The organism is Pseudomonas sp. FSL R10-2964 (assembly GCF_009600035.1).
In the GTDB taxonomy this organism is placed as follows: Bacteria; Pseudomonadota; Gammaproteobacteria; order Pseudomonadales; family Pseudomonadaceae; genus Aquipseudomonas; species Aquipseudomonas bubulae.
This window is the reverse complement of record NZ_WIWH01000020.1, coordinates 1-55,427: the sequence shown is the minus strand read 5'-3', so window position 1 is coordinate 55,427 and position 55,427 is coordinate 1. Positions and strand designations below refer to the sequence as shown.

General features: G+C 59.5%; 54 protein-coding genes, 4 tRNA genes and 1 riboswitch. Of the genes, 37 read left to right on the top strand and 21 right to left on the bottom strand.

Going from position 1 to position 55,427, the window contains the following annotated elements:
* Positions 1-32: 32 nt before the first annotated feature.
* Entirely contained in the window at positions 33-527 is a 495-nt protein-coding gene (locus tag GHN92_RS13190) for a SprT family zinc-dependent metalloprotease (RefSeq protein WP_095019416.1), read from the bottom strand.
* A gap of 145 nt (positions 528-672) precedes the next feature.
* Entirely contained in the window at positions 673-1,275 is a 603-nt protein-coding gene (locus GHN92_RS13185; protein ID WP_095003059.1) for a Yip1 family protein, read from the bottom strand.
* Between the two features lie 268 nt (positions 1,276-1,543).
* On the opposite strand from GHN92_RS13185, the gene ttcA reads away from it, so the two are divergent.
* Entirely contained in the window at positions 1,544-2,368 is an 825-nt protein-coding gene (ttcA, locus tag GHN92_RS13180; RefSeq protein WP_095003060.1) for a tRNA 2-thiocytidine(32) synthetase TtcA, read from the top strand.
* A gap of 19 nt (positions 2,369-2,387) precedes the next feature.
* On the top strand, positions 2,388-3,059 hold the full coding sequence (locus GHN92_RS13175; RefSeq protein ID WP_095020929.1) for a DNA-3-methyladenine glycosylase I: 672 nt from the start codon (positions 2,388-2,390) through the stop codon (positions 3,057-3,059).
* Positions 3,060-3,140: 81 nt separating this feature from the next.
* On the opposite strand, the gene GHN92_RS13170 is transcribed toward GHN92_RS13175, so the two are convergent.
* Genes GHN92_RS13170 through arsC form a run of 3 tightly spaced genes read right to left on the bottom strand, consistent with a single transcriptional unit; the run spans position 3,141 to position 4,496 of the window.
* Positions 3,141-3,548: a DUF2069 domain-containing protein gene (locus GHN92_RS13170; RefSeq protein ID WP_095003062.1), complete on the bottom strand. Its 408-nt coding sequence runs from the start codon at positions 3,546-3,548 to the stop codon at positions 3,141-3,143.
* Complete coding sequence (gene wrbA / locus GHN92_RS13165; protein ID WP_095003063.1) at positions 3,541-4,146, bottom strand: NAD(P)H:quinone oxidoreductase; 606 nt, start codon at positions 4,144-4,146, stop codon at positions 3,541-3,543. The genes GHN92_RS13170 and wrbA overlap by 8 nt, the downstream gene beginning before the upstream one ends.
* Positions 4,143-4,496: an arsenate reductase (glutaredoxin) gene (gene arsC / locus GHN92_RS13160; RefSeq protein ID WP_095019417.1), complete on the bottom strand. Its 354-nt coding sequence runs from the start codon at positions 4,494-4,496 to the stop codon at positions 4,143-4,145. The genes wrbA and arsC overlap by 4 nt, the downstream gene beginning before the upstream one ends.
* Before the next feature lie 126 nt (positions 4,497-4,622).
* Between arsC and GHN92_RS13155 the strand changes: the two genes are divergently transcribed.
* A complete protein-coding gene (locus tag GHN92_RS13155; RefSeq protein WP_095003065.1) occupies positions 4,623-5,087 on the top strand; it encodes a TlpA disulfide reductase family protein in 465 nt (154 codons plus the stop codon).
* A gap of 86 nt (positions 5,088-5,173) precedes the next feature.
* Here the strand turns inward: GHN92_RS13155 and GHN92_RS13150 are convergent, their stop codons facing one another.
* The 4 genes from GHN92_RS13150 to GHN92_RS13135 form a co-directional block, all read right to left on the bottom strand.
* A complete protein-coding gene (locus GHN92_RS13150) occupies positions 5,174-5,578 on the bottom strand; it encodes an META domain-containing protein (protein WP_095003066.1) in 405 nt (134 codons plus the stop codon).
* Entirely contained in the window at positions 5,575-6,012 is a 438-nt protein-coding gene (locus GHN92_RS13145) for a hypothetical protein (protein WP_095003067.1), read from the bottom strand. The genes GHN92_RS13150 and GHN92_RS13145 overlap by 4 nt, the downstream gene beginning before the upstream one ends.
* Before the next feature lie 51 nt (positions 6,013-6,063).
* On the bottom strand, positions 6,064-7,053 hold the full coding sequence (locus GHN92_RS13140; RefSeq protein WP_095003068.1) for a 2-hydroxyacid dehydrogenase: 990 nt from the start codon (positions 7,051-7,053) through the stop codon (positions 6,064-6,066).
* A gap of 134 nt (positions 7,054-7,187) precedes the next feature.
* Positions 7,188-9,953 carry a response regulator gene (locus GHN92_RS13135; protein WP_178102631.1) on the bottom strand — a complete coding sequence of 922 codons (2,766 nt, stop codon included), beginning with the start codon at positions 9,951-9,953 and terminating at the stop codon, positions 7,188-7,190.
* A gap of 202 nt (positions 9,954-10,155) precedes the next feature.
* Between GHN92_RS13135 and GHN92_RS13130 the strand changes: the two genes are divergently transcribed.
* From GHN92_RS13130 to GHN92_RS13100, 7 genes are all read left to right on the top strand, one after another.
* Positions 10,156-10,884 carry a response regulator transcription factor gene (locus GHN92_RS13130; RefSeq protein WP_095019419.1) on the top strand — a complete coding sequence of 243 codons (729 nt, stop codon included), beginning with the start codon at positions 10,156-10,158 and terminating at the stop codon, positions 10,882-10,884.
* The gene (locus GHN92_RS13125; protein WP_153380352.1) at positions 10,874-12,235 is read left to right on the top strand and encodes a sensor histidine kinase; all 1,362 of its coding nucleotides are present in this window, start codon (positions 10,874-10,876) and stop codon (positions 12,233-12,235) included. Before GHN92_RS13130 ends, GHN92_RS13125 begins: the two co-directional genes overlap by 11 nt.
* A gap of 244 nt (positions 12,236-12,479) precedes the next feature.
* On the top strand, positions 12,480-13,382 hold the full coding sequence (gene cysM / locus GHN92_RS13120) for a cysteine synthase CysM (protein ID WP_133144859.1): 903 nt from the start codon (positions 12,480-12,482) through the stop codon (positions 13,380-13,382).
* On the top strand, positions 13,382-14,734 hold the full coding sequence (rlmD, locus tag GHN92_RS13115) for a 23S rRNA (uracil(1939)-C(5))-methyltransferase RlmD (protein WP_133144860.1): 1,353 nt from the start codon (positions 13,382-13,384) through the stop codon (positions 14,732-14,734). Before cysM ends, rlmD begins: the two co-directional genes overlap by 1 nt.
* 118 nt (positions 14,735-14,852) lie before the next feature.
* Entirely contained in the window at positions 14,853-17,108 is a 2,256-nt protein-coding gene (gene relA, locus GHN92_RS13110; RefSeq protein WP_095003074.1) for a GTP diphosphokinase, read from the top strand.
* 124 nt (positions 17,109-17,232) lie between these two features.
* Positions 17,233-18,066 carry a nucleoside triphosphate pyrophosphohydrolase gene (gene mazG / locus GHN92_RS13105; RefSeq protein WP_095003075.1) on the top strand — a complete coding sequence of 278 codons (834 nt, stop codon included), beginning with the start codon at positions 17,233-17,235 and terminating at the stop codon, positions 18,064-18,066.
* Between the two features lie 22 nt (positions 18,067-18,088).
* Positions 18,089-18,634: a DUF2058 domain-containing protein gene (locus tag GHN92_RS13100; RefSeq protein ID WP_153380350.1), complete on the top strand. Its 546-nt coding sequence runs from the start codon at positions 18,089-18,091 to the stop codon at positions 18,632-18,634.
* Between the two features lie 153 nt (positions 18,635-18,787).
* On the opposite strand, the gene GHN92_RS13095 is transcribed toward GHN92_RS13100, so the two are convergent.
* The 4 genes from GHN92_RS13095 to purM all read right to left on the bottom strand — a co-directional run bounded on the left by GHN92_RS13095 (position 18,788) and on the right by purM (position 21,667).
* On the bottom strand, positions 18,788-18,970 hold the full coding sequence (locus GHN92_RS13095; RefSeq protein ID WP_016779856.1) for a hypothetical protein: 183 nt from the start codon (positions 18,968-18,970) through the stop codon (positions 18,788-18,790).
* A 266-nt stretch (positions 18,971-19,236) separates the two neighbouring features.
* Positions 19,237-19,950 carry a DUF3108 domain-containing protein gene (locus GHN92_RS13090; RefSeq protein ID WP_095019423.1) on the bottom strand — a complete coding sequence of 238 codons (714 nt, stop codon included), beginning with the start codon at positions 19,948-19,950 and terminating at the stop codon, positions 19,237-19,239.
* Positions 19,951-19,958: 8 nt separating this feature from the next.
* Complete coding sequence (gene purN / locus GHN92_RS13085; protein ID WP_095003077.1) at positions 19,959-20,609, bottom strand: phosphoribosylglycinamide formyltransferase; 651 nt, start codon at positions 20,607-20,609, stop codon at positions 19,959-19,961.
* Positions 20,609-21,667 (bottom strand): phosphoribosylformylglycinamidine cyclo-ligase, encoded by a 1,059-nt coding sequence (purM, locus tag GHN92_RS13080; protein ID WP_016779859.1) that lies wholly within the window; start codon positions 21,665-21,667, stop codon positions 20,609-20,611. The genes purN and purM overlap by 1 nt, the downstream gene beginning before the upstream one ends.
* 371 nt (positions 21,668-22,038) lie before the next feature.
* Between purM and GHN92_RS13075 the strand changes: the two genes are divergently transcribed.
* The 5 genes from GHN92_RS13075 (at position 22,039) to GHN92_RS13055 (ending at position 26,648) form a co-directional block, all read left to right on the top strand.
* On the top strand, positions 22,039-23,073 hold the full coding sequence (locus tag GHN92_RS13075; protein WP_095003078.1) for a DUF2066 domain-containing protein: 1,035 nt from the start codon (positions 22,039-22,041) through the stop codon (positions 23,071-23,073).
* 35 nt (positions 23,074-23,108) lie between these two features.
* Positions 23,109-24,182: an AI-2E family transporter gene (locus tag GHN92_RS13070; RefSeq protein WP_095003079.1), complete on the top strand. Its 1,074-nt coding sequence runs from the start codon at positions 23,109-23,111 to the stop codon at positions 24,180-24,182.
* Positions 24,183-24,406: 224 nt separating this feature from the next.
* Positions 24,407-25,111, top strand: coding sequence for a DnaA regulatory inactivator Hda (hda, locus tag GHN92_RS13065; RefSeq protein WP_016779862.1), 705 nt, complete (start codon positions 24,407-24,409; stop codon positions 25,109-25,111).
* 225 nt (positions 25,112-25,336) lie between these two features.
* Positions 25,337-25,963: a C40 family peptidase gene (locus GHN92_RS13060; RefSeq protein WP_095003080.1), complete on the top strand. Its 627-nt coding sequence runs from the start codon at positions 25,337-25,339 to the stop codon at positions 25,961-25,963.
* 145 nt (positions 25,964-26,108) lie between these two features.
* On the top strand, positions 26,109-26,648 hold the full coding sequence (locus GHN92_RS13055; RefSeq protein WP_095019425.1) for a C40 family peptidase: 540 nt from the start codon (positions 26,109-26,111) through the stop codon (positions 26,646-26,648).
* Between the two features lie 66 nt (positions 26,649-26,714).
* On the opposite strand, the gene GHN92_RS13050 is transcribed toward GHN92_RS13055, so the two are convergent.
* The gene (locus GHN92_RS13050; protein WP_095003082.1) at positions 26,715-28,022 is read right to left on the bottom strand and encodes a sorbosone dehydrogenase family protein; all 1,308 of its coding nucleotides are present in this window, start codon (positions 28,020-28,022) and stop codon (positions 26,715-26,717) included.
* 122 nt (positions 28,023-28,144) lie between these two features.
* Positions 28,145-28,390, top strand: a riboswitch (cobalamin riboswitch).
* Positions 28,391-28,467: 77 nt separating this feature from the next.
* On the opposite strand from GHN92_RS13050, the gene cobO reads away from it, so the two are divergent.
* The 14 genes from cobO (at position 28,468) to GHN92_RS12985 (ending at position 39,850) form a co-directional block, all read left to right on the top strand.
* Positions 28,468-29,079 carry a cob(I)yrinic acid a,c-diamide adenosyltransferase gene (gene cobO / locus GHN92_RS13045; RefSeq protein WP_095003083.1) on the top strand — a complete coding sequence of 204 codons (612 nt, stop codon included), beginning with the start codon at positions 28,468-28,470 and terminating at the stop codon, positions 29,077-29,079.
* Between the two features lie 10 nt (positions 29,080-29,089).
* Positions 29,090-30,403, top strand: coding sequence for a cobyrinate a,c-diamide synthase (locus GHN92_RS13040; RefSeq protein WP_153380348.1), 1,314 nt, complete (start codon positions 29,090-29,092; stop codon positions 30,401-30,403).
* The gene (gene bluB / locus GHN92_RS13035) at positions 30,400-31,050 is read left to right on the top strand and encodes a 5,6-dimethylbenzimidazole synthase (protein ID WP_095003085.1); all 651 of its coding nucleotides are present in this window, start codon (positions 30,400-30,402) and stop codon (positions 31,048-31,050) included. Before GHN92_RS13040 ends, bluB begins: the two co-directional genes overlap by 4 nt.
* Positions 31,047-31,955 (top strand): adenosylcobinamide-phosphate synthase CbiB, encoded by a 909-nt coding sequence (gene cbiB, locus GHN92_RS13030; RefSeq protein WP_095019427.1) that lies wholly within the window; start codon positions 31,047-31,049, stop codon positions 31,953-31,955. Before bluB ends, cbiB begins: the two co-directional genes overlap by 4 nt.
* A complete protein-coding gene (cobD, locus tag GHN92_RS13025; protein WP_095003087.1) occupies positions 31,948-32,940 on the top strand; it encodes a threonine-phosphate decarboxylase CobD in 993 nt (330 codons plus the stop codon). Before cbiB ends, cobD begins: the two co-directional genes overlap by 8 nt.
* A complete protein-coding gene (locus GHN92_RS13020) occupies positions 32,937-34,388 on the top strand; it encodes a cobyric acid synthase (protein WP_095019428.1) in 1,452 nt (483 codons plus the stop codon). The genes cobD and GHN92_RS13020 overlap by 4 nt, the downstream gene beginning before the upstream one ends.
* Before the next feature lie 94 nt (positions 34,389-34,482).
* Positions 34,483-35,004 carry a bifunctional adenosylcobinamide kinase/adenosylcobinamide-phosphate guanylyltransferase gene (gene cobU / locus GHN92_RS13015; protein WP_095003089.1) on the top strand — a complete coding sequence of 174 codons (522 nt, stop codon included), beginning with the start codon at positions 34,483-34,485 and terminating at the stop codon, positions 35,002-35,004.
* Positions 35,001-36,056 carry a nicotinate-nucleotide--dimethylbenzimidazole phosphoribosyltransferase gene (cobT, locus tag GHN92_RS13010; protein ID WP_133144863.1) on the top strand — a complete coding sequence of 352 codons (1,056 nt, stop codon included), beginning with the start codon at positions 35,001-35,003 and terminating at the stop codon, positions 36,054-36,056. Before cobU ends, cobT begins: the two co-directional genes overlap by 4 nt.
* A complete protein-coding gene (cobC, locus tag GHN92_RS13005; RefSeq protein WP_133144864.1) occupies positions 36,053-36,631 on the top strand; it encodes an alpha-ribazole phosphatase family protein in 579 nt (192 codons plus the stop codon). Before cobT ends, cobC begins: the two co-directional genes overlap by 4 nt.
* Positions 36,631-37,362: an adenosylcobinamide-GDP ribazoletransferase gene (locus GHN92_RS13000; RefSeq protein ID WP_095027046.1), complete on the top strand. Its 732-nt coding sequence runs from the start codon at positions 36,631-36,633 to the stop codon at positions 37,360-37,362. The genes cobC and GHN92_RS13000 overlap by 1 nt, the downstream gene beginning before the upstream one ends.
* A gap of 88 nt (positions 37,363-37,450) precedes the next feature.
* Complete coding sequence (locus GHN92_RS12995; RefSeq protein ID WP_095003093.1) at positions 37,451-37,864, top strand: MarR family winged helix-turn-helix transcriptional regulator; 414 nt, start codon at positions 37,451-37,453, stop codon at positions 37,862-37,864.
* A 52-nt stretch (positions 37,865-37,916) separates the two neighbouring features.
* Positions 37,917-39,125 carry an MFS transporter gene (locus GHN92_RS12990; protein WP_095003094.1) on the top strand — a complete coding sequence of 403 codons (1,209 nt, stop codon included), beginning with the start codon at positions 37,917-37,919 and terminating at the stop codon, positions 39,123-39,125.
* Positions 39,122-39,244: a hypothetical protein gene (locus GHN92_RS24170; protein WP_254925250.1), complete on the top strand. Its 123-nt coding sequence runs from the start codon at positions 39,122-39,124 to the stop codon at positions 39,242-39,244. Before GHN92_RS12990 ends, GHN92_RS24170 begins: the two co-directional genes overlap by 4 nt.
* A 54-nt stretch (positions 39,245-39,298) precedes the next feature.
* The gene (locus GHN92_RS12985; RefSeq protein ID WP_165446506.1) at positions 39,299-39,850 is read left to right on the top strand and encodes a glutathione peroxidase; all 552 of its coding nucleotides are present in this window, start codon (positions 39,299-39,301) and stop codon (positions 39,848-39,850) included.
* Positions 39,851-39,936: 86 nt separating this feature from the next.
* On the opposite strand, the gene GHN92_RS12980 is transcribed toward GHN92_RS12985, so the two are convergent.
* The 3 genes from GHN92_RS12980 to GHN92_RS12970 form a co-directional block, all read right to left on the bottom strand.
* On the bottom strand, positions 39,937-41,238 hold the full coding sequence (locus tag GHN92_RS12980; protein ID WP_095003096.1) for an OmpP1/FadL family transporter: 1,302 nt from the start codon (positions 41,236-41,238) through the stop codon (positions 39,937-39,939).
* A gap of 146 nt (positions 41,239-41,384) precedes the next feature.
* Positions 41,385-41,864, bottom strand: a complete 480-nt coding sequence (locus GHN92_RS12975) for a hypothetical protein (protein ID WP_095003097.1) — start codon at positions 41,862-41,864, stop codon at positions 41,385-41,387.
* Positions 41,865-42,130: 266 nt separating this feature from the next.
* The gene (locus GHN92_RS12970) at positions 42,131-42,355 is read right to left on the bottom strand and encodes a hypothetical protein (RefSeq protein WP_019407963.1); all 225 of its coding nucleotides are present in this window, start codon (positions 42,353-42,355) and stop codon (positions 42,131-42,133) included.
* Positions 42,356-43,327: 972 nt separating this feature from the next.
* Here GHN92_RS12970 and GHN92_RS12965 point away from each other — a divergent pair.
* Positions 43,328-43,651 (top strand): hypothetical protein, encoded by a 324-nt coding sequence (locus GHN92_RS12965; RefSeq protein ID WP_095003098.1) that lies wholly within the window; start codon positions 43,328-43,330, stop codon positions 43,649-43,651.
* A 172-nt stretch (positions 43,652-43,823) separates the two neighbouring features.
* A complete protein-coding gene (rmuC, locus tag GHN92_RS12960) occupies positions 43,824-45,188 on the top strand; it encodes a DNA recombination protein RmuC (RefSeq protein ID WP_165446514.1) in 1,365 nt (454 codons plus the stop codon).
* Between the two features lie 115 nt (positions 45,189-45,303).
* Here rmuC and GHN92_RS12955 read toward each other — a convergent pair whose 3' ends face one another.
* Positions 45,304-48,774, bottom strand: coding sequence for a PAS domain-containing hybrid sensor histidine kinase/response regulator (locus GHN92_RS12955; RefSeq protein ID WP_095003100.1), 3,471 nt, complete (start codon positions 48,772-48,774; stop codon positions 45,304-45,306).
* A gap of 241 nt (positions 48,775-49,015) precedes the next feature.
* Between GHN92_RS12955 and GHN92_RS12950 the strand changes: the two genes are divergently transcribed.
* Positions 49,016-50,167 (top strand): TDT family transporter, encoded by a 1,152-nt coding sequence (locus tag GHN92_RS12950; RefSeq protein WP_153380346.1) that lies wholly within the window; start codon positions 49,016-49,018, stop codon positions 50,165-50,167.
* A gap of 115 nt (positions 50,168-50,282) precedes the next feature.
* Positions 50,283-52,157, top strand: a complete 1,875-nt coding sequence (locus GHN92_RS12945) for an MFS transporter (protein ID WP_095039251.1) — start codon at positions 50,283-50,285, stop codon at positions 52,155-52,157.
* 96 nt (positions 52,158-52,253) lie between these two features.
* On the opposite strand, the gene sugE is transcribed toward GHN92_RS12945, so the two are convergent.
* From sugE to rdgC, 3 genes are all read right to left on the bottom strand, one after another.
* A complete protein-coding gene (gene sugE / locus GHN92_RS12940; protein ID WP_095003103.1) occupies positions 52,254-52,568 on the bottom strand; it encodes a quaternary ammonium compound efflux SMR transporter SugE in 315 nt (104 codons plus the stop codon).
* 118 nt (positions 52,569-52,686) lie between these two features.
* On the bottom strand, positions 52,687-53,652 hold the full coding sequence (locus GHN92_RS12935) for a bile acid:sodium symporter family protein (protein ID WP_095003104.1): 966 nt from the start codon (positions 53,650-53,652) through the stop codon (positions 52,687-52,689).
* 133 nt (positions 53,653-53,785) lie between these two features.
* Complete coding sequence (gene rdgC / locus GHN92_RS12930) at positions 53,786-54,706, bottom strand: recombination-associated protein RdgC (RefSeq protein WP_133144866.1); 921 nt, start codon at positions 54,704-54,706, stop codon at positions 53,786-53,788.
* Between the two features lie 160 nt (positions 54,707-54,866).
* On the opposite strand from rdgC, the gene GHN92_RS12925 reads away from it, so the two are divergent.
* The 4 genes from GHN92_RS12925 (at position 54,867) to GHN92_RS12910 (ending at position 55,425) form a co-directional block, all read left to right on the top strand.
* Positions 54,867-54,942, top strand: a tRNA-Val gene (locus GHN92_RS12925).
* Positions 54,943-54,961: 19 nt separating this feature from the next.
* Positions 54,962-55,038: transfer RNA gene (locus tag GHN92_RS12920), tRNA-Asp, on the top strand.
* 218 nt (positions 55,039-55,256) lie between these two features.
* A tRNA-Val gene (locus GHN92_RS12915) sits at positions 55,257-55,332 on the top strand.
* 19 nt (positions 55,333-55,351) lie between these two features.
* Positions 55,352-55,425 (top strand) — tRNA-Asp (locus tag GHN92_RS12910).
* Positions 55,426-55,427: the final 2 nt, after the last annotated feature.

Sequence of the window (55,427 nt, the reverse complement as noted above, 5' to 3'; positions counted from 1 at the left end):
ACCCGTCTTCGGACGGGTTTTTTTATGCCTGCTCATTCGACCCGGGTCAGGCCGCTGAACACCAGGGGGTTACGGCAGCGTCGACACAGGTAGCCGCGGCCTTGTTTGACCAAAGCGTGACGCTGGGCCGAGAACGGGAAGTCGCTGTCAGGGCAGGGGCAACGGTAGATATAGCGGGTGGCGCTGCGACGCTTGATGGCGTAGGTATGACAGCGATTGGGCGGCAGTTCGTACACCCCGCGCATGATTAATTGCCATTCTTCGCCGTGGGGCGAGATGCGCTCGCCAAACAGTTGATGGGCAACCAGGTGCGCCACTTCATGGGGGACGGTCTGCTTGAGGAAGTCTTCGCTGTTTTCACGGTACAGCTGCGGGTTGAAGCGCAGCAGGTTTTCATGCAAATGGGCGACCCCGGCTTTTTGCCCGCGCAGTTTGAAACTGACGACGGGGCGTTTGAAGGGGCGTTTGAAAAACACTTCGGCCTGTTGGAAACAGTCTTCGACGCGGGTATTGAGCAGCTCGGGCATGCGGTTCGGTTCTCCAGAGCCGGCGATTATGCCGCAAGCGCTGGGGTTGCGAACCTGTTGGCGCCCAATGGTCTTCATGAGCCCGTGGAAGCGAGCCTGATCGCGAACAGCAATCACGAGCAGGTTCGCTTCCACGGGTTGTGGCCTAGTTGGTGTAGATCGGCCCGACGCCCAGGCCCCAGACGATCACGGTGAAGGCCATGATCGCCACCAGCACCACCAGGCCCACCGCCAGCACCGAGCTGGAAAACAGGAAGCCTTCGTCCGGGTCGATGCTCATAAAGGTAGGCAGGCCCACGTACAGCAGGTACACCGTGTAGCAAATGGCAGCGGTGCCCACCATCATGCCCAGCCACATATGCGGATACAGCGCCGCCAGCCCGCCGATAAACAACGGTGTGGCCGTGTAGGTGGCAAAGGCCACGCATCGCGGCAGGCTGGGTTGTGCATCGTAGGTACGGGCCATCCAGTGAATGAATGCGCCCATCACGGCCACGCCTACCAGCATGGCGGCGTAGGACAGCAGGGTCATCCACAGGGCGCTGTCCAGAGTCAGCATCACCGGGGCGCGGTTACCGATTACCCAGCCCACCTGGGTAGTGCCAATAAATGCAGAAATGGCCGGAATCGCTGCCAGAATTAACGTGTGCGTGAAATACATATGGCCGATGCTTTCTTCGGCATCACCACGGATTTCGCGCCACTCTTTATCGGGGTGGGTGAAAAGGCCCACAACGTGATGGATCATGGCTGTCGCTCCTGTATAAGACGCATCGCCCCCAGTGGGACGCGTGCCGGTCGCGCAGCCAGAACGTATTGAGAAGCAGACAGGCGTGCGGCCTTGATGACAAGTATAGGAAACCTGCCGCCCCATAACCTCGGCTCCTTAGAGCTTATTGTGCTGTCAAAGGCGGTCTTATCGCATTGGCGTCTTTAGGCAGGCAAGGGGTTCGTTGACCGGGTATTTTTCGGTAAAATCCCCGGCTTTTGGTCTTAACTCGCGGAATTGAAGCGCTATGGGCACTCACTCGGTCTCTCAAATCAAACTCCAGAAACGCCTGCGTCGATTGACCGGTGAGGCAATTGCCGATTTCAACATGATCGAGCATGGCGACAAGGTGATGGTCTGCCTGTCGGGCGGCAAGGACAGCTACACCCTGCTTGATGTGTTGCTGCACCTGCAGAAAGTCGCGCCGATCCAGTTCGAGATCGTGGCCGTGAACATGGACCAGAAGCAGCCGGGTTTCCCCGAGGACGTGCTGCCGGCTTATCTCAAGTCGCTGGGTGTGGAATACCACATCGTTGAAAAAGACACTTACTCGGTGGTCAAGGAGCTGATCCCCGAAGGCAAGACCACCTGCTCGCTGTGTTCGCGCCTGCGTCGCGGCACCCTGTACACCTTTGCCGATGAAATCGGTGCGACCAAGATGGCACTTGGGCATCATCGCGATGATATCGTCGAAACCTTCTTCCTCAACATGTTCTTCAATGGCAGCCTCAAGGCGATGCCGCCCAAGCTGCGCTCCGATGACGGGCGCAATGTGGTGATTCGTCCGCTGGCGTACTGCAACGAGAAGGATATCCAGGCCTATTCCGACTGGCAGCAGTTCCCGATCATCCCGTGCAACCTCTGTGGCTCCCAGGAGAACCTGCAGCGCCAGGTGGTCAAGGACATGCTCCAGGAGTGGGACCGCAAGACGCCGGGCCGCACCGAGAGTATCTTTCGCAGCCTGCAGAACGTGATCCCGTCTCAGTTGGCGGACCGTAACCTGTTTGATTTCGCGAGCCTGAAGATCGACGAAAGCGCAACGCCGCGTTTCGTCAACCTGCTCAATCTGTAAATTGCCGAGAGGAGAGGGCATGCGCGACTACAAATGGCTGCACGAATACTGTCTGAACCGCTTTGGTTCGTCAGCCGCACTTGAAGCCCAATTGCCTGTCCCGAGAACTGCGGAACAGTTGCGCCATATCAGCGATGATCGCTACCTGTCGACCCTGGCCCTGCGGGTGTTCCGTGCCGGGCTCAAACACAGTGTGGTTGATGCCAAGTGGCCGGTATTTGAAGAGGTTTTTTTCGGTTTCGACCCGGAGAAAGTCGTGCTGATGGGCGCCGAGCATCTGGAGCGGTTGATGCAGGATGCGCGGATCATTCGCCATCTGGGCAAGCTTAAAAGCGTGCCACGCAATGCCCAGATGGTGCTCGACATTGCCCACGAGTACGGCAGTTTTGGCGCGTTTATCGCCCAGTGGCCAGTGACTGATATCGTCGGTTTGTGGAAGTACCTGGCCAAGCATGGGCATCAGTTGGGTGGTTTGTCGGCTCCACGCTTTTTACGCATGGTTGGCAAGGACACCTTTGTGCCAAGTTATGACGTGGTGGCCGCGCTGAACGCGCAGAAGCTGGTGGACAAGGCACCCACCAGCCTGCGTGACCTGGCGATTGTGCAGAACGCCTTCAACCAGTGGCACGCCGAAAGTGGCCGGCCGATGTGCCAGCTGTCACAGATGCTGGCGTTTACGGTGAATCACTAAGCCGCCGAGCAACTTCAATTGTGGGAGCGAGCCTGCTCGCGAAGGCCGTTCGCGAGCAAGCCCGCTCCCACAACAGCTGCATCACTCGCCGCTCAGGCGTCGATCCAGTTGGTAGCGCCAGCGCACAAACAGCAATGCACTGACAAATACCGCCACGCTGGCGGCGATCTCCAGCAGGCCGAACACCTGGCGGTTCGGGTCGAATGCCGCCAGCGCGCCCTTGATCAGGTACAGGTTGACCACATAGCAGGTGAACGAGTGCCCACGGGGGCTGCCCATCAGCATGCCGGGTACCACAAACATCAAGGGCACCAGTTCGATCAGCAGGATCACCCACGGGCGCGCGCCGTGCAGGTTGGCAAACATCAGGTAATAAACACACAGCAGGGCGATCAGGCCAAAGAAGCACGCCAGGCTCACTACCCGCATCAGCCTTACCCGCGGCTGCAGCCACTCGATGGGCGGCAGCACTTTTGGCTTTTTAGCCACGGTTGCTCTCCAGTTTGCGGGCAATGGTGGCCAAACGCTGACCCAAGGCCCGGCACAGGGCGATTTCGTGCTCGTCCAGCCCGCGCTTGCCGTCGGCACCTGCGTGATGGCTCGGGCCATAGGGCGTTCCGCCTGCCGTGGTGTGCAGTAGGGCCGATTCGCTGTAGGGCAGCCCGGTGACCAGCATGCCGTGGTGCATCAGTGGCAGCAGCATCGACAGCAAGGTACTTTCCTGGCCGCCGTGCAGGCTGGCAGTGGAGGTGAACACACCGGCCGGCTTGCCCACCAGCGCGCCGGTCAGCCACAGGTTGCTGGTGCCATCCAGGAAGTACTTGAGCGGTGCGGCCATGTTGCCGAAACGCGTCGGGCTGCCCAGGGCCAGCCCCGAGCAGTTTTTCAGGTCGTCGAGGCTGGCGTACATCGCGCCTTCGTCCGGAATGGCCGGGGCCACGGCTTCACATTCGGCAGAAATGGCCGGCACTGTGCGCAGGCGCGCCTCGAGGCCGCCCTGTTCGATGCCTCGGGCAATTTGCCGGGCCATTTCGCTGGTCGAACCGTTGCGGCTGTAGAACAGAACCAGAATATAAGGCGCACTCACGACAGGATCTCCAGGACTTTTTCCGGTGGGCGACCAATCACGGCTTTGTCGCCTGCGACCAGGATCGGCCGCTCGATCAACTTGGGATGTGCAGCCATGGCGTCGATCAGCTGCGCGTCAGTGAGACCGCTGTCTGCCAGGTTGAGGGCCTTGTACTCGTCTTCGCCGCTGCGCAGCAATTGCCGTGCGCTGATGTTCAGCTTGGCCAGCAGGTCGCGCAGTTGGGCGGCGCTCAGCGGCGTTTCGAGGTAGCGCACCACGGTAGGGGTCAGGCCGCGGGCTTCGAGGAGTTCGAGCGCACCGCGGGATTTCGAGCAGCGCGGGTTGTGATAAAGCGTCAGATCGGTCATGTGCGGGTCGCATCTTGCGTAAGGTGGCGGCTATTCTACCTGCCTGACGGGCGCGCCTGAACCGTATGCGGTAAATGGCCGCTCGCTGATGTATTTTTGTATGTATTTACCGGGAAGGATCAACGCATGTTTAAGCGACTCATGGCAGCAGTTACCGTCTGCGCCACATTATTGCTGGCCGGCTGCGGAAATGATTATGGGGTCGATCAGCACGGACAGAAGATCGCCTCGGAGCGTCTGGACAAGCAATGGAAGGTCATCAACTACTGGGCCGAGTGGTGTGGCCCGTGTCGTATCGAGATTCCTGAACTCAACTCGCTGGAAAAACAGCTGCAGGGGCAGTCGGTGGGAGTGTTCGGGGTCAACTACGATGGTTTGCAGGGCAAGGAGCTGAGCGACGCGAGTACCGCGCTGGGCATCACCTTTACCGTGCTGGCGCAGGATCCGGCGGAGGTGTTCGATTTGCCACGCAGCGAAGCCTTGCCGGTGACTTATATCCTGGATGAGAAAGGCAAGGTGCGGGCAACGTTGATGGGCGAGCAGACCGCGGCCGGTGTGTTGGCGAAGATCAAGGAATTGAGAGGGGCCTGAGTCGAAGCCATCGCGAACAAACCCGCTCCCACAGGCTGGCACCAGTCTGTGGGAGCGGGCTTGCTCGTGATTCAAGCGCCGCGGTATCAGCCTTCTTCAGGCCAAAGCCGCAGAGGCTTGCCCTGTTCAGGCCAGAATCGCACCTGCTCGATCGGCGATATGTCCCAGCGCTGTACGGTCTGCAAGGCCTCGAAGAATCGCTGCTCCTGCTCCATCAACGCCGGCGCACAGGCCTTGCGGGTGCTGCCTACGCCACCAAAGGTCAGCTTGTCGCCGTCGAGGGTGTAAGGTGCAAACCAATGGTTGCAACCGCCACTGCCATAGGCCCGACCAGCATCGTCCAGGGTGACGGTCAGGTGGCTGTTGTCGATCAGCGGTCGTTCGCCGATCCACTCCAACACGTAGGTGTGGTTTTGCTGCAACTTCACCGGATCACCCGCACACCCCGTCAGGCTTGCGCCCAGCACGGCCAGCAGGATCAAGCGTTTCATTGCGCGGCCTTTTGGCATTGCGGGCACAGGTGCTTGCTGCCTTCAGTGCTCCAGCCCAGCTCGGCAATCCGCGCCGTGGCTGCGGGCTTTTGCGCCTTGGTGCCGAGTTTGGCGTCGACTGCGAACTCGAACTTCAGCTCTTTGGCGCAAGCATCGCAGTTGACCTGCCATTCATGAATCGCCAATTCACCGAACACCGGCCCTTTGGTGACGGCAACCCACTGGCCACGCGGGTTGATCAGGTGGCGCACCTTGTCGACGCTCAAACGCATGGACAAGGTCTTGCTGCCCTTGAGGGACACAATCAGCACATCACCGGCTTGAATCGAGCCGCCGTTGCCGGTGACTTGATACAGGCCCGGCGCCAGAGCGCGGCATTCAATCAGGGTGTGCTGCGGGTTAAGCAGGCTGTAGCGGAAATCGTGTTCGACCATGGGTCCTCCAAGTAAGTCGCTATGCTAGCACGCAGGCATCAAAGTCCAGACTCAACCTTCGATCAGGTTTTGCGCCGTACCGTTTCTCCAGGCCGCGATATTGCTCAGGGTCGTGCTGGCAATTGCATTCAACGCCTCGCGGGTCAGAAACGCCTGATGGGCCGTGATGATCACATTGGGGAAGGTCAGCAGCCGGGCCAGCACGTCATCCTGCAAGGGCAGGTCGGAGCGGTCCTCGAAGAACAGTTGGGCCTCTTCTTCGTACACATCCAGCCCAAGATATCCCAATTGGCCACTTTTCAGCGCCTCAATCAGCGCCGGCGTGTCGACCAGCGCCCCCCGTCCGGTGTTGATCAGCATGGCGCCGTGCATGAGGGTGGCCAGGCTGGTGGCGTTGATCAGGTGCTTGTTGTCTGCGGTCAACGGGCAGTGCAGGGAAATGATGTGCGAACCGGCCAGCAGTTCGGGCAGGCTGACGTAGCGAGCGCCCAGCGCCAGCAGTTCGGCGTTTGGATAAGGGTCGAAGCACAGCAGCTTGCAGCCGAAACCGGCCATGATCTTGCCGAATGTGGCGCCGATCTGGCCGGTGCCCACCACGCCCACGGTCTTGCCCACCAGATCGAAACCGGTCAGCCCGTGCAGAGTGAAGTCGCCTTCGCGGGTGCGGTTGTAGGCGCGGTGCAAGCGGCGGTTGAGCGCCAGGATAAGGGCCACGGCATGTTCGGCGACGGCGTGGGGGGAGTACGCGGGGACGCGCACCACACTCAGGCCCAGGCGTTTGGCGGCGGGCAGATCCACATGGTTGTAGCCGGCCGAGCGCAGGGCGATCAGGCGGGTGCGGCCAGCAGCCAGTTGCTCCAGCACCGGGGCGCTGAGGTCGTCGTTGATAAACGGACAGATCACTTCGTAGTCATGGGCCAGTGCTACGGTGTCCAGGGTCAGGCGCGCGGGCTGGAAATGCAGCTCGTTACCGTCGTCTTGTGCGGCCGCGATGAAACTGTCGCGGTCGTAGGTCTGGCTGCTGAAAAGAATCGTGCGCATGGGGTCTTCCTTGGTCTGTAACTACAAATCGGCTTTTATGGGAGCGGGCTTGCTCGCGATGGCATCACGGCGGTTTACCTGACATACCGCGCCGCCCGAATCGCGAGCAAGCCCGCTCCCACACGATGATTTTGCTATGCAGTACTGCGTGCTTCTTTGGCCAGGCGTGTGATGGCCTGATCCAGCTCGTCCAGGGCGGCGACGGCGTTGGGGCTTGCCTGCTTGAGCAGGGTCTCGCTGCGCTGGCAGGCCGCACGCAATTGCGGTACGCCGCAGTAACGGGTTGCGCCGTGCAAGCGGTGGACGCGCTCGATCAATGCGTTGTTGTCTCTGGCCTCACGGGCCTGGCGGATAGCGTCGCGGTCGGCTTCCAGCGAAGCCAGCAGCATGGCCAGCATGTCGATGGCCAGGTCCGCCTTGCCTGCCGCCAGTCGCAGCCCCTCATCGTGGTCGAGGACGAGCAATTGCGTGGTGTGACGGGTCGGTTCGTGCGAGTTTTCGCTGGCCTGATTGCGCAAGGCCAAGCCCGTCCACTTCAACATCACTTGGGCCAACTGCCGTTCGCTGATCGGTTTGGTCAGGTAGTCGTCCATGCCGCTTTGCAGCAAGGCGCGTTTTTCGTTGGCCATGGCGTGGGCTGTGAGCGCAACGATCGGCAGCGGCGTACAGTGGCGCTCGCTTTCCCACTGGCGCAGGACTTCGGTGGTCTCGCGCCCGTCCATGCCGGGCATTTGCACATCCATCAGCACCAGATCGAAATCGTGTGCCTTGACCGCATCAATGGCGGCATAACCGCTGTCCGCTGCAGTCACCTTGGCGCCCATGCCTTCAAGCAGGGTTTGCACCAGCAGCAGATTGGCCGGGTTGTCATCCACACACAGAATGCGCGGCGCGCGGCTGGCCAGCGGTTCGCCGGGTTCGCTGCGGGTTTGTCGCGGGCTGACCAGGTCGGCCAGGGCCCGACGCAGTTTGCGGGTGCAGGCGGGTTTGGCCTGGAGCTGGCTGTGGGGGTTGTCCACCACCGCGTTGAACAGGCCCTGCTCGGTGGTCGGGCACAGAACCAGTACCTTGCAACCCAGGTGCTCGAGATCCCAGATGTGCTGGTTGAGACGCTCTGGCGGGGTGTCATTGGCCGTTACGCCCAGAACTGCCAGACCAATAGCCTGGGCGGTCTGGTGAGCGCCGGTCACACAATTGGTGAGGTTTTCCAGAGTAGTGCAGGGCGTGACTTCCAGGCCGCAGTCTTCCAGTTGATGGTGCAGGGCCTGGCGGGCCAGGTCGTGTTTTTCCAGGATGGCTACGCGCCGGCCCAGCAGCGGCGCGCCGGGCAAGTCTTCGACATCATCGCGAGCCTTGGGCAGCCTGACGCTGATCCAGAATACCGAGCCTTCGCCAGGGGTGCTTTCAACGCCGATTTCGCCGCCCATCTGTTCGACCAGTCGCTTGGATATCACCAGCCCCAACCCGGTGCCGCCGGGCTGGCGAGACAGTGAGTTGTCAGCCTGGCTGAAAGCCTGGAACAGGGCGCGGATATCCTGGGCGGTCAGGCCGATACCGGTGTCCTGCACGCTGATGCGCAGTTGCACACTGCCGTCGGTTTCATTTTCGTCCTGGTCTTCAAGCATGGCCCGCACCGCGATGGTGCCCTCGCGGGTGAACTTGATGGCGTTGTTGATCAGGTTGGTGAAGATTTGCTTGAGCCGCAGCGGGTCGCCGATCAGCGACAGCGGGGTGTCGCGATACACCAGGCTGACCAGTTCCAGGCCCTTGTCGTGGGCCGAAGGGGCGAGGATGGTCAGGGTGTCCTGCAGCAGGTCGCGCAAATTGAACGGAATGCTGTCGAGCACCAGCTTGCCGGCTTCGATTTTCGAAAAATCGAGAATCTCGTTAATGATGCCCAGCAGGTTGTCGGCCGATTTTTCGATGGTGTTCAGGTAGTCGAACTGGCGCGGGGTCAACTCGCTTTTTTGCAGCAGGTGGGTAAAACCGAGGATACCGTTGAGCGGGGTGCGGATTTCGTGGCTCATGTTGGCCAGAAACTCGGACTTTATACGGCTGGCCTCCAGGGCTTCCTTGCGGGCCAGATCGAGTTCAAGGTTCTGGATTTCGATGGTTTCGAGATTCTGGCGTACGTCTTCGGTGGCCTGGTCGACGCTGTGCTGCAGTTCTTCCTGGGCATTGTGCAGGGTTTCGGCCATGCGGTTGATGCCCGAGGCCAGTTCGTCAAGTTCGTGGCTGCCCAGTGGCGGCAGGCGGGTTTCCAGATGCCCGTCCTTGAGCTGGGCCACGGCTTGTTTGATTTGCCCCAGCGGTGCGTTGATGGTGCGGCTCATGCGCAAGGCCAGCAGGGTGGTCAGCACCAGCCCGGTGACGATCAGCAACAGGCTGGCAAACAGGTTGCGATAGCTGCGCAGCAGCATGCCGTTATGGGACAGCTCCAGTTCGACCCAGCCCAGCAGGCGATGGGCTTCGTTAGGGATCACATCCCCGGCCAGGTTGCGATGGCGGCCAAATACGGGCAATAAATAGCGCGTGGCATCGTTGTCGGTGCGCTGTTGCAGATGGGTACTGCTGCCCAGTGGAGCCTGATTGAGCATGATCGGCCCGGCATGGGCCAGCGGTTCGTGGTTGGCGTTGAGGAACGCCACGGCGCGCACATCCTGTTGTTCCAGAGATTCGGTGGCGATACGGGCCAGCAATGCGGTGTCGTGGCGCCCCATGGCGGGGGCGACCAGGGGGGCGAGTTGTTCGGCGATCATTTCCCCGCGCTGCAACAGTTGCGATTGCAGTTCGGACTGTTGCAGCCAGGTGAAATAGCCGCCGAGCACGCTTGCCATCAAACTGACGGGCAATAGCGTTAACAGCAATACGCGGCCTTTGATACCGAGGTTTTTAAGCACACAACTCTCCAGCCCTGCATTCTTTTAAGAGTGATCCGGGCTTCCCGCCCGGATCAGGTGGCAGTGTAGCCATATGGTGCCCGGCAAATCTTTGAAAATTTGCCATCAATTTCGGTTTATCAGACGGGGTAAAGCCCGTGCCGGTTGCCCGCAGGGGCTCAATCTTGAATAATCGCCGATTGAGAATTACTTGCAGACGCTAATGAATCCCGTAGCTGTTAGCCCCTCGCGCCTACTGACCATTGAAGACGACCCCGTTCTGGGCGCCTATCTGCACGAGCAGCTGGGGCGTTGCGGGTTTGACGTTATCTGGTGCCAGAATGGCCTGGAAGGTCTGGCCCGTGCCCGCCAGGAGCACTTTGACGTGGTGCTGATGGATATCCTGCTGCCCGGCATGAATGGCTTGCAGGTGCTGACGCAACTGCGCCAGACCCACGCCTTGCCGGTGATCCTGATGTCGGCGCTGGGTGCCGAGGCCGACCGTATCAGCGGTTTCCAGCTGGGCGCCGATGATTATCTGCCCAAGCCGTTCAGCATGGCCGAACTGCGGGTGCGCATCCAGGCCATCTTGCGTCGCGTGGCCCTGGATCGCATGCCTGGCGCCCCAACGGTGCAGGAACTGCCACCGGCCGAGAGCGGTTTGCTGTTCGACGACGAGGCGTGCGATGTGCGCCGGGGCGAGCAATGGGCCGGGTTGACCCGCAGCGAGTTCCGTCTGCTCGATACCCTGCAGCGCAATGCCGACGAAGTGTTGAGCAAGGCCTTTCTCTATCAGCAGGTCTTGCAGCGCGGCTATGCAGCCCATGACCGCAGCCTGGACATGCATATCAGCCAGATCCGGCGAAAGCTCAAAACTATCGGCTATTACCAGCATGAAGTACGCACGGTGTGGGGCAAGGGCTATGTCCTTAGTGCCAGCGATGCCCCGTAAGGTGCCCGGCAAGAATTCGGTGTTCTGGAAGCTGGCGTGTTTGCTGGTGGTTTTCTGCTTGCTGATGATCTGGCTCAGTTGGTCCTGGGGTCGCTATATGGACAAGCGCACCGGCTTTTTGTCCGAGCAGGCCCACGGCACCCTGGTGCGCTATGCCGGTGAGGCCGAGCGCGCCTGGGAGAGCGCTCAGCAAGCCGGCGTCGACCAGTGGTTGCAGGGCATGGGGCACAGGGAGCCGGGCTGGGTCGGGGTGATTGGTCAGGACCTGCAGTCGCTGAGCAGCTACCCGCTGAGTGATCGAGAAAGTGAGCGGCTGACCTTTTTGCGCGGCCTGGACTGGCCCATCAGCCATATCAAGACGGCGCGGCCATGGATAAAGGTGCCCTTTCCCCGCGACCCGTCGGCGGGCAGCCTGGTGATCGAGTTGCCGCAACGCTTTATGCCCGGGCGCTCCCAGGTGATCTGGCGGATTGTCACCAACGGCGTAATTCCTGGCTTGCTGAGCCTGTTGCTGTGCGTGGGCCTGTACCGCGTGCTGATCGTGCCGCTTAACCATCTTCGCGAACAGGCCAATGCCTGGCGGGCTGATCAACTGGGGGCGCGGCTATCGAGCCAGATCACCAGCCGCCAGGACGAACTGGGTGAGCTGGCGCGGGCGTTCGATCAGATGTCCGAGCGCTTGCAGAGTACGGTCTCGCAACAGCAGCAATTGCTCCGCGACTTGTCCCATGAGCTGCGCACGCCCTTGAGCCGTTTGCGGGTAGCCTGTGACAGCGAGCAGGGGGGCGAGGCCTTGCGTGAGCGCCTGGGCCGTGAAGTCGACGGCATGCAACGGCTGGTCGAAGACACCTTGCAACTGGCCTGGCTGGATGCCGAGCGCGGGCCGCTGCCGGTGGAAGACATTCAGGTGCAGGCGCTGTGGGAGATGCTCACCGAAAACGCCCGCTTTGAAAGTGGCTGGCCGCAATCGCGACTGCCTTGTCTGGTGGATGAGCATTGCTGGGTGCGCGGGCATCTCAACAGCCTGGCTCAAGCCATGGAAAATATCCTGCGCAATGCCATTCGCCATTCTCCACCCGAGGGTATCGTCAGCCTTGATGGCCGGCGCGAAGGCAATATGTGGCACCTGTGGCTCGATGACCAGGGCGCAGGTGTGGCACCTGAAGAACTGGAGCGGATCTTTGCGCCTTTTACCCGCCTTGATGGCTCGCGTCCCGGCGATGGCGGCTTTGGTCTGGGCCTGAGTATTGCGCGCAATGCCCTGCGGCTGCAGGGTGGCAGTTTGTGGGCAGAGAACCACGGCGGCGGGTTGCGGGTGCATGTTCGTTTGCTTGCCGGACATGCCGCGTAAACGCTCAGGCCGCGGCTGTACATACATCCCTGTGGGAGCGGGCTTGCCCGCGATGGTATCAGTCCGTTTTACCTGACAGACCGCGGCGTCAGAATCGCGGGCAAGCCCGGCTCCCACAGGAATTATTGTGATGGGCTTGCGGCGCTTATAGCCTTTAACCATAAGCACCGTACTTTGCGTGATATGGGCTGTCGGCGTTTGTCGGTATGATGTGCGACCCCGCGGTCTGGATTGCGAATACGCCATGACATTGCAGTACCCAACTATCGCCGATTGCGTCGGCAACACTCCACTGGTGCGCTTGCAGCGCCTGGCTGGAAACACTACCAACACCTTGTTGCTCAAGCTCGAAGGGAACAACCCTGCAGGCTCGGTCAAGGACCGTCCGGCTCTGTCGATGATTGCCCGCGCCGAAGCGCGCGGCCAGATCCAGGCTGGCGATACCTTGATTGAAGCCACCTCGGGCAATACCGGGATTGCCCTGGCCATGGCCGCGGCGATCAAGGGCTACAAGATGATCCTGATCATGCCCGACAATTCCAGCGCCGAGCGCAAGGCTGCCATGACCGCCTACGGTGCCGAGCTGATCCTGGTCAGTCAGGAAGAGGGCATGGAAGGCGCCCGCGACCTGGCCGACAAGATGCAGGCCCAGGGCCTGGGCAAGGTGCTCGACCAGTTTGCCAACGGTGACAACCCCGAGGCTCACTACACCGGTACGGGCCCGGAAATCTGGCGTCAGACCAACGGTACCATCACCCACTTCATCAGTTCGATGGGTACTACCGGTACCATCATGGGCGTGTCGCGCTACCTCAAGGAGCAAAACCCGTGCGTGCAGATCGTCGGTTTGCAGCCGATGGAAGGCGCTGCCATTCCGGGCATCCGCCGCTGGCCGACCGAGTACTTGCCCAAGATCTACCAGGCCGACCGCGTAGACCGCATCGTCGACATGGCCCAGCGCGAAGCCGAAGACGTCACCCGCCGACTGGCCCGTGAAGAAGGCATTTTCTGTGGTGTGTCCTCGGGCGGAGCGGTGGCAGCGATGCTGCGCCTGAACCAGGAAGTCGAAAACGCGGTGATGGTCGCGATCATTTGTGACCGAGGCGACCGTTATCTGTCGACCGGCATTTACGATGCGCCCAACTGATGGCCAAGCAAGAGAGAGGCCTGCGCTTCCAGCCTGCTGGCGGCACCAAGGCTGCGCAAGTGCCTGCGGGCAAGAAACAGCGTTTGAATATCGAACGCCTGGCCAACGACGGCCGCGGTATTGCCTTTATTGAAGGGCGTACCTGGTTTGTTTCGGGGGCTCTGGCCGGTGAAGAAGTCGAAGCCCGGGTGCTGGGTGCCCATGGCAAGGTCGTTGAAGCCCGTACCGAGCGTGTTTTCAAGGCCAGCGAGATCCGTCGCCAGGCACCCTGTGCCCATGCGGGCAAGTGCGGCGGCTGCAGCGTGCAGCATTTGCCCCATGAAGAGCAGCTTGCACTGAAACAGCGCATGCTCGCCGAGCAACTGTCCCGCGTGGCCGGTGTCGAACCTCAAGAGTGGGCAGCGCCGCTGACCGGTCCCGAGTTTGGCTACCGCCGCCGGGCACGTATCGCCGTGCGCTGGGATGCGCGGGCCAAGCACCTGGACGTGGGTTTCCGTGCTGCTGGCAGCCAGGACATCGTCGCCATCGATCACTGTTTGGTTCTGGTACAGGCTTTGCAACCTATCATGACCGGGCTGCCCGCCATGTTGCGTCAACTGGGCAACCCCAAGGCACTGGGCCACGTGGAGTTGTTCAGTGGCTCGGCGATTGCGGTTTTGCTGCGCCATATGGCGCCGCTGAGCGCTGCCGACATGCAGGTCCTTGAGGCATTTTGCATTACCCATAACGCCCAATTGTGGCTGCATGGCGAAGGCGAGCCGCAGCCGGTCGATTTGACCCGGGCCTTGGGCTATCGTCTGGAAACATGGGATTTGCAGCTGGCGTATCGCCCCGGGGATTTTGTCCAGGTCAATGCCGGCGTTAACGAAGCGATGGTTGCTCAAGCCATTAAGTGGCTTGCGCCACAAGCTGACGAACGGATTCTTGACTTGTTCTGTGGGCTGGGTAACTTCGCTCTACCACTGGCACAAAAAGCGCGTGAAGTCGTGGCTGTTGAAGGTGTTGCGACCATGGTCGAACGCGCCGCGCAAAACGCGGTCAGTAACAGCCTGCATAATGCAGTGTTTTTTCAGGCCGACTTGTCGCAGCCGCTTGTGGATGCAACCTGGGCCAAAGCCGGTTTCAATGCGGTACTGCTCGATCCGCCTCGCGACGGCGCTTATGAAGTGGTACGAAAGTTGTCTGGCCTGGGTGCCAAACGTTTGGTGTATGTGTCGTGCAACCCGGCCACCCTGGCGCGCGACACGGTTGAACTGATTAAACAGGGTTACCGGTTAAAACGTGCCGCAATCCTCGACATGTTCCCGCAAACAGCGCATGTCGAGGCGATGGCGTTATTTGAAGCAGACTAGGATGTCTGTCTATTTCAACGGGCCCGCAACCCGCGACGCTATGCCCTGTAGCGCGCGGTTGGGATCAGGGCCTGTGATTTCGGCGCATTGAACCTGCGCTGTAGGGAAGGTAAGCAAGATGGTACAGGTCAGAGCACACCAGCCGATCAACACCGACGGCAGTCTCAACCTCGAGGCATGGCTGGATCATGCGGTGAGTGTCGATGTGGCGCTGGACCGTGAAGCCTTGAAAGAAGCGTGTGAGTTTGCACGCGAGGCCGAGCAGCAAGCCAATGCGGCGAAAAACCTGTGGGCCGAGGGCACCTCAAGCTTTCGTACCGGGTTGGAAATCGCCGAGATATTGGCCGATCTGAAACTGGATCAGGATTCCCTGGTTGCCGCGATTCTCTATCGTTGCGTGCGCGAAGGGCAGGTGCTGTTGCCTGCCGTCAGCCAGCGCTTCGGTCCGGTGGTGGCCAAACTGATTGATGGTGTACTGCGCATGGCGGCCATCAGTGCCAGCCTCAGCCCCCGTCAATCGATGGTGCTGGGCACCCAGGGCCAGGTCGAAAACCTGCGCAAGATGCTGGTTGCCATGGTTGATGACGTGCGCGTGGCACTGATCAAGCTGGCTGAACGTACCTGCGCGATTCGCGCAGTCAAAAATGCCCCGGACGAGAAGCGCAACCGCGTCGCCCGCGAGGTGTTCGATATTTATGCGCCATTGGCGCACCGCCTGGGCATCGGCCACATCAAGTGGGAGCTGGAGGACCTGTCCTTCCGCTATCTGGAGCCCGAGCAGTACAAACAGATCGCCACCTTGCTGCATGAGCGCCGCCTCGACCGCGAGCGCTTTATCAGCGATGTGATGAACCAGTTGCGTACCGAGCTGGAAGCCACCGGCGTGACCGACGCCGACATCAGCGGCCGGGCCAAGCATATCTACTCGATCTGGCGCAAAATGCAGCGCAAGGGCCTGGCCTTCAGCCAGATCTATGACGTGCGTGCCGTACGGGTACTGGTGCCGGAAATGCGCGACTGCTATACCGCGCTGGGCATCGTCCATACCCTGTGGCGGCATATCCCGAAGGAATTCGACGACTATATCGCCAACCCCAAGGAGAACGGCTACCGCTCGCTGCATACTGCCGTGATCGGGCCTGAAGGCAAGGTCCTGGAAGTGCAGATTCGCACCCATGCCATGCACGAAGAGGCCGAGCTGGGGGTTTGCGCGCACTGGCGCTACAAGGGCACTGACGTCAAGGCCGGGTCCAACCAGTACGAAGAGAAAATCTCGTGGTTGCGCCAGGTGCTGGAGTGGCACGAAGAACTGGGCGACATCGGTGGCCTGGCCGATCAGCTGCGCGTCGATATCGAGCCGGACCGGGTGTATATCTTCACCCCTGACGGGCATGCCATCGACCTGCCCAAGGGGGCGACGCCGCTGGACTTTGCCTACCGGGTTCACACCGAGATTGGCCACAACTGCCGTGGTGCCAAGATCAACGGGCGCATCGTGCCGCTCAACTACAGTCTGCAGACCGGTGAGCAGGTCGAGATCATCACCAGCAAGCACGGTACGCCGAGCCGCGACTGGCTGAACCCGAACCTGGGCTATGTCACCACCTCGCGGGCGCGGGCGAAAATCGTCCACTGGTTCAAGTTGCAGGCGCGCGATCAGAACGTCGCTGCCGGCAAAACCATGCTCGAGCGCGAACTCGGCCGTTTGGGCCTGCCGGCGGTGGATTACGAGAAGCTCGCCGACAAGGCCAACATGCGAACCGCCGAGGACATGTACGCGGCGCTCGGGGCTGGCGACTTGCGCCTGGCGCAGTTGATCAACCTGGCCCAGCAACAGGTCGAGCCTGAGCGCGGCAGCGAGCAGATGGAGCTGATCCCGCGTAAGGCCACGGGCTACAAGCCGGGCAAGCGTGGAGACATCCAGATCGAAGGCGTCGGCAACCTGCTGACCCAGATGGCCGGGTGCTGTCAGCCGCTGCCGGGGGATGCGATTGTCGGTTACATCACCCAGGGCCGTGGCGTCAGCATTCACCGCCAGGACTGCGCCTCGGTGCTGCAACTGGGCAGTCGTGAGCCGGAGCGGATGATTCAGGTCAACTGGGGGCCGATCCCGGTCTCGACCTATCCGGTGGATATCGAAATCCGCGCCTACGATCGTTCGGGCTTGTTGCGTGATGTGTCGCAGGTGTTGCTCAACGAACGGATCAACGTGCTGGCGGTCAACACCCGCTCGAACAAGGAAAACAACACCGCGTTGATGACCTTGACCATCGAGATCCCGGGGCTGGATGCGCTGGGGCGTTTACTGGGGCGGATCTCGCAACTGCCGAACATCATCGAAACCCGCCGGATCGGGCGTAGTGAGCCGCGCTGATCCTTTGTGGTAGCGGGCTTGCTCGCGATTGCATCTCCTCGGTGAGTCAGCTGTACCGGGGTGTTCATATCGCGAGCAAACCCGCTCCCACAGGGTGTGGTTAGCGTGTGCCAAAGGATTACAGATGTACAACCTCGACGACCTGCTGCACCTCATGGCCCGCCTGCGTGACCCGCAGTACGGCTGCCCGTGGGATATCAAGCAAACGTACGCCACTATCGTGCCTTATACCCTCGAAGAGGCCTACGAGGTCGCTGACGCCATTGAGCAGGGTGACTTCGAGCACCTGCAGGGCGAACTCGGCGATTTGCTGTTTCAAGTGGTGTATTACAGCCAGCTGGCCCGGGAAGAAGGCCGTTTCGAGTTTGCCGGGGTGATCGACAGCATTACCCGCAAGCTGATCCGCCGTCACCCCCATGTCTTTCCCACCGGTGACCTGTATGCGCCGCTGGATGTGCCGCGCTTGAGCGAAGAACAGGTCAAGGTACGCTGGGATGAGATCAAGGCCGAGGAGCGCGCAGAAAAGTCTACCGCCCCCGAGCAATTGTCCTTGCTTGACGATGTGCCCGTCGCCTTGCCTGCCCTGTCCCGCGCCGCCAAGCTGCAAAAGCGCGCCGCCCAGGTCGGTTTTGACTGGCCAGCGGCATTGCCGGTGCTGGACAAGGTGCGTGAAGAGCTGGATGAAGTGCTGGAGGCCATGGCCGACAACGATTCGGCGGCCATTCATGACGAAATCGGCGACCTGCTGTTTTCCGTGGTCAATCTGGCCCGTCATCTTAAAGTGGACCCGGAAACCGCCTTGCGTGGTGCCAATGCAAAATTTGATCGACGTTTCCGGTTTATCGAGCAGGCATTGCGCGATACCCTGCGTCCCATTGAAAGTTGCACCCTTGAAGACCTGGACGCCCTGTGGGGTGAAGCCAAGCGCCAGGAAAAGAATTTGCCCAGCTGCGGCTGAGTTTGCCTAAGTGAGTAAGTAGATGAGCATTTCCCTACGCGACCAGTTGCTCAAAGCCGGACTGGTCAACGAGAAGCAGGCCAAGCAGGCCGGCAAAGAAAAACAGAAACAACAGCGTCTGGCCCACAAAGGCCAGATCGAACTGGACGACACCCAGCAGCGTCTGGCTGCCGAAGCCAAGGCCGAGAAGGTCAAGCGCGACCAGGAACTGAACCGCCAGCAGCAGGAGAAGGTCGAGCAAAAAGCCCGTGCTGCGCAGATCAAGCAATTGATCGAAGTATCACGTCTGCCCAAGCTGACCACTGAGGACTACTACAACTTCGTTGATGACAAAAAGGTCAAGCGCCTGTCGGTCAACACCCTGATGCGCAACAAGCTGGCCAATGGCTCGCTGGCGATCGTGCAGCACCAGGACGGCTACGAAGTCATCCCCCGTGAAGCTGCACTGAAGATCCAGGAGCGCGATCCGCGCCGGATCGTGCAGCTGAATATCCTGGTTGAGCCGAAAACCCCGGAAGAAGACGATCCGTACGCGGCCTATCAGATCCCTGATGACCTGATGTGGTAGTGCTGGCATAACCTGTGGGAGCGAGCCTGCTCGCGAAAGCGTTCGCTGCTCTTCGCGAGCAGGCTCGCTCCCACAGAGTGTTGCGTTGGCGCATAACAAAACAAACCCCGCTTCGGCGGGGTTTGTGTTTTTCAAGACAGTAGTTTCTTCTGCTCAGGCCTGGCGTTTCTGCGCTTCCAGCTTTTCCAGCTCAGCCTTGTAGCTGTGAGCGTCGCTTTCGCGGTGGAACATGCCTACCAGTATGTCTTCTTGATGCACATCCCATAGGTGTACACCGTGGGCTACCAGTTGGTGGAACATACGTGAATCGTCGCGCTCAGTTACTTTGATAGTCATCTGCTTGCTCCAAATTCTGATGAGGGCCTGCGGCAAGGCGTCGCAGGACTTCTTTATAGAATCTGTTAGCTTCCTAAGTAAATAGCTGATTGTCGCGCTGTCATCTTGCAGAAAATCCTTAAACCCTGCAGCCCTTTAAGCACGGGGTGTTTACGGATTTGTTTAATAGTTTTATGAAAAATGTTTCATGTTTTTGGTGTGTTACAGACCAAAAAAACCTCGCCGAAGCGAGGTTTTTTTGAGGCTTGCAGCTAAAGGCTTGTCGCTTAGTTGCCCTTGACCGTTTTGCCATCCACCGTGCCGTCCAGCAGCATGATGTTGTATTCCTTGCCGTCTTTTTCGACCTGGCGCAGTTTGACCAGCAGCGAACCCCAGTTCTTGGCGAACCACATTTCAGTGATGCGCTTGTTCTGTGTCGGGTCGCGTACGCGCTCAACCTTGATTGCGTCGACCTTGCCAGCCTTGGTTTCAACCACTTCAGGGCCGATCACGCGAAAGTCATAGGTGTCGACGTCATTGCCATCAACCACCTGGTAGCTCATGGACTTTTTGCCGGCTTCTACGTCACGCTGCAGTGCCAGCTGGTAGGTGGACTTGTCGAGCATGCCGCTGAGCAAGGGTACTTTGACAGCGTCGCCCTGATCGGTGCCGGTGACCATCTTGGCCGCCCAGTCGAAATCCAGATCGATCTTCTTGGCTTTTCCCAGGCCGCCACGTTCAAAGTGGTAGGTCAGCGGGATCAGCGTGTTTTTCTCGATTTTGAGGGTGCTTTCTTCGTTCAGGCTGGCTACCAGCATTGAAGCCTTGAAATTCAAGGTCCAGATACCATTGTCACCCTTGGTCAGGCTGCGCTCGGCAGAACCGCTCATGGGCAGCTGTTTCCAGTCTGCGGTGTAGCTGGCCTTGAAAGGCTGAAGATCGGCCGCTTGGACTGCTGGAATAGCCAGCAGGCTAAGGGCGAGAAGCAGGGCACGACGCATAAGTTCTCCTAGGTTCGTATCAAGTGGCCGCTGGCCGCAAGTAATTGACCGTCCAATAATGCGCCTCGCTCGTCAAGTGACAAGCGACCTTCGGCAAACCAGCGCACTGCAAGCGGATAAATCCGGTGTTCCTGGGCGTGAACCCGTTGCGCCAGGCTATGTGGCGAGTCATCGGACTCTACCGGTATCACTGCCTGTACGACCAGAGGTCCGCCGTCGAGTTCCTCGGTCACAAAGTGCACGCTGCAGCCGTGCTCACCGTCTCCTGCTTCCAGCGCCCGCTGGTGCGTGTGCAAACCCTTGTATTTGGGGAGCAGGGAAGGGTGGATATTCAGCAGGCGACCCTGATAGTGACGCACGAATTCTGCGCTGAGAATGCGCATGAACCCGGCCAGAACCACCAGTTTCGGTTTGAATTCGTCGATGACTTTGATCAATGCAGCATCGAAGGCCTCGCGGCCCTCGAATGCCTTGTGATCCAGTACGCGGGTATCGATACCCGCGTCTTTGGCGCGTTGCAGGCCGTAGGCATCTGCGCGGTTGGAGATCACCGCGCGGATTGTTGCCGGGCTGGCCTTGACGTCATCGCTGTCGATCAAGGCCTGCAAGTTGCTGCCGGTGCCGGAAAGCAGCACCACTACATCACAGGTATCAGGCATTAGTGCGCCTTGATGTTTTGCAGCTCAACTTGCGCAGCGCCTTCAGCGGCGGTTGCGATCTGACCGATGACCCAAGGCTGCTCGCCCGCTTCACGCAGTACGTTCAGCGCGGTTTCAACGTCAGCCTGAGCTACGCAGATGACCATGCCAACGCCGCAGTTCAGCACGCGGTGCATTTCGTGCTCGTCCACGTTGCCTTTTTCCTGCAGCCAGTCGAAGACGGCAGGGCGCTGCCAGCTGGCAACGTCAACCACCGCTTGTGCACCTTTTGGCAGTACGCGCGGGATGTTGTCGAGCAGGCCGCCACCGGTGATGTGGGCCATGGCCTTGACCACGCCGGTTTCCTTGATCAGTTTGAGCAGCGGCTTGACGTAGATGCGGGTCGGCGCCATCAGCAGGTCGGTCAGTGGCTTGCCGTCGAGCTGGATGTTTTCGATGTCGGCACCCGACACTTCGATGATCTTGCGGATCAGCGAGTAGCCGTTGGAGTGCGGGCCCGAGGACGGCAAGGCGAGCAGGGCGTCGCCGGCAGCGACCTTGGAACCGTCGATGATCTCGGATTTTTCTACAACGCCAACGCAGAAGCCGGCCAGGTCGTAGTCTTCGCCTTCGTACATGCCTGGCATTTCAGCGGTTTCGCCGCCAACCAGCGAGCAACCGGACAGTTCGCAGCCAGCGCCGATACCGGTTACCACCTGGGTCGCGGTTTCAACGTTGAGCTTGCCGGTGGCGTAGTAGTCAAGGAAGAACAGAGGCTCGGCGCCGCATACGATCAGGTCGTTGACGCACATGGCAACCAGGTCGATACCGATGCTGTCGTGCTTGTTCAGGTTCAGGGCCAGGCGCAGCTTGGTGCCGACGCCGTCAGTGCCGGAAACCAGAACAGGCTGCTTGTAGCCAGCCGGAATTTCGCAGAGGGCGCCAAAACCGCCGAGGCCGCCCATCACTTCCGGGCGTGCAGTGCGCTTGGCCACGCTCTTGATGCGTTCGACCAATGCTTCACCGGCGTCGATGTCTACACCGGCGTCTTTGTAGCTCAGGGATGGTTGCTTGCTCATAATCCAGGCCTTTAGGGGGGATTCGGGGGTATCGACCGAGTTCAGGGGGCAGGCTTGCAAGTGCTCAAGGATTGCACCAGAGCATTTGCAGGGTGCCCGGCTGTTGGCGGTCTGCGAAGGCGCGCGATTTTATCAGGCTTGAAGGGCAGCGGCCATCCTCGGGCCGACAGGCAGGGTTATATCTGGCGAAAAAAACCTTTTTTAGTCGTACTTGGGTCTGCGCACAGGCCTGTATAAGGTATAGAGAGGTTGTGTGACCGCGTGAAAACGCGAAACGGGCGTGAATGATTTGGCCGTGGCCGTGTCAGAAGTCTGTTCGAGTGTTTTTATGGCGTCCTTAATAGGCTGCTTTTTGTCATCGGGAATCTTTCATGCGTTTTAGCCAATTTTTAGCCGTGGGCTGTCTGTCTTTTTTCAGCCTGGCCAGTCATGCCGAAATCCTCACCGGTCTTTATCAGGTGCTCGAGCCAGTCACCACCCAGTCACCTGATGAGCGCACCCAGGCTACGCAAAAGGCCCTGGAAACCCTGGTGTTGCGTCTGACCGGAGATGCCGCGGCGATTAAGAGTCCGGCGCTGGAGGCGATTCGCAAAGATCCGCAGCAAATCATCAGTCGCTACGGCTATGACGCCGGCCCGCCGCAAAGCCTGCAAGTGGACTTCGATCCGGTGAGTACCGATCGTGCGTTGCATCAGGCCGGGCTGTCGCTGTGGGGCAGTAATCGCCCTGCGCTGCTGGGCTGGTGGCTGAATGACTCGGTCGAAGGTTCGAGCCTGGTGGGGGACGGTCAGTCAGTGGCCGAGCCGTTGCGTCGTGCCGCGCAGCATCGGGGTTTGCCATTGCGCTTGCCGTTGGCGGATTTGAGTGAACAGCTTGTGGGTACGGCTGAAAATCTTGAGGGCAGCAATCCTGCGCCTTTAAAAGACGCTTCCGAGCGTTATGGTGCGGACGCATTGCTGGCGGTGCATGCTCGTGAAGATGACGGGCAGTGGAGCGCCAAATGGCGTTTGTGGGTAGGTGATCAGCAGGAGCAGGGCAGCGCTCAGGCTCCTGATCAGGCAGCGCTGGCCGATGCCGTGATGCTTGCGGTCAGCCAGCGTCTGGCGCCGCGCTATGCGGTCAAGCCCGGGGTTTCTTCCGAGCAGTTGCTCGAAGTGCAAGGCATGACGTTGCAGCGTTATGCGCAGCTGGGGCATTTGCTTGAGCCTTTTGGTGCGCAACTCAAGAGCGTTGACGGTGATCGTGTTGTGTACCTGGTAAACGGCAGCGCCGAGCAGTTGCGTTCGCAATTGGGGCTGGCGCAGTTGCAGGAAGTACCGGCGGGGCAAGTGCCTGTTGCGGCTGATGGGGGGCAGGCGTCAAGTGTTGCCTCAGGCCCTGCGGCGCAGTTGCGGTTTCGCTGGTAGGTTGATGTCTTCTTTATATAAGGATGGGGTGGCTCATGGCTGATTCGCGACGGTGGGTGTGGTGGGGCGTGGCGTTGGGATTCGCCCTGTTCGTGTATTTCCTGCATCCGATACTCACGCCTTTTCTGGTCGCCATCGTCCTGGCCTATATGTTCGACCCTGTGGTCGATCGACTGGAAAGGTTCGGACTTTCAAGAACCTGGGGTGTGGTTGCGGTCTTTACCGTGTTCACTGTCATTTTGATGACATTGCTGCTGGTACTGGTGCCGCTGCTGGCCAAGCAACTGTTGAAGCTCTATCAGTTGGCACCGCAGATCCTCGACTGGCTGCAGCACACGGCAATGCCGTGGGTGCAAGCCAAGTTCGGCTTGAGTGACAGTTTCTGGAAGTTCGACAAGATCAAGGCGGCGATCACCGAGCATATGGGGCAGGCCACTGACATTGTCGGAATCGTCCTGTCCAAGGCCACGGCTTCCAGTCTGGCGCTGATCGGCTTTTTGGCCAATCTGGTGTTGATTCCGGTGGTGGCGTTCTACCTGTTGCGTGATTGGAACATCATGATGGCAAAGATTCGCGGTCTGTTGCCGCGGGCTCGGGCAGATCAGATCGTGTCACTGGCCAAAGAGTGCCACGACGTGCTCGGCGCGTTTGTGCGCGGTCAGTTGCTGGTGATGCTGGCGCTGGGGGTGATCTACTCGGCGGGCCTGATGCTGGTCGGCCTCGAGCTGGGGTTGTTGATCGGCTTGATGGCGGGTATAGCGGCCATCGTGCCGTATATGGGCTTTATTGTCGGCATCGGTGCGGCGTTGGTTGCCGGGTTATTCCAGTTTGGCGGGGATCTGTACCCGATGCTCGGCATCGTGGCGGTGTTTATGATCGGCCAAGCCCTGGAGGGCACCGTGCTTACCCCGCTGCTGGTGGGTGACAAAATCGGTATGCACCCGGTGGCGGTGATCTTTGCGATTCTGGCTGGCGGTGAGCTGTTCGGTTTTACCGGTGTATTGCTGGCCTTGCCGGTAGCGGCCGTGATCATGGTGCTGGTGCGCCATGTGCAGGATTTGTATAAGGATTCCCAGGTCTATAAAGGCAGTGAGGATCCGCAGTTGTAGAGGGTGGGTTGTGAAGCGGCGGGGTTGTCGCGAGGCGGCCCGGCCTTCTTTGTGCGTTCGAGGCGGCTCGCAGGCGCCAGAAAAAGCCCAATCAATCCAAGACCTTAACGCAAACCTTTGATTTTGCTCGTGGTCTGTTACATTGTGTGCCCGGCGACACGGGTATAAACTTTTCAAACCTTACACAGAGGCCACTAACGGTTCGCTTGAACTGTTCAGTCAGCATGAAACCGATTCAGCTGCCCCTAGGTGTGCGTCTGCGTGATGACGCTACCTTCATAAACTATTATCCAGGCGCCAATGCCGCTGCACTCGGCTATGTCGAACGTCTGTGCGAAGCCGACGCCGGCTGGACAGAAAGCCTGATTTACCTGTGGGGCAAACATGGCGTAGGGCGTACGCACCTGCTGCAGGCCGCTTGCCTGCGCTTTGAGCAGATGGGCGAACCGGCGGTTTACCTGCCGCTGGCCGAGTTGCTGGATCGCGGCATAGAAATCCTCGATAACCTTGAGCAGTACGAGCTGGTTTGCCTGGATGACCTGCAGGCGGTGGCCGGGCGTGCTGATTGGGAAGAGGCGCTGTTCCATCTGTTCAACCGGCTGCGTGACAGCGGCCGGCGCCTGTTGATTGCAGCCTCCACCTCGCCTCGAGAATTGCCGATCAAACTGGCAGACCTCAAGTCCCGCCTGACCATGGCGCTGGTTTTCCAGATGCGCCCCCTGTCCGATGAGGACAAGCTGCGGGCTTTGCAGTTGCGTGCTTCACGCCGTGGCCTGCACCTGACTGACGAAGTCGGGCATTTCATTCTCACGCGCGGTACCCGCAGCATGAGTGCCTTGTTTGATTTGCTCGAGCGGCTCGATCAAGCGTCCTTGCAGGCGCAGCGCAAGCTGACCATTCCCTTCCTGAAAGAAACCCTTGGCTGGTAGCTCAGCCCTTCAAAAATAAGGGTTGTAGCCGGTTTTGACAGTTTCCAGGCGCCAAAAATCCTGCGCGGCCAAAGGGCTGTGGGCGCAAAATCTGTCGTCAGGGGTGTAAAGCCTTAGATGTCACGACAAAACCATCAAGTCACATTTAGATCGATTGAATTTGCAAATGAGGATCATAGAAGGCATAGTCGCGGCTACTTTTTCTAATAAGCCACGGTCGTGCCCATGCTAAAGCGCTTCGCACCCCTCGTGCCCCTCGCACTCGTTACCCTGTTGTTTGGTTGTGCTGCTCACACGCCAGTGTCGCAGCAAGTCGTCCAGGCTCAGGTTCAAAAGTCATCTTCGGTCTCGCAAACTTCCGCTCTTTATCAGGAAGAACTGGCAACCGAAAAAGAACTGGCTGAGTTTTCTGCCAACAGCAAGCCTTATGAATTGCCAGCTCTGGCTGACAGCATTCTAGAGCGCGGTATGTCCTTGATCGGTACCCGTTACCGTTTTGGTGGCACCTCCGAGGCAGGCTTCGATTGCAGCGGCTTTATCGGTTATCTGTTCAAGGAAGAGGCGGGCATGCAATTGCCGCGCTCAACCCGCGAAATGATCAACGTAAAAGCACCGCTGGTCGCACGGAATAATTTGAAACCGGGTGATTTGCTGTTCTTCAGCACCAATGGTCGTGGCCGTGTGAGCCATGCCGGGATTTACCTGGGTGATGACCAGTTTATTCACTCCAGCAGCCGCCGCAGCGGTGGTGTGCGGATTGATAACCTGGGTGACAGCTACTGGAGCAAGACCTTTATTGAGGCCAAACGCGCCCTGGCGATGGCCCCTGCGAGCGTCGTAGCCCGCAAGTAAAGTTAATGTGTTACTTGAAGTTCTGCAGCTAAGAGCTAGAATTAAGTCGCAATGTTAAATTTCTGAAGCCGCGAAGGTGCCCCCTCTCGCGGCTTTGGGGTTCGCGGCCTGAGTTGCCGTATCCAGAATCAGGAACATTCTGTTTATGTCGATCATGGCCCGCGTTGCTCTCCTCACTTTAGCAGCACTGCTCAGTGCCTGCGCCAGCCGCACCCCGCCAGCCCCCGTGGCACAAAAGCCGGTTGTGTTTATCACTCATCCCGAAGAAACCTCGCCGGTTGCCGCAGATGTGCTTTTTCGCGCCCTTGGTCTGGTAGGTACGCCTTATCGCTGGGGCGGCAATACCCCGGATTCGGGGTTTGATTGCAGTGGCCTGATCAAGTACGTGTACAACGACGCCGCGGGTATTTCGTTGCCGCGCACTACGCGCGAGATGATCGTGATGCGTGCGCAGAGCATCGGCCAGGACAAGCTGCAAACCGGTGACCTGCTGTTCTTTGCAACCAATGGTGGCTCCCAGGTCAGTCACGCCGGGATCTACGTAGGCGAAGGGCGCTTTGTCCATGCGCCGGCCACGGGCGGTACGGTTAAGCTGGACAGCCTGAACAAGGCCTACTGGCAGAGGGCTTATCTGAATGCCAAGCGCGTGTTGCCGACCGAGCAGCATTTGGCACGTTTGCCCTAAAGCCCCTCACCCCAACCCTCTCCCTCCGGGGAGGGCTAGGGTGAGGGCGGCTCTTGATTAGAAAGCCTATTTTCCCGACACCCGCCAAACCTTGTTGCCTACATCATCAGCCACCAACAAGTCCCCTTGCTTGTCGATCACCACGCCCACTGGCCGGCCCATGGCTTTTTCGTCGGCGTTAAGAAAGCCGGTCAGCACATCGATCGGCATGCCCTCCGGTTTGCCGCCGGCAAAAGGCACGAAAATCACTTTGTAACCACTGTGGGGTTTGCGGTTCCAGGAGCCGTGCTGGCCGATAAAGGCACCCTGGGTAAAGCCGGGTAAATGGCTGCCTTCGGCAAACGTCAGCCCCAAAGACGCCGTGTGTGGCCCAACGGCGTAATCCGGGGCAATGGCCTTGGCCACCAGTTCAGGGTTTTGCGGGTTGACCCGCACATCCACATGCTGGCCGTAGTAGCTGTAGGGCCAGCCATAGAAGCCGCCATCCTGGACTGATGTGATGTAGTCGGGCACCAGGTCACTGCCGATTTCGTCACGCTCATTAACTGCTGTCCAGAGCTTGCCGGAGGTGGGCTCCCAGTCCATGCCATTAGGGTTGCGCAGGCCCGACGCAAAAATGCGGTGGCTGCCGGTGGCCGGGTCGACTTCCCAGATCGCGGCGCGACCTTGCTCCTTGTCCATGCCATTTTCGCCCACATTGCTGTTGGATCCGACGGTCACATATAACTTGGTGCCGTCCTTGCTGGCGATCACGTTTTTGGTCCAATGGTGGTTCAGAGGCCCGCCGGGTAAGTCCACCACCTTGACCGGTTTGGCGCTGATGCTGTTTTCACCGGCTTGATAGGGGAAGCGCAACAGCTTGTCGGCATCTGCCACATACAGATCGTTACCCACCAGCGTCATGCCAAAGGGAGAGTTCAGGTTCTCAATAAACACGGTGCGGGTTTCGGCGACGCCATCGTGGTCCGCGTCGCGCAGCAGGGTAATCCGGTTTGCACTTGGCACTCCGGCCCCGGCGCGGGACATGACCTTGTCTGCGATCCAGCCCTTGATGCCCTTGCTGTCATCCGGCTTGGGCGGCGAATTGGATTCGGCCACCAGCACGTCGCCGTTGGGCAGTACATAGAGCCAGCGCGGGTGGTCGAGGTTCTGGGCGAAAGCGGCGACGTGCAAGCCGTGGGCAGCCACTGGGGTGGCATTATCGGGCCAGCCGATGGCGGGGGCGATATTGACCGTCGGAATCAGGGTTTTATTGGGTTCGGGAAGCTTGGGTGATGGGCCGGTTCCCTCACTGACTTGCAGGGTCGAGCTTTCGCCGCAAGCGACCAATCCTGCGGCAAGAACAATAACAACGGCGTGCTGGCGCTTGAGCATGTGGTTCTCCATAAGATCTTGTCTGGTAGTAGAGAAGCGTAGCTGTTTAAAGGTTCAGCCCGGGCGCCGGATAAAGCCTTTAGGCGCCGGCTTTAATTGACGCTCCACCCCCAACCCTCTAACCTTCGCGGCTTGTTTCAGGTGCTCTGTGGCAACGGGTCGACAGAGTGAAACAGGGAAGCCGGTGAGGGAGTGTTGGACCTACACAACCGCCACGATCCCGGCGCTGCCCCCGCAACGGTAAACGAGTCAAAGCCACGCTCAGTGCCACTGTGTTTTTTGCACGGGAAGGCGCGTGGACAAGGGTGCACCCTACAGGTGCCGCCCGCTTGTGAGCCCGGAGACCGGCCTGATCCATCCACCACTCTCGCGGCGGGCGATGCAGTGTGTTTTTTCAATTTCCCCCGCCTCCCGTTTGCATCATCGAACCCAACGGAGAGTTGCCATGAATGAATCCCCCGAGCGCGACGAACGCCATCAGGCGCGCATGCTGCGCAAAAAAGCGGTTATGGACGAGCGCATTGCCAGCTCGCCCAATGAATGCGGACTGCTGCTGGTATTGACCGGCAATGGCAAAGGCAAAAGCAGTTCTGCGTTTGGCATGCTGGCCCGGGCCATGGGCCACGGCATGCAGTGCGGCGTGGTGCAGTTCATCAAGGGGCGCAACAGCACCGGTGAGGAGATTTTCTTCCGCCGTTTTCCCGAGCAGGTGCGCTACCACGTGATGGGTGAAGGCTTTACCTGGGAAACCCAGGACCGCCAGCGCGATATCGCCGCCGCCGAAGCCGCGTGGGAAGTGTCCCGCGAGATGCTGCGCGATCCGTCCATTGGGTTGGTGGTGCTCGATGAGCTGAATATCGCGCTCAAGCACGGCTACCTCGATCTGGAACAGGTGCTCGCCGACCTGCAAGCCCGTCCGCCCATGCAGCATGTGCTGGTCACCGGCCGTGGCGCCAAACCTGAACTGATTGATCTGGCTGATACCGTGACTGAGATGGCGGTGGTCAAACACGCTTTCCAGGCCGGGATCAAAGCCCAGAAAGGCATCGAATTGTGAGTGTTGAAGTATGAGAGCGTCACGTCATTGCCCGGCGGTGCTGATCGCCGCGCCGGCTTCCGGTCAGGGCAAGACCACGGTTACAGCGGCTTTGGCCCGGTTGCATCGCAATCAGGGGCGCAAGGTGCGGGTATTCAAGTGCGGCCCGGATTTTCTCGACCCCATGATCCTGGAGCGCGCCAGCGGTGCGCCGGTGTATCAGGTGGATTTGTGGATGGTGGGCGCCGAGGAAAGCCGTCGCCTGCTGTGGGAAGCCGCCGGTGAGGCGGACCTGATTTTGATTGAAGGTGTGATGGGGCTGTTTGACGGCACGCCTTCCAGCGCCGATCTGGCACGGCATTTTGGCGTGCCGGTGTTGGGGGTGATTGATGGCACTGCCATGGCCCAAACCTTTGGTGCGCTGGCCCTTGGTTTGGCGCGCTATCAGCCGGATCTGCCGTTTGCCGGGGTGCTGGCCAATCGAGTTGGCACCGTACGCCATGCACAGTTGCTCGAAGGCAGCCTGACCGAAGGCTTGCGCTGGTACGGCGCGCTGTCCCGCGAAACCGGCATCGAACTGCCAAGCCGTCATCTGGGACTGGTGCAGGCCAGCGAGCTGAATGATCTGGATGCGCGCCTGGATGCGGCGGCCAATGCCCTGGCCAGCACCTGTGAGGTAGCGCTGCCACCGCCGGTTGAATTCGCTGCGCCTGAGCCGGTGGCCGTCGAGCCGCTGCTGGCAGGTGTGCGAATTGCCGTGGCCCGCGACGAAGCCTTTGCCTTCACTTATGGCGCCAACCTCGCGTTATTACGTGATATGGGCGCCGAACTGCTGTTTTTCTCACCGATCCGTGACAGTCAGCTGCCTGAAGCAGACAGCCTGTATTTGCCCGGTGGTTACCCTGAACTGCATCACCTTGAGCTGTCGCGCAACGTGCCGATGCTCATGGCGATTCGCGCACACCACAGGGCCGGTAAACCGCTGCTGGCCGAGTGCGGTGGCATGCTTTACCTGCTCGATGCCCTGACCGATGTCGAGGGCCAGCGCGCCGAACTGGTTGGCTTGCTGGCAGGGGAGGCGACGATGCAAAAGCGCCTGGCTGCCCTGGCGCTGCAAGCTGTGGACATGCCTGAAGGGCTGTTGCGCGGCCACACCTACCACCACTCGCTGACCAGTACCGAACTTGAGCCTGTTGCTCGCGGCCTGAGCCCCAATGGCGGGCGCGGCGCCGAAGCGGTGTATCGCGAAGGGCGAATGACCGCTTCTTATGTACACTTTTACTTCCCGTCCAATCCTCAGGCCATTGCCGCGTTGTTTGCGCCATGTGCCGTGAAGGTGCCATGAGCGATAACGCATTCAGCCCGCAAGAACGCGCCGCCGTGTACCGCGCCATCGCCGAGCGTCGTGATATGCGCCACTTCAGTGGTGGCACTGTGGCACCCGAGTTGTTGTCGCGTTTGCTGGAAGCGGCGCATCAAGCCCCGAGCGTGGGCTTGATGCAGCCGTGGCGGTTTATCCGCATCACTGACCGCGAGCTGCGCGGCAAGATCCAGGGTCTGGTGGAAGAAGAGCGGGTACGCACCGCGGATGCCCTGGGCCAGCGCTCCGATGAATTCATGACGCTCAAGGTCGAAGGTATCAACGATTGCGCCGAGGTGCTGGTGGCTGCGTTGATGGATGACCGCGAAAAGCACATTTTTGGTCGCCGTACGCTGCCGGAAATGGACATGGCGTCCTTGTCCTGTGCCATTCAAAACCTGTGGCTGGCGGCCCGGGTCGAAGGGCTGGGCATGGGCTGGGTGTCATTGTTCGAACCGCAGGCACTGGCTGATCTGCTGGGGTTGCCTGCCGGGGCCAAGCCGCTCGCTGTACTGTGCCTGGGCCCGGTCGAGGCGTTTTATCCGGCGCCGATGCTGGTCCTGGAAGGGTGGGCGCAAGCGCGTCCGCTCAGTGAACTGGTGTACGAGAATTATTGGGGAGTGAGTCCATGAGTGTGGCGTTGCTGTGCGTTGCCGGGGTGGCGCTGGATGCGTTGCTCGGCGAGCCCAAACGCTGGCATCCGCTGGTTGCCTTTGGCCGTATGGCCGAGCGTATTGAGCAGCGTTTCAATTCCGGCGGCCGTGGCTGGCGCAGTCATGGTGTCACGGCCTGGGTACTGGCAGTGCTGCCGCTGACGATCCTGGCCACGGCCCTGTCCTGGCTGCCTTATATTGGCTGGCTGGTGGACATTGCGGCGCTGTATTGCGCACTGGGCATGCGCAGCCTCGGTGAGCACGTACAACCAGTAGCCGAGGCATTGCGCGCCAATAACCTGGATGAGGCGCGCACGCGGGTGGGTTATCTGGTCAGCCGTCAGACCAGTGAGCTGGATTCTACCGAAGTGGCCCGTGCCGCCACCGAGTCGGTGCTGGAAAACGGCAGCGATGCGGTATTTGCCGCGATTTTCTGGTTTGTGGTCGCGGGTGCGCCAGGGGTGGTGCTCTATCGTTTGAGTAATACCCTGGATGCCATGTGGGGCTATCGCAACGAACGCTTTGAGCGTTTTGGCTGGGCTGCGGCGCGGATCGACGATGTTCTTAACTATATTCCTGCAAGGTTGGTTGCGTTGACCTATGCCGCTTTGGGTAAAACCCGACTGGCCCTGAAGAGCTGGCGCAAGCAGGCACCGCTGTGGGACAGCCCCAATGCCGGCCCGGTCATGGCTGCTGGTGCCGGAGCGCTGGGTGTTGAGTTGGGTGGCCCGGCGATTTATCACGGCGAACTGCATGAGCGCCCGCAATTGGGCGAAGGTGCACCGGCAGACGCCGAGTCGATCGGCCGTGGCTGGCAACTGGTGCAGCGTGGCGTATGGCTGTGGCTGCTGATCCTGTGTGTCTGGAGTGAATTCTATGCTTGAGCACGGTGGGCGTTTGCGCAAGGCGGCGTTGCACTACGGCATTGCCGAGGCGGACTGGCTGGACCTGTCCACCGGCCTGGCGCCCTGGCCCTTTGCAATCCCCCAGGTGCCCGAACGCGCCTGGGCGCGCTTGCCTGAGGCCGATGACGGCCTTGAGCAAGCGGCCTGCGCCTATTACGGCGCGCCGCATGTGCTGGCGGTACCGGGTTCACAGTGTGCCATTCAGTTGCTGCCGCGTTTGCGCCGTAGCGGCAAGGTTGGCGTGCTGTCGCCGTGTTACGCCGAGCATGCCCATGCGTGGCGGCGCAGCGGGCATATCGTGCGGGAAATCATGGAGCAGGAAATCGACTTCTACATCGACACACTGGATGTGCTGGTGGTGGTCAACCCCAACAATCCCACGGGCTTGAGTCTGACCCCGGAACGCCTGCTGGAGTGGCATGCGCGGCTGATGCAGCGCGGCGGCTGGCTGGTGGTGGACGAAGCCTTTATGGACAACACGCCGCAACTGAGCCTGGCCGCGCATACCCAGCGTACCGGGTTGATCGTATTGCGCTCTTTCGGCAAGTTTTTTGGCCTGGCGGGCGTTCGGCTGGGTTTTGTGCTGGCTGAACTCAAGTTACTCAAGTTGCTGGCCGAGCAAGTCGGTCCCTGGGCGGTCAGCGGCCCGACGCGGATTGTCGGCCAGGCCTGCCTGCTCGACTCCGAGGCCCAAGCTCGTCAGCGCGAACGCAGCGAACTGGCCAGCGGGCGTCTGGAACGTCTGTTGGGCTTGCATGATCTGCCGCCGCAAGGGGGCTGTGCGCTGTTCCAGTGGTTGATCACCTCCCATGCCGATAGCCTTTACGAGTTTATGGCGCACCGCGGCATTTTGCTGCGCCTGTTTACCCACAACAGCAGCGTGCGTTTTGGCCTGCCAGCCGAAGAAGCTGACTGGCTGCGCCTGGAGCAGGCTCTGGCGGCGTACACCAAGGAATCCTTATGAGCACGTTGATGGTGCAGGGCACCACGTCCGATGCCGGTAAAAGCACCCTGGTGACGGCCCTGTGCCGCTGGCTGACCCGTCAGGGCGTGGCGGTGGTGCCGTTCAAACCACAAAATATGGCGCTCAACAGTGCCGTGACTGCCGAAGGCGGTGAAATCGGTCGCGCCCAGGCAGTACAGGCACAGGCAGCCGGGCTGGCACCGCACACGGACATGAACCCGGTGCTGCTCAAGCCCAATAGCGACACCGGAGCCCAGGTAATCATTCATGGTCGTGCTGTCACCAGCATGAATGCCGTGGCGTATCACGATTACAAGGCCATCGCCATGCAGGCCGTTCTGGCCTCGCACCAGCGTTTGAGTGCGGCGTACCCGGTGGTGATGGTAGAAGGCGCCGGTTCGCCGGCCGAGATCAATCTACGGGCCGGTGATATCGCCAACATGGGCTTTGCCGAGGCGGTGGACTGCCCGGTGGTGCTGATCGCCGATATCAATCGTGGTGGCGTGTTTGCTCATCTGGTCGGTACTCTGGAATTGCTCTCGGACACCGAGCAGGCGCGGGTCAAGGGCTTTATCATCAACCGCTTTCGCGGCGATATTGCGCTGCTCCAGCCCGGCCTCGACTGGCTGGAGCAGCGCACCGGCAAACCGGTGATCGGTGTGCTGCCCTATGTGATGGACTTGCACCTCGAGGCCGAAGACGGCATCGACCAGCGCCAGACCGACAAGGCCGACCAGGTGCTCAAGGTGGTGGTGCCGGTGCTGCCGCGCATCAGCAACCACACCGACTTCGACCCGCTGCGCCTGCACCCGCAAGTGGACTTGCAGTTTGTCGGGCCGGGGCAGCCTATCCCGCCTGCCGACCTGATCATCCTGCCCGGTTCCAAAAGCGTGCGCAGTGATCTGGCCTATTTACGCGCCAATGGCTGGGACACGGTCATCAGCCGTCACTTGCGCTATGGCGGCAAGCTGCTGGGGATTTGCGGCGGTTTGCAGATGCTTGGTGAGCAGGTGCACGACCCGCTGGGCCTTGAAGGCACTGCGGGCAGCAGTGCCGGGCTGGGCTTGCTGGCATTCAGTACCGAACTGGCTGCCGAAAAACAGTTACGCAATGTGCGCGGGCACCTGGCCCTGGAAAACGCCGAGGTCATGGGTTACGAAATCCACGCGGGCGTGACGACGGGGGCTGCTCTGGAGCAACCGGCAGTGCATCTGGATGACGGACGCCGTGAGGGTGCACAAAGCGCGGACGGGCAGATTCTCGGTACTTACCTGCATGGCCTGTTCGAATCCCCTGCCGCTTGCAGCGCGTTGTTGCGCTGGGCCGGTTTGCAGGATGTGCAGGCCGTGGACTACCACGCCCTGCGCGAGCGGGATATCGAGCGGCTGGCGGATCTGGTGGAAAACCACCTGGATACGGCGTACTTGCGCGAACTGTGCGGAATTTGAATCGTGTGGGAGCGAGCCTGCTCGCGAACAATGCCACTTCGCGAGCAGGCTCTCTGCCACAGTGGACTTGCCGCATTTCCAGAGGTTAATTGACATGCTGCAACTGATTTTGGGTGGCGCCCGTTCGGGCAAGAGCCGTCTGGCTGAAAAGCTCGCGGCCGAGTCTGGCTGTGCTGTTACCTATATCGCCACCAGCCAGCCGCTGGACGGCGAGATGAATGAGCGCGTGCGCCATCATCGCGAACGCCGCCCTGAACATTGGGCGCTGATTGAAGAACCGGTCGAATTGGCCCGCGTACTGCGCGACAACGCGCGCGCCGATGCTTGCCTGCTGGTTGATTGCCTGACGCTATGGCTGACCAACCTGCTGATGCTTGAAGACCTTCAGCGCCTGAACGCCGAGCGTGATGCGCTGCTGGAATGCCTGGCTGAGCTGCCGGGCGAAATCCTGTTTGTCAGCAACGAAACCGGAATGGGTGTCGTACCGCTGGGCGAATTGACTCGCCGCTATGTCGATGAAGCCGGTTGGTTGCATCAAGCCCTGGCCGAGCGCTGTCAGCGAGTCGTGTTGACAGTGGCTGGCCTGCCCCTGACGTTGAAAGGAACTGCACTATGAGCACCCCCTGGTGGCTGAAGCCCTGCAAACCCGTTGATCGTGACATGCAAGCTGCTGCGGGCGAGCATCAGCAACAACTGACCAAACCCGCGGGCTCGCTAGGTCAACTTGAGGCGCTGGCAGTGCAACTGGCCGGGTTGCAAGGGCGGCTCAAGCCCCGTGTCGATCAACTTTGGATCGGCATTTTCGCCGGCGATCACGGCGTGGTTGCCGAGGGTGTCTCGGCTTATCCGCAGGCGGTGACCGGGCAAATGCTGCATAACTTTGTCAGCGGCGGCGCGGCGATCAGCGTGTTGGCCCGTCAGTTGGGTGCGCAACTGGATGTCGTGGACCTGGGTACGGTCACGCCGATGCTGGAGCTGGCCGGGGTGCGGCACCTGCAGTTGGGTGCGGGTACGGCCAATTTCGTCCAGGCCCCGGCGATGTCTGACAGCCAAGGTTTGAGAGCCCTGCAGGCCGGGCGCGACAGCGTGCTGCGGGCGCAGGCGGCAGGCAGTGAAGTGTTTATTGGCGGTGAAATGGGCATCGGTAACACGGCGTCCGCGAGTGCGGTGGCCAGTGCGTTGCTCGCTTGTCCGGCTTCACTGTTGACCGGGCCGGGTACTGGCCTGGATGCGGCGGGAGTGAGCCACAAGGCACGGGTGATTGAGCGGGCGCTGGCGTTTCACGAGGGGCATCTCGATGATCCGCTGCAGACCCTGTTTCGTCTGGGTGGCTTTGAAATTGCAGCCCTGGTCGGTGCTTATGTGGCCTGCGCTCAGGAGGGGATTGTAGCGGTGGTCGATGGCTTTATCTGCACCGTTGCGGCCATGGTCACCGTGCGCCTGAATCCACAGTGTCGTGAGTGGCTGGTGTTCAGCCATCGCGGGGCAGAGCAGGGCCATCGTCATGTGCTCGAGAGCCTGCAGGCCGAGCCACTGCTTGATCTGGGATTGCGCCTGGGCGAGGGCAGTGGTGCTGCGCTGGCGGTGCCGTTGATGCGTCTGGCCTGCGACCTGCACGGGCAGATGGCGACGTTTGCCCAAGCCGCAGTGGCAGATCGCCCGGCATGACCGTACAGCTGGATTTGCTGCGTCATGGCGAAACCGAGCTGGGAGGCGGTTTGCGCGGCAGCCTGGACGACGCCTTGACGGCTCTGGGCTGGACGCAAATGCGTGATGCGGTCCAGGGCAAAGGGCCGTGGGATCGTATCGTCAGCTCGCCGTTGCAGCGTTGTGCATTGTTTGCCCGGGAGTTGAGCGTGCAGCTCGATATTCCCGTGTCTTTCGACAAAGATCTGCAAGAGCTGCATTTTGGTGCGTGGGAAGGGCGCAGTGCTGCGGCGCTGATGGAAACCGACGAGCAGGCCCTGGGCTTGTTCTGGGCTGACCCCTATGCTTTTACTCCGCCCGAGGGTGAGCCAGTGCTGGCGTTTTCGGCGCGCGTGCTGTCTGCCGTCAACCGTTTGCAGCAGCAGTTCGCCGGTGAGCGGCTGCTCGTGGTGTGCCATGGCGGGGTGATGAAACTGTTGCTGGGCCGGGCCCGTGGCTTGCCCCGTGAGCATCTGTTGCAAGTGCCTGTGGGCCACGGCGCGCTCATTGGTTTGCGGGTCGGTGCGGATGATCAGTTGCTCGAGGTCGGCGAGTGATGTTGCCGTTCTGGATTGCCCTGCAGTTTTTAAGCAGCTTGCCGATTCGCTTGCCCGGGATGCCCCAGCCTCAAGAACTGGGGCGCTCTTTGTTGTTTTACCCACTGGTGGGATTGTTGTTCGGCCTGCTGCTGTACGGCGTTAGCGGGCTGCTGTCCGATGCGCCGTTGATGTTGCACGCCGCCTTGTTGCTGACCCTTTGGGTGTTGCTCAGTGGCGGTTTGCACCTGGACGGCCTGGCTGATAGTGCAGATGCCTGGTTAGGCGGTTTTGGTGATCGTGAGCGTACGCTGACCATCATGAAAGACCCGCGCAGCGGGCCGATTGCGGTGGTTGTGTTGATTCTGGTGCTGTTGCTCAAGTTTTGCGCGCTGCTGGCGTTGCTTGAGCACGGCAACGGTACTGCCTTGCTGATTGTCCCTTTGATCGGGCGCAGTGCTTTGCTGGCAGTATTCCTGACTACGCCCTATGTGCGCGCGGGTGGATTGGGGCAGGCGCTGGCTGATCATCTGCCACGCAAGGCAGGCTGGTGGGTGCTGGGGCTTAGTGCCCTGGTTTGTGTACTGTTGGCCGGTTATTCTGGGTGGTTGGCGCTTGGCCTGGCAGCGCTGGGGTTCGTTTGGTTGCGCAGGGTGATGATCCGTCGTTTGGGCGGCACTACCGGTGATACCGCCGGGGCGCTGCTGGAACTGCTCGAAGTGCTGGTGCTGGTAGGATTGGCGCTGATCTGACGGTGAACGTGCCCGCTCCCACAAAAAACCGGGCGGGTGGCGTTACATAAATCTTGATTGTCTTTTATTGCGGGTATATACATACAAAATGTTACCAACCCAGTGTTTATGTACCAATCTGCGACGTGCTGCACGTGGCGTGAGCAGGCACTACGACGGCGCTCTCGATGGCTTCGGGATCAACGTCGCCCAGTATTCCTTGCTGTGCAATCTCAAGCGGCTCGATCAACCGAGCATTTCCACCCTGGCAGAAGCCATGGGGCTGGATCGCAGTACCTTGGGGCGTAATGTGCGGGTGCTTGAGGGCGCCGGGTTGCTGAAGATGACTGAGGGCGCAGACCAGCGTAACCGGCTGGTGTGCCTGACTCGGGCAGGTGAGGACTGCCTTGCGGCTGCCTTGCCGGCCTGGGAGGCCGCCCAGCAGCGCTTGATGGACCGTTTGGGCGAAACCAGGCGTGCGCAGCTGTTGCAACTGTTGGATGAGCTGGCGGGTAAAGACTGATACTCAGTCGTTTGACTTTAAATGGGTATATACCCGCTTCCGGAGAATAATAATGACAACGGTGTGGCGCAACAGCGCTTGGGTTCTTCTTGGCAGTGCGCTCATTCTGGCATTGTCGTTGGGTGTCAGGCATGGCTTCGGGTTGTTTCTGCCGCCCATGAGCGCGCAGTTTGGCTGGGGGCGTGAGGTGTTTGCATTTGCCATCGCCCTGCAAAATCTGATCTGGGGCTTGGCACAGCCCTTTACCGGGGCGTTGGCTGATCGCTTTGGCGCGGCGAAAGTGGTGATCGTTGGCGGCGTGCTGTATGCCGTAGGGCTGTTGCTGATGGGGTTGGCGGATTCACCGCTGTCGCTGTCGTTGAGTGCGGGGTTGCTGATCGGTATCGGCCTGTCGGGCACATCGTTCTCGGTAATTCTGGGGGTGGTTGGCCGTGCCCTGCCTGCAGAAAAACGCAGCATGGGCATGGGCATCGCCAGTGCCGCAGGGTCTTTCGGTCAATTTGCCATGTTACCCGGCACCCTGGGCCTTATTGGCTGGCTCGGCTGGTCGACGGCGCTTTTGGTGTTGGGCGTACTGGTAGCGATGATTGTGCCATTAGTGGGCATGCTCAAGGATCGTCCGCTGCCAAGCCTGGGCGGTGAGCAAACCCTCAGGGAGGCCCTGCGTGAGGCCTGCTCGCATTCGGGCTTCTGGCTGCTGGCGTTGGGTTTTTTTGTTTGCGGCTTTCAGGTGGTGTTTATCGGTGTCCACCTGCCAGCCTATCTGGTGGATCAGCATTTGCCGGCGACAGTTGGCACCACGGTGCTGGCGCTGATCGGTCTGTTTAATATCTTCGGTACTTACACGGCTGGCTGGCTCGGCGGGCGCATGTCCAAGCCGCGCTTGCTGACGGCCTTGTACCTGGCGCGGGCGGTAGTGATCGTATTGTTTTTGTGGGCGCCGATCACACAACTCAGCGCTTACCTGTTTGGCATGGCCATGGGCTTTTTGTGGTTGTCGACGGTACCGCTGACCAATGGCACGGTGGCGACCCTGTTTGGCGTGCGTAACCTGTCGATGCTGGGCGGGATCGTATTTCTCTTCCATCAGCTGGGGGCTTTTCTGGGCGGCTGGCTGGGTGGCGTGGTCTATGATCAGACCGGCAGCTATGATCTGATCTGGCAAGTCTCGATTTTGTTGAGCCTGTTGGCGGCTGCCTTGAACTGGCCCGTGCGCGAGCGCCCGGTGGCCCGTTTGCAGGCGCAAGGGAGTTTAGGATGAGTGCAAGCTGGATCTGGTTGGGTGCAGTCAGTGCCGGTGCCTTGTTGCTGGCTCTTGTCTGGTGGGGCTGGCATCAGGGTGGGCTGGCCTTGATGCAGTTGGGTATGGGTGCTTGCTAGTGTAGCGGCGGATGAGTAAGTTCTGAGCTTGCCTCTTTCTCAAGGACACCGATGATGCTTAAGCGCTGGATTGCGATGCCTGTATTGCTGTTGGCCTGCGCCGGTTCGGTCTGGGCGGCGGATTGCCCGCCTTTACTGGAGGGCTCGTTGCCCAAGTTGCGGGCCAAGGAATCGATTGATCTGTGCCAGCGCTTTGCCGGTAAACCGCTGTTGATCGTCAATACCGCGAGTTTTTGCGGATTTGCTCCGCAGTTCAAGGGGCTTGAGGCGTTGAACCAGCGCTACAAGGGCCAGGGGCTGGAGCTGATCGGCGTGCCTTCAGACGACTTCAAGCAAGAGGCCAAGGATGGTGAGGAGACGGCCAAGGTCTGCTACGTCAACTATGGCGTGACGTTCACCATGATCGATCCGCAGCATGTGCGGGGGCCTGATGCCGCGCACCTGTTCAAGGTACTGGCCGAGCAGAGCAATGCGCCGAAGTGGAACTTCTACAAGTATGTGGTGGATCGCCAGGGCAATGTGATTGCCAGCTTCTCCAGTTTAACCAAGCCCGACAGTCCTGAATTGATCGAGGCCATCGACAAGGCCATTGCTTCAAGGCCCTGAATCGCAGCCATTAAAAATCCCCGCCTCGGCAACGAGAGCGGGGATTTTTTTGATTCAGCTGGCGAGGGGATTAGCCTCGCGGAGAATCAGAACTTGTAGGTTGCACCTACAGCAAAACCGTTTGCACTGTTTTCATATTTGGAGCTGTAGTAACTACCGATCTGAGGTTTGGCGTCATCAACCTTGACGGACTCTTCCTTGAGGTAGGAATAAGCCACGTCAATGTTCAGGTTGTCATTGACGGCATAACCGGCACCCAAGCTGAAAATTGTACGGTCGCCGGTAGGGATACGTGGCGAGCGATTTTCATTGTTGGTAGGCGACTGGTCCCAGGTCAGACCGGTACGCAGTACCCACTGCTTGTTCAACTGGTACGAAGTACCGATGGCGTATGCCCAGGTATCGTGCCAGTTCTGCTCTTCCTTGATGGTGCTGAACAGTGCGGGCGATGCGGCGCCGCCGGCAGCGGCGGTTACGCCTTCGTTCTCTACGGTGATGTCTTTCAAGCGGCTCCAGCGAGTCCAGGTAGTACCTGCATAAACCTTCCACGCGTCATTGATTTCTTGTGTAACCGACAGGTCCCAGGACTCAGGGGTGTCGATTTTCAGCGAGGCGTCATAACGGTTGCTTTTCAGGCGGGCAGCCGTGAACGGGTCGCTGCTGGCCGTGACGTTAGTGTGGCCTTCGAGCTTGTATTTAACCTTGGAGTGGTAAGTCAAACCAACGCGAGTGGTATCGGTAGCCTGTACCAATACACCAACGTTAAAGCCCAGAGCGGTATCGTCGCCCTTGATTTTTACATTGCTGTCGCCTGCCCCGGCCAGTGGGTTCGGGGTCAGTCTGACTTCGGACTCGAGTGTACCGGCGATGCGGTTAATGGTCGGGCCAAAGCCGATCGATACCTTGTCGTTGAATGCATAGCTGACGGTAGGTTGCAGGGTTACAACTTTTACTTCGCTTTTGCTGCCGAAGCCGCGGCCCTGGAAGCTGCTTTCGTAGTCGGTCACAAGGCCGAACGGAGCATAAACACCGAAGCCTACGGCCCACTCGTCATTGAGCTTGTTGGTGTAAAAGCCCATAGGGACGGCAGTAAATGGAACCATGTCGCCTTTATTGGTACCCGAGATGCTGCCACGGGCATCCTTGATATCGGTCGAAGCATCAATAACAGCGATACCGCCTGTTACTTGCTGGCCGCTGAGGCGGGACATACCGGCAGGGTTACCGAAAACGGTACTTGCATCGTCGGCAGAAGATGAACGACCTGCGAAACCGGTCCCCATACCGCTGACGCTTTGTTCGTTGAGTGCGAAGCCGCTAGCGAAAATCTGGCTGGAAGCCAAAGTGACGGCGAGGCCAAGTGTGGTCTTGAGCATTACTTTTTTCATTATTAGAACTCCTTATGATCACCGGACGAAAACTACCAACATTTTTGTGGTTGCGCTATAGGCTAAATCGAAGAAGATAGCGATGTTTTGTAGGACAATCCGACCGGTTTTAAATCATTTACACGTTGTTATAGTAGGTGGGAATCTCAAGCAATCTGGTTGAGAGGTGAGACGCAGCTGTGCCAGGCGTGGGCAAAATCGCGCAAACGTCCATGTGGTTCAAAGGCTTGGCGCCAGATCCTTGCCATGCCCAATAAATCGTCAGCCGCGGGGACAACGACTTTGTGTTGCTCTATCAACAGCCAGGCAATGGCGGTGGCGTAGCGCAAATTAACCGTGAGCTCGATATGAGGGCTGCACAAAAACGCATGCTGACTGGCCAGCCCGCGAACCAGGCTCGCCAGATCCGGGTCGTGGGCCAGGTATTGGTCCCACAGGTCCGCATGGCGTATCTCACGTATGCAATAAAGGCCGTGACCGTGGCGATCGTGCAGGGCCGAGCCCAGGTGCGACTGGCTGGCCGCAATACCTAGCAACAAAGCTTCTGCATCCGGGTTGTCTTGCCCCAGATACAGAAGCGTTGGCCGGATCACGTAATGGCTCAACTCTCTGGCAGCGATACCCATAAAGTCCTCGAGGCCTGAAAATGACCAGCGAGGCCCATGCGCTTGGCAGCAGTGGATCGGAAGGGGTCGCTGGAAGCGGATCATGCCGCTTGAGTTGAAGTGTAGTGTCAGATTCTCGCTGTAAAGTTATGTTTTTAAAACATTTAAAGCTTCGGTCAGCGGGCTATATATCCGCAAGTAATTAAACAATGCCGGATATTTCTTAAAGTGCAGGCAATAAAAAGCCCTGCTAATCAGGCAGGGCTTGATGTGTAGCGCTCAAGCTATCAGGCAATCAGGGCCTGACGGGTACGCTCGATCACAGCTTGCAGAGGTTCTGCGCTGGAATACTGGTCGGGGTACAGGCGTTCGCTGTGACGGGCAATACCGTGTTCGTTGACCAGGGTGAAACTGAAGCATCCTTTGCGAGCGGCCATAATCAGGCAGTTCATTGGGGCAAAGGCGTTGGTTAGGGTGCGAATGGCATCCTGAGTATGGATTTGAGTAGACATAGTTATTAGGTGTTCCTACAAATGACACGGAATCTGATCCGTGCTGCGTTAAAACGTTCCAGTGACGTCGAGCCATTCTTTGGCTGGACGAAGAACCTGACTGGAACAAAGCCGCCAGTTGGAGCGCATTAAGTATGTGGCGCTTGGGCTGGCAGGTAGGTACTTAGGAGGGCAGGCAGTCACAACAGGAGCTAAGGTTCCGTGCTCCGGGTGAAGATCCTGATCAATTTGCAGGTTGGTTCGGTCAGAGTAAAAGAACTTCGCGATACCCTGTGCGTTTGTGCAGAGGCCGTATCGTCGCAAGATTTACCTGGAAACCATCGAGGGGGTCGATCCCGTTTGTTCAGCTTACGTTCGCTTTTTGCGAGGTGCTGGAGGGATTTGTTCGGCCCGAATTGACTTTCAGCTTGGTACTAACGCTGCGGATACTAACGGGTTGAATTTTTAAACGCAAGTATGCTAGCAAAAATACTTTATGTGGCCATGCCGCAACCTCAGGTTGGCGTGTGGCGCTGACTAGTACATTTCAGCGGTTTCGCCAGTAGCGCGGTGTGTGTGTTCTGTCGGCAACAAGCCCCTTGAATGAAGCGCCGCAGCGGTGCGTCAGCGTGCAAGCCGTGCCCGGTAAAGGCCCGGTTTTTTGCTCTGAATGTGAGCTTGTGCACATTAACAGTGCTGGTGGCAAAATCAGCGCAGATACCCGTGTTTTGCTCTTGCTAGCCTGCCTTGTAAATTTAAGTCAATGAAAAACATCGTTTTTTTTAATTGGTGAAAAAATCGACAGTTTGACCTGAGGCCGCGCGGGGTGGGCGTTTGCGGGGGTTAAAGCAAGGTTGTCCACTGACTTATCCACAGGATCTGTGGATTGTCCAAAGCGCTTGCTCTAGATCAAGGGTATCGACTTTTTTGGGCTTTACCCGGACGAAAAAAGGAGTAGAGTGGCGCGCCTTCTGTTCTGCCCTACAGTGTCGTATGAAGTTCCGCACCGCTACTTCCTCTGTTGCTCGTCCCAATACATCCACTGAAGCACCCAAACGCTTTTCTTTGCGGGTCGCGATCTGGCTGCTGGATAACCCGCGCCTGAGCGCCAGCCCCAGCGTCAAACACGTTGCCGGTCATTTGCTCAAGCAACCTGCCCGCCAGGGCGTGGTGCTGGCGCAAAGCCGTTTGGGCCAGTTGATGTGCCGTGAATGCGGCAGCGCCCGCGATCAGCGCATTGGCCACGAACTGTTGCGTCAGGCCGCTCGCGCCGGTGATCGTCTGGCCCAGCAGGAATTGAACAAGACCCAAGACTGAGCTGTCTTCGGCGCGGCCTGTTGGTTAACCTTGTTCTTTTACCTCGTGCGGAGGGTTTATGGCCCTGGATCTAAGCAGTCTGTTGCTTGGCCTGGCAGCAGCGGGCGTGCCGTTGCTGGCGTTAATCTGGCAGTTGCAACGCAAACTCGGCAGCCATCCCGCTGAGCTGGCGTTGCTCAACGAGCGTTTGAATACGGCGCAGTTGGCCCAGGAAGGTCTGGGCGCCCAGCTGGATGCCTGTCGCGACGAGGTCAGTGACCTGGGTCAGGCCAATGCCGCCAAGCAGGCCGAGCTGGCAGCATTGAGCCGCGAAGTAGAGCTCTTGCAGGTGGAGCGCGACAATGGGCGCGACGCCGCCCATGCCTGGAACCTGGAGCGCAACCAGAAAGAAGTCGAACTGCGGCGCCTGGATGCCCATGCGTCTGGGCTGGCTGCAGAGTTGCGTGAACAGCAAGACAGCCATCAGCAACGACTGAACGACCTGCAGGGTTCCCGGGACGAGCTGCGGGCCCAGTTTGCCGAGCTGGCGGGCAAGATCTTTGATGAGCGCGAGCAGCGTTTCGCCGAAACCAGCAATGAGCGCCTCGGGCAGTTGCTCGATCCGCTTAAAGAACGCATTCAGTCGTTTGAAAAGCGCGTCGAAGAAAGCTATCAGCAGGAATCGCGGGAGCGCTTTTCCCTCGGCAAAGAACTGGAGCGCCTGCAACAGTTGAATTTGCGCCTGAGCGATGAGGCGACCAACCTGACTCGCGCCCTCAAAGGCCAGAAGACCCAGGGTAACTGGGGTGAGTTGATTCTGGAGCGGGTGCTGGAGCACGCGGGGCTTGAGAAGGGCCGCGAGTACCAGACTCAGGTCAGCCTCAAGGGGCCGGACGGAGAGCGTTTCCAGCCAGACGTGTTGATCATGTTGCCCGGTGACAAGCAGGTGGTGGTCGACTCCAAGGTCAGCCTGACGGCTTATCAGCAATATGTGGGGGCTGACGACGACGTGATCGGGCAGGCGGCGCTCAAGCAGCATGTGCTATCGCTGCGCAATCATGTGAAAGGGTTGGCCAGCAAGGACTACAAGCGTCTGGAGGGGTTGCACAGCCTGGATTTCGTGTTGTTGTTCGTGCCCATCGAAGCGGCTTTTTCGGCGGCGTTGCAGGCCGAGCCCAACTTGTTTCAGGAAGCATTTGACCGTCATATCGTGATCGTCAGCCCAACCACGCTGCTGGCCACCTTGCGGGTAATCGACAGCCTCTGGAAACAAGAGCGCCAAGGCCAGAACGCCCGCGAAATTGCCGAGCGTGCCGGTTGGCTGTACGACAAGTTTGTTTTGTTTATTCAGGATCTGGATGAAGTGGGCAATCGCCTGCAGCAGTTGGACAAGGCCTACAGCTCAGCTCGCAATAAGCTGACGGAAGGCCGCGGCAATCTGGTCAGCCGCAGCGAACAGCTCAAGCTGCTGGGGGCCCGGGCCAGCAAGAGCCTGCCAGCCGACCTGCTGGAGCGGGCCATGACCGACGAAGAGGGTGTCGCCCACCCGGCGGAATAAGCGGTGTGCATGGCTTTGTGGGGGGGGGGGCTTGCTGCGATGGCATCAACCAGGCTCTGCAAGTAAACCGAGTTGGCACTATCGCGAGCAAGCCCGCTCCCACAAGGGCGCTCAGCTAGAGCGGCACATGCCTGCTCAGCAGCGCCCGCAGCACGGCGGGCTTGACCGGCTTGGGCAGATACTCAAGACCGGCCGCATGCACCTCGGCGATCATCTCGGGGCGGCCATCGGCGCTGATGACCACGCCCGGTACAGGCTCGCCCAACTGGGCTCTTAGCCAGCGCATCAGCTCTGTCCCGACCTCGCCATCATCCAGATGGTAATCAACCAGTACCAACTGCGGCCGCACGCCTTCATTAAGCAACGCCGCGCATTCTTCGCGGTTGCGCGCTGTCCAGACCTGGCAGCCCCAGCGTGTCAGCAGGCTTTGCATGCCGATCAGGATGCTGTCTTCATTGTCGATACACAGCACTCGGGCGCCTGTTAGCGGTTGGCCATTCTGCTCGGCGACCACCGGCTGCGGTGCGGCCTGGCTCTTTGCCATCGGCACGCGCACGCTGAATACGCTGCCAAAGCCGGGCCATGAGCGCACTTGCAGGCTGTGCCCAAGTACGTGGCACAAGCCGTCGGCGATGGCCAGGCCCAGGCCCAGGCCTTTTTCGGCGCGGGTCTGGTGGCTGTCGAGGCGTTTGAACTCTTCAAAAATGACCTGCAGTTTGTCTTCCGGGATGCCCGGGCCACGGTCCCACACCTCAAGGCATAGCTCACTGCCGCGTCGGCGTACGCCCAGCAATACCGGGCCCTTGGCGTAGCGGAAGGCATTGGTGAGGAAATTTTGCAGGATCCGGCGCAGCAGTTTGATATCACTGTTGACCCGCACGCGGCTACCGTGAACCCGGAAGCTCAGGCCCTGTTCCTGGGCCTGTGCAGTGAACTCATTGCCCAGGGTTTCGAACAGGTCATTTATGGCAAAAGGCTTGATGTCGGGCGTGATCTTGCCGTTTTCCAGGCGGGAAATATCCAGCAGGTCGCTGATCAGGTCTTCAGCCGAACGCAGTGAGCTGTCCAGATGCTGCACCAGCTTGCGGGCTTCGGCGCTCAAGCCTTCCTCTTGATGAGAAAGAGCAGACGAGAACAGGCGTGCCGCGTTCATGGGCTGCATCAGGTCATGGCTGACTGCTGCCAGAAAACGGGTTTTCGACTGGCTGGCTGTTTCAGCCACGCCTTTGGCTTCGGTTAACGCCTGATTCAACTGCGACAGTTCAAAGGTGCGCTCGGCAACACGTTGCTCCAGGCCTTCATTGGCTTCGGTCAGGGCCTGTTCAGCTTCGCGGAACGCGGTGATGTCGGTGAAGCTCATGACGAAACCGCCGCCGGGCATCGGATTGCCGATCAGCTCGATGACGCGGCCATTGGGGAACAGGCGCTCGGAGGTATGCGCCCGACCCTGACGCATCCAGTGCAGGCGCCGGGCCACATGCACTTCGGCTTCGCCGGGGCCGCACAGGCCACGTTCAGCGTTGTGGCGGATAATGTCAGCAATCGGGCGCCCCACGCTGATCAACCCCTCCGGGTAGTCGAACAATTCCAGATAACGTCGGTTCCAGGCCACCAGCTTAAGTGACTGGTCGACCACGCTGATGCCCTGGGTGATGTTTTCAATGGCGCCCTGGAGCAAGGCGCGGTTGAACTGCAGTACTTCGGACGCTTCGTCGGCAATCCGCACCACGTCTTCCAGCTGCATTTCCCGGCCTTCAATCGCCGCTTTTACTACCGCACGGGTAGAGGACGCGCCGAGCACACCGGCCAGTAGCCGTTCGGTGTGGGCGATCCATTCGCCATTGGCGTTCTGGTTAGGGTTAAAGCCCTTGCCCTGACGGTAGGCGAAGCGAATAAAGCTCTGGTGCGCGCGTTCTTCGCCGACAAAGCGTGCGGCGAGGGCCAGCAGGTCATTGATCTGTACCGACAGCATCGAACGACCGCTGGGGTGGCTGCTCAGCTCCTGGCCGATAAAACGTCCGGCCTGCCAGTGTTCTGACACGCGGGTTCGCGACAGCACCGAAACCCAGGCAAACAGGGTGAAGTTGCCTGCCAGTGACAGCACCACACCCTGTGTCAGCGGGGTGATCGAAAGGCCCAGCGGGTTACTGTGCAGCCACGCCAGCCCAGGGAAGTGGCTCAGGTGCCAGCCAAAGCTGTGGGCGATGATCGGCAGTACCAGGGTGTAAAACCAGATAAAGGTGCCTGTCGCCAGTCCGGCGAAAACCCCCCGGCGGTTGGCCTGCTTCCAGTACAGGGCGCCGAGCATGGCCGGCGCCAGTTGGGTGACGGCAGCGAAGGCAATCTGGCCAATGGTGGCCAGGCTGGCGGTCGAACCCAGCAGGCGGTAGCTGACATAGGCCAGCAGCAGAATCACCACAATCGACACGCGCCGCACCGAAAGCATCCAGTGGCGGAACACCTCGAACGGGCGCTCGGCGTTTTTGTGGCGCAACAGCCATGGCAGCAGCATGTCGTTGGAAACCATGGTCGACAGCGCCACGCTGGCCACGATGACCATGCCGGTGGCCGCCGATGCACCGCCGATAAAAGCCAGCAAGGCCAGCGCCGGGTGGGCCTGGGCCAGGGGCAGGCTGATCACGAATGAATCCGGTAATACCGAGCTTGGCAGCAACATTTGCCCGGCCAGGGCGATGGGCACTACAAACAGCCCGGCCAGAATCAGATAGGCCGGGAACACCCATTTGGCCAGTTGCAGGTCCTGGGGTTCGATGTTTTCCACCACGGTAACGTGGAACTGACGGGGCAGGCAGATAATCGCCATCATGGCCACGCCAGTCTGGACGATCATCGAGGGCCAATTGACGGTTTCTTTCCAGTACTCCTCAAGCCGCGGTGCGAGCATGGCTTGATTGAACAGATCGTCGAAGCCGTCATACAGCCCATAGGTTACGAAAGCGCCGACGGCGAGAAAGGCGAACAGCTTGACCAGCGACTCAAAGGCAATCGCCAGCACCATGCCGCGGTGGTGCTCGGTGGCATCGAGGTTGCGGGTACCGAAGAGGATGGTGAACAGCGCCAGCACCAGGGTCACGATCAGCGCCGTGTCCTCGACCCTCGAGCCGGTTGCATCGGCGCCGGCGCCGATCAGCAGGTTGACCCCCAGCACAATGCCTTTGAGCTGCAGGGCGATATAGGGCAGTACGCCCACCAAGCAGATCAATGCCACCACAATGGCCAATGACTGGGACTTGCCGTAGCGGGCGGCAATAAAGTCGGCAATCGAGGTGATGTTCTCCTGTTTGCTGATCATCACCATCTTTTGCAGCACCCAGGGCGCGCATACCAGCAGCAGTACCGGCCCCAGGTAAATCGGCAGGAATGCCCAGAGTTGTTCGGCGGCCTGACCAACGGCGCCGAAGAACGTCCAACTGGTGCAGTACACCGCCAGCGACAAGCTATACACCCACGCGCGAACCCGCGGCGGCAGTGGTTTGCTGCGCCGGTCACCATAAAAGGCAATGGCAAACATAATGGCCATATAGGCCAGGGCAACGGCGGCAATCAGCCCGCTGGACAACGACATGGACGCTCCTGAAGGTATAAGGCCGCAAGCAATCCCGCTTGAGACAGCTAGTCTCGCATGATGTTCGGAGCGCGTCAGTGTCGACCATGGTCTGAGCGCGGCCTGGTGTCGCAGGGTTTGAAGTTGGTCGATATGATCTTATATAGGTGTAGTAGATAACAGTTAGAGAAATTACCCGTTATATAGATATTCGATTTGGTTCTACTCTAATTGCACCTCAAACGAGGCTCAGGAGGAACCCATGACTTGCCCAAACAAAGCCAAAGCCGCTTTTCGGCCATTTAGCCACTTGCAGCACCCCCGCGAAGTGATCCGCCAGTTCACCCCGAACTGGTTTGCCGCGACCATGGGTACGGGGGTTTTGGCCTTGGCCCTGGCTCAATTACCGGTGCATATTCCCGGTGTACATGCCTTTGCCGAAGGGTTGTGGTTGTTCAATATCGGTCTGTTTATTCTATTCAGCGTGCTTTATGGCGCGCGCTGGATGTTGTATTTCGACGAGGCGCAGCGCATTTTCGGGCACTCCACAGTGTCGATGTTCTTTGGCACCATCCCCATGGGCCTGGCCACCATCATCAACGGCTTTCTGGTGTTCGGCGTGCCGCGCTGGGGTGACGGCATGGTGCAGGTGGCCGAAGTGCTGTGGTGGATCGATGTGGCCATGGCGCTGGGCTGTGGCGTGCTGATCCCCTACCTGATGTTTACCCGTCAGGATCACAGCATCGACCAGATGACTGCTGTCTGGCTGCTGCCGGTGGTGGCCGCTGAGGTTGCGGCAGCCAGTGGCGGTCTCTTGGCACCGTATCTGAGCGATACCGTCACGCAGTTTCATGTGCTGATTACCAGCTATGTACTGTGGGCGTTTTCGGTGCCGGTGGCATTCAGCATCCTGACCATTTTGATCCTGCGCATGGCGCTGCATAAACTGCCCCACGAGAGCATGGCTGCATCCAGCTGGCTGGCGTTAGGCCCTATCGGTACGGGTGCACTGGGCCTGCTGTTGCTGGGTGCCGATGCCCCGGAAATTTTTGCGGCCAATGGCCTGGCACGAATCGGTGAGATTGTCGAAGGCCTGGGCCTGATCAGCGGGGTGATTCTGTGGGGTGTGGGCTTGTGGTGGATTGTGATGGCGGCATTGATCACTATTCGCTACTTCCGCTCGGGCATCCCGTTCAACCTGGGCTGGTGGGGCTTCACCTTCCCGCTGGGGGTGTACTCGCTGGCCACCCTGCGCCTGGGCAGCATGCTGCACCTGAGCTTCTTTGATGTGGCCGGTTGTGTGTTGGTACTGGCGCTGGCCCTGATGTGGCTGCTGGTCGGCAAGCGCACCGTACAAGGCGCCTATCACGGCGAGTTGTTTGTCTCGCCCTGCATTGCCGGGTTGAAGAAGTAAAACGTACCCTCGGGTTCTGTGCACCTATGCACAGAACCCGAGCAAGGTTGTGCCCTGAGTGTTACAACGGCCCTCCAAAGAGAAAGCCCTTCAGCGCAACGTGAGTACATGGATGATGAGTCACCCCTCGCAATTCAGCTTGCTAGGCAAGCGCCGCTTCCTGCCTTTTTTCGTGACCCAGGCCCTGGGCGCGCTCAATGACAACCTGTTCAAGCAATCGCTGATTCTGGCCATCCTTTATAAGCTCAATATCGAAGGTGACCGGGGTATCTGGGTCAATCTGTGCGCGTTGCTGTTTATCGTGCCTTTTTTCCTGTTCTCGGCCCTGGCCGGTCAGTTTGGTGAAAAGTACGCCAAGGACCGTCTGATTCGTCTGATTAAGCTGGGCGAAATCGCCATCATGGTGGTTGCAGCCATTGGCTTTGCATTCGACCACCTGGCATTGATGCTGGTCGCATTGTTCGCGATGGGCACCCATTCGGCGCTGTTCGGCCCGGTCAAGTACTCGATACTGCCGCAGACCCTGCGGCCAGAAGAGCTGGTGGGTGGTAATGGCCTGGTGGAAATGGGCACTTTTCTGGCGATTCTGGCGGGCACCATTGGCGCCGGGATCATGCTGTCCTCCGGCAATTACACGGTTATCGTTTCGCTGGTGATTATCGCGGTCGCAGTGCTGGGGTACCTGGCCAGTCGCGCCATTCCGTCTGCGCCGGCAGATACGCCGCAGTTGCGGCTGAACTGGAATATTTTCAGCGAATCCTGGGCCACTCTGCGCCTGGGTCTGAATCAGACGCCTGCGGTATCCCGTTCCGTGGTGGGCAATTCGTGGTTCTGGTTTGTTGGTGCGATCTACCTGACGCAGATCCCGGCCTACGCCAAGGACTGGCTGTCTGGCGACGAGACCGTTGTGACGTTGATCCTTACAGTGTTCTCAGTGGGTATCGCACTGGGGTCGTTGTTGTGCGAGAAACTGTCGGGGCGCAAGGTCGAAATTGGGCTGGTGCCCTTTGGTTCGTTTGGCCTGACCGTATTTGGCCTGTTGCTGTGGTGGCATTCGGGGCTGATGCCGCAAAACATCCAGGCCAACGACTGGCTGGGCGTACTGGGTTTCAGCCAGGCCTGGTGGGTGCTGCTGGATATTCTTGGACTCGGCGTGTTTGGCGGCTTCTATATAGTGCCGTTGTATGCGCTGATCCAGTCGCGCACCTCGGAGAGCGAGCGGGCGCGGGTGATCGCGGCCAACAATATCCTCAATGCGCTGTTTATGGTGGTGTCGGCACTGGTCACCATCCTGTTGCTCAGCGTGGCCGGGCTGACGATCCCCGAGTTGTTTCTGGTGGTGTCGTTGATGAATATTGCGGTCAACGCCTACATCTTCAAAATCGTGCCTGAATTCAGCATGCGCTTCTTGATCTGGCTGCTTGGCCATTCCATGTACCGCGTGCAGCACAAGCACCTGGAGCTGATCCCCGATGAGGGGGCAGCGTTGTTGGTGTGCAACCATGTCTCATATGTCGATGCATTATTGATAGGCGGCGCAGTGCGTCGTCCGATTCGCTTTGTCATGTATTACAAAATTTACGATTTGCCGGTTCTGAACTTTATCTTCCGTACTGCGGGGACTATTCCCATTGCCGGTCGGGGGGAAGATGAAGCAATCCATGATCAGGCATTCGACAGGATTGCTCGCTATCTGGCTGACGGCGAACTGGTGTGCATCTTCCCTGAGGGCAAGCTCACCACGGACGGACAGATCGACGAGTTCAAGGCGGGGGTGATGCGGATTCTGGAGCGCACGCCGGTGCCGGTGATTCCGATGGCGTTGCAGGGGCTGTGGGGCAGTTTTTTCAGTCGCGATCCGCACAAGGGCTTTTTCCATCGCCTATGGTCGCGGGTGACGCTGGTTGCCGGTGCGCCGATAGCGGCTGATGAGGCTACGCAAAAGCTGTTGCGTGAGCGGGTGATGGCGTTGCGCGGGGCTGTGCAGTAAATCAAAAACACTGTGGGAGCGAGCCTGCTCGCGAAGGGGGACTTGAATACCAGGTCGGCCCAATCGCGAGCAAGCCCGCTCCCACAGTTTTTCGTGCTATGTGCTGACTTTAAGGCCCACCAGGCCGGCAATGATCAGTGCAACACTGGCCAGCCGGAACAACGCCATGGATTCACCAAACAGGATGATCCCGGCAATCACAGTGCCCACCGCGCCAACGCCCGTCCAGATTGCGTAGGCAGTGCCCAGCGGCAGTTCTTTCATGGCCAGACCCAGCAAGCCAAGGCTGATGATCATGGCGCCTACAGTCAGGGCCGTCGGCAACGGGCGGCTGAAACCGTCGGTGTACTTAAGGCCTACAGCCCAGCCAACTTCAAACAGGCCGGCGAAAAACAGAATGATCCAGGACATGGTCTTCTCCATCAACTGATGGGGTCGTCCCCGGAATAATCACTCGATGAGTCGCGAGGTCGTCCTCGCAGTGCGCAGTATATTGCACATGATTATTCCCACAGGCAACCCCGATTTTTCACTCAATAGCAGCCTTGGCTGCTGCCAGGCGATCTTCTTTTTCGCTCATGCGCCGGAAATAGGTCGACAGCAGCGCCCCCGAAATATTGTGCCAAACGCTGAACAGCGCACTGGGCACGGCCGCCAACGGCGAGAAGTGGGCGCTGGCCAGAGCCGCGCCCAGCCCCGAGTTCTGCATGCCGACTTCCAGGGCCAGGGATTTACGCTGGGCCAGGGGCAATTTGAACAGACGGCCGGTAAAGTAACCGAGCAAATAGCCGAAACTATTATGCAGTATCACCACGGCCATAATCAGCAAGCCGGACTTGGCGATTTGCGCCTGACTGGCCGCCACCACGGCGGCGACGATAATCACGATGCTGACCACTGACACCAGCGGCAGCACATCGACGGCAAAGCGCACCCGTGCGCCAAGCAGGCGCTGTGCCAGTACGCCGAGCACAATCGGTAGCAACACAACCTGCAGGATCGACCAGAACAGCTCCATAAACGAAACCGGCAGCCAGGCCGACGCCAGCAGCCAGATCAGGGCCGGGGTCAACAAGGGGGCGAGGAGGGTGGTCACGGCGGCAATCGCCACCGACAGCGCCAGATCGCCCCGGGCCAGCCAGGTCATGACATTGGACGAGGTACCGCTTGGGCAGCAACCGACCAGGATCACCCCAACGGCGATTTCCGGTGGCAGGTGGAACACCTGGCAAAGCAACCACGCCACGCCGGGCATGATCACGAAATGTGCAACCACACCCAGCGCCACACGCCAGGGGTGACGGGCGACTTCGGCGAAGTCATCGAGTTTGAGGGTCAGGCCCATGCCGAACATCACCACGCCAAGCAGCGGCACGATGTAGCCTTTAAGGCCAACAAACCAGGCTGGCTCAAGAAACGCCAGCACGGCAAAAATCAGAACCCAGTAAGCAAAGGTATTACCGACAAAGCGGCTTAAGGCAGCAAGTGCGCGCATGGTGGTCCTTATTGTGGTTGTTCTGGTGGATATGATTGTGGGAGCGAGCCTGCTCGCGAAGATCTCGTGAGCGCCGTGGCGCTACTTTCGCGAGCAGGCTCGCTCCCACAAAAAAAACGATTGCAGCGGGTGTTTAGATGCCCTGTGGGATCTCTTCGCCGCCCAGTGCTTCAAACAGCTGTGGCAAGAACTCGCCGAAGGTCAGCATCATCAGGGTGAAGCTGGCGTCCTGCTGGCCCAGATCGTCATCACCGCCGTCCTGTTCGGCCTGGTCTTGCAGCAGGTCTTCGAATTTCAGGCGTTTGACCACCAGTTTGTCGTCCAGTACGAACGACAGTTTGTCCTGCCAGGCCAGCGACAGCTGGGTTACGACTTTGCCAGTGCTCAAGTGCAGCTGGATTTCGTCGCTGGTCAGGTCCTGGCGTTTGCAGCGGATGATGCCGCCATCTTCATGGGTGTCGCGCAGCTCGCATTCGTCGAGGACAAAGAAGTTGTCGGCGGCTTTCTGGGTCTTGACCCATTCCGTCATCACCGCACTTGGTGCAACCTTGACTGCCAGTGGGCGAACCGGCAGCGAGCCGATCACTTCACGCAGGGTGGACAGTAAATCCTCGGCGCGTTTCGGGCTGGAGGCGTTAACCAGGATCAGGCCCTGTTTTGGCGCGATGGCGGCAAAGGTGGCGGAGCGGCGGATAAAGGCGCGGGGCAGAAACGCCTGGATGATTTCATCCTTGAGCTGATCGCGTTCCTTTTTGTAGACCTTGCGCATTTGCTCGGCCTCGATCTCTTCGACCTTCTCCTTTAATGCATCACGCACCACACTGCTCGGCAGGATGCGCTCTTCTTTGCGGGCGGCAATCAGCAGGAATTCCTGGCTGACGTGAACCAGCGGGGCGTCTTCGCCTTTGCCGAACGGGGCAACGAAACCGTAGGTGGCTACTTCCTGGCTTGAACACGGGCGGGCCAGTTTGGTGGCCAGTGCAGTTTCCAGCACCTGTGCATCAAATGGCAGATCTTGGGTCAGGCGATAGATAAGCAGGTTTTTGAACCACATGGGGTGAATCACTCCTATATACAAAGACGCATTATTCGCTTGATAACCTTAATAGGCCAACCCTGCGCTAAGCCTTTGTAGTGCTTGGGAAAATTATTTTAAAAAGTACTTGCCAGACTATAAGTCGCTCCGTAGAATGCGCGCCACACCGAGAGTGAAAGGGTGATTAGCTCAGCTGGGAGAGCATCTGCCTTACAAGCAGAGGGTCGGCGGTTCGATCCCGTCATCACCCACCATTCGCTCACAGTGTTACGCGCAGCGGTAGTTCAGTCGGTTAGAATACCGGCCTGTCACGCCGGGGGTCGCGGGTTCGAGTCCCGTCCGCTGCGCCATTTTTGTTGCCATAAGCCCCTTGAACGCTTGTGGTTGGGATAAGCCTGATAAATGCAGGTTTACCCGAAAGGCTTCGGTTTGGCAGTTCGCTGCGAAATCAAAGATGCAGGGCGATGGAAACGGATGTTTTTACAAGGCTTTGAAAAAAGCCAAATAAAAACAACCACTTACACAAATAGTGTGAGAGAATGCGCCCCGCAACGAAAGCGAAGTACAAGGGTGATTAGCTCAGCTGGGAGAGCATCTGCCTTACAAGCAGAGGGTCGGCGGTTCGATCCCGTCATCACCCACCACTTGCTTTCAATGTTACGCGCAGCGGTAGTTCAGTCGGTTAGAATACCGGCCTGTCACGCCGGGGGTCGCGGGTTCGAGTCCCGTCCGCTGCGCC

Bases quoted from the DNA above. Each gene is read 5' to 3' on its own strand.
- GHN92_RS13190 (WP_095019416.1), bottom strand. From the start codon at position 527: ATGCCCGAGCTGCTCAATACCCGCGTCGAAGACTGTTTCCAACAGGCC.
- GHN92_RS13185 (WP_095003059.1), bottom strand. From the start codon at position 1,275: ATGATCCATCACGTTGTGGGCCTTTTCACCCACCCCGATAAAGAGTGG.
- ttcA (WP_095003060.1), top strand. From the start codon at position 1,544: ATGGGCACTCACTCGGTCTCTCAAATCAAACTCCAGAAACGCCTGCGT.
- GHN92_RS13175 (WP_095020929.1), top strand. From the start codon at position 2,388: ATGCGCGACTACAAATGGCTGCACGAATACTGTCTGAACCGCTTTGGT.
- arsC (WP_095019417.1), bottom strand. From the start codon at position 4,496: ATGACCGATCTGACGCTTTATCACAACCCGCGCTGCTCGAAATCCCGC.
- GHN92_RS13155 (WP_095003065.1), top strand. From the start codon at position 4,623: ATGTTTAAGCGACTCATGGCAGCAGTTACCGTCTGCGCCACATTATTG.
- GHN92_RS13150 (WP_095003066.1), bottom strand. From the start codon at position 5,578: ATGAAACGCTTGATCCTGCTGGCCGTGCTGGGCGCAAGCCTGACGGGG.
- GHN92_RS13145 (WP_095003067.1), bottom strand. From the start codon at position 6,012: ATGGTCGAACACGATTTCCGCTACAGCCTGCTTAACCCGCAGCACACC.
- GHN92_RS13140 (WP_095003068.1), bottom strand. From the start codon at position 7,053: ATGCGCACGATTCTTTTCAGCAGCCAGACCTACGACCGCGACAGTTTC.
- GHN92_RS13130 (WP_095019419.1), top strand. From the start codon at position 10,156: ATGAATCCCGTAGCTGTTAGCCCCTCGCGCCTACTGACCATTGAAGAC.
- GHN92_RS13125 (WP_153380352.1), top strand. From the start codon at position 10,874: ATGCCCCGTAAGGTGCCCGGCAAGAATTCGGTGTTCTGGAAGCTGGCG.
- cysM (WP_133144859.1), top strand. From the start codon at position 12,480: ATGACATTGCAGTACCCAACTATCGCCGATTGCGTCGGCAACACTCCA.
- rlmD (WP_133144860.1), top strand. From the start codon at position 13,382: ATGGCCAAGCAAGAGAGAGGCCTGCGCTTCCAGCCTGCTGGCGGCACC.
- relA (WP_095003074.1), top strand. From the start codon at position 14,853: ATGGTACAGGTCAGAGCACACCAGCCGATCAACACCGACGGCAGTCTC.
- mazG (WP_095003075.1), top strand. From the start codon at position 17,233: ATGTACAACCTCGACGACCTGCTGCACCTCATGGCCCGCCTGCGTGAC.
- GHN92_RS13100 (WP_153380350.1), top strand. From the start codon at position 18,089: ATGAGCATTTCCCTACGCGACCAGTTGCTCAAAGCCGGACTGGTCAAC.
- GHN92_RS13095 (WP_016779856.1), bottom strand. From the start codon at position 18,970: ATGACTATCAAAGTAACTGAGCGCGACGATTCACGTATGTTCCACCAA.
- GHN92_RS13090 (WP_095019423.1), bottom strand. From the start codon at position 19,950: ATGCGTCGTGCCCTGCTTCTCGCCCTTAGCCTGCTGGCTATTCCAGCA.
- purN (WP_095003077.1), bottom strand. From the start codon at position 20,609: ATGCCTGATACCTGTGATGTAGTGGTGCTGCTTTCCGGCACCGGCAGC.
- purM (WP_016779859.1), bottom strand. From the start codon at position 21,667: ATGAGCAAGCAACCATCCCTGAGCTACAAAGACGCCGGTGTAGACATC.
- GHN92_RS13075 (WP_095003078.1), top strand. From the start codon at position 22,039: ATGCGTTTTAGCCAATTTTTAGCCGTGGGCTGTCTGTCTTTTTTCAGC.
- GHN92_RS13070 (WP_095003079.1), top strand. From the start codon at position 23,109: ATGGCTGATTCGCGACGGTGGGTGTGGTGGGGCGTGGCGTTGGGATTC.
- hda (WP_016779862.1), top strand. From the start codon at position 24,407: ATGAAACCGATTCAGCTGCCCCTAGGTGTGCGTCTGCGTGATGACGCT.
- GHN92_RS13060 (WP_095003080.1), top strand. From the start codon at position 25,337: ATGCTAAAGCGCTTCGCACCCCTCGTGCCCCTCGCACTCGTTACCCTG.
- GHN92_RS13055 (WP_095019425.1), top strand. From the start codon at position 26,109: ATGTCGATCATGGCCCGCGTTGCTCTCCTCACTTTAGCAGCACTGCTC.
- GHN92_RS13050 (WP_095003082.1), bottom strand. From the start codon at position 28,022: ATGCTCAAGCGCCAGCACGCCGTTGTTATTGTTCTTGCCGCAGGATTG.
- cobO (WP_095003083.1), top strand. From the start codon at position 28,468: ATGAATGAATCCCCCGAGCGCGACGAACGCCATCAGGCGCGCATGCTG.
- GHN92_RS13040 (WP_153380348.1), top strand. From the start codon at position 29,090: ATGAGAGCGTCACGTCATTGCCCGGCGGTGCTGATCGCCGCGCCGGCT.
- bluB (WP_095003085.1), top strand. From the start codon at position 30,400: ATGAGCGATAACGCATTCAGCCCGCAAGAACGCGCCGCCGTGTACCGC.
- cbiB (WP_095019427.1), top strand. From the start codon at position 31,047: ATGAGTGTGGCGTTGCTGTGCGTTGCCGGGGTGGCGCTGGATGCGTTG.
- cobD (WP_095003087.1), top strand. From the start codon at position 31,948: ATGCTTGAGCACGGTGGGCGTTTGCGCAAGGCGGCGTTGCACTACGGC.
- GHN92_RS13020 (WP_095019428.1), top strand. From the start codon at position 32,937: ATGAGCACGTTGATGGTGCAGGGCACCACGTCCGATGCCGGTAAAAGC.
- cobU (WP_095003089.1), top strand. From the start codon at position 34,483: ATGCTGCAACTGATTTTGGGTGGCGCCCGTTCGGGCAAGAGCCGTCTG.
- cobT (WP_133144863.1), top strand. From the start codon at position 35,001: ATGAGCACCCCCTGGTGGCTGAAGCCCTGCAAACCCGTTGATCGTGAC.
- cobC (WP_133144864.1), top strand. From the start codon at position 36,053: ATGACCGTACAGCTGGATTTGCTGCGTCATGGCGAAACCGAGCTGGGA.
- GHN92_RS13000 (WP_095027046.1), top strand. From the start codon at position 36,631: ATGTTGCCGTTCTGGATTGCCCTGCAGTTTTTAAGCAGCTTGCCGATT.
- GHN92_RS12995 (WP_095003093.1), top strand. From the start codon at position 37,451: ATGTTACCAACCCAGTGTTTATGTACCAATCTGCGACGTGCTGCACGT.
- GHN92_RS12990 (WP_095003094.1), top strand. From the start codon at position 37,917: ATGACAACGGTGTGGCGCAACAGCGCTTGGGTTCTTCTTGGCAGTGCG.
- GHN92_RS24170 (WP_254925250.1), top strand. From the start codon at position 39,122: ATGAGTGCAAGCTGGATCTGGTTGGGTGCAGTCAGTGCCGGTGCCTTG.
- GHN92_RS12985 (WP_165446506.1), top strand. From the start codon at position 39,299: ATGCTTAAGCGCTGGATTGCGATGCCTGTATTGCTGTTGGCCTGCGCC.
- GHN92_RS12980 (WP_095003096.1), bottom strand. From the start codon at position 41,238: ATGAAAAAAGTAATGCTCAAGACCACACTTGGCCTCGCCGTCACTTTG.
- GHN92_RS12975 (WP_095003097.1), bottom strand. From the start codon at position 41,864: ATGGGTATCGCTGCCAGAGAGTTGAGCCATTACGTGATCCGGCCAACG.
- GHN92_RS12970 (WP_019407963.1), bottom strand. From the start codon at position 42,355: ATGTCTACTCAAATCCATACTCAGGATGCCATTCGCACCCTAACCAAC.
- GHN92_RS12965 (WP_095003098.1), top strand. From the start codon at position 43,328: ATGAAGTTCCGCACCGCTACTTCCTCTGTTGCTCGTCCCAATACATCC.
- GHN92_RS12955 (WP_095003100.1), bottom strand. From the start codon at position 48,774: ATGTCGTTGTCCAGCGGGCTGATTGCCGCCGTTGCCCTGGCCTATATG.
- GHN92_RS12950 (WP_153380346.1), top strand. From the start codon at position 49,016: ATGACTTGCCCAAACAAAGCCAAAGCCGCTTTTCGGCCATTTAGCCAC.
- GHN92_RS12945 (WP_095039251.1), top strand. From the start codon at position 50,283: ATGAGTCACCCCTCGCAATTCAGCTTGCTAGGCAAGCGCCGCTTCCTG.
- sugE (WP_095003103.1), bottom strand. From the start codon at position 52,568: ATGTCCTGGATCATTCTGTTTTTCGCCGGCCTGTTTGAAGTTGGCTGG.
- GHN92_RS12935 (WP_095003104.1), bottom strand. From the start codon at position 53,652: ATGCGCGCACTTGCTGCCTTAAGCCGCTTTGTCGGTAATACCTTTGCT.
- rdgC (WP_133144866.1), bottom strand. From the start codon at position 54,706: ATGTGGTTCAAAAACCTGCTTATCTATCGCCTGACCCAAGATCTGCCA.